The sequence below is a fragment of the Corynebacterium sp. KPL2850 genome, from assembly GCF_040225855.1.
Taxonomy (GTDB): domain Bacteria; phylum Actinomycetota; class Actinomycetes; order Mycobacteriales; family Mycobacteriaceae; genus Corynebacterium.
Genome location: NZ_JBEHFV010000017.1, coordinates 1 through 53,668 on the forward strand (window position 1 = coordinate 1; position 53,668 = coordinate 53,668).

At 60.1% G+C, this 53,668-nt stretch carries 54 protein-coding genes, 2 tRNA genes and 2 rRNA genes; 18 read left to right on the forward strand and 40 right to left on the reverse strand.

What is annotated here, in order from left to right; genetic code table 11:
- From ABRP93_RS06955 to ABRP93_RS06980, 6 genes are all read right to left on the reverse strand, one after another.
- A partial coding sequence (locus ABRP93_RS06955; RefSeq protein ID WP_502879652.1) for a transposase-like zinc-binding domain-containing protein occupies positions 1–402 on the reverse strand: 402 nt, incomplete at its 3' end.
- Positions 403–591: 189 nt separating this feature from the next.
- The gene (locus tag ABRP93_RS06960; RefSeq protein ID WP_349887427.1) at positions 592–1,353 is read right to left on the reverse strand and encodes an ABC transporter ATP-binding protein; all 762 of its coding nucleotides are present in this window, start codon (positions 1,351–1,353) and stop codon (positions 592–594) included.
- A complete protein-coding gene (locus ABRP93_RS06965) occupies positions 1,344–2,399 on the reverse strand; it encodes a FecCD family ABC transporter permease (protein WP_349887429.1) in 1,056 nt (351 codons plus the stop codon). The genes ABRP93_RS06960 and ABRP93_RS06965 overlap by 10 nt, the downstream gene beginning before the upstream one ends.
- A complete protein-coding gene (locus tag ABRP93_RS06970; RefSeq protein ID WP_349887431.1) occupies positions 2,399–3,568 on the reverse strand; it encodes an ABC transporter substrate-binding protein in 1,170 nt (389 codons plus the stop codon). The genes ABRP93_RS06965 and ABRP93_RS06970 overlap by 1 nt, the downstream gene beginning before the upstream one ends.
- Positions 3,569–3,651: 83 nt before the next feature.
- Positions 3,652–4,929: a glutaminase gene (locus ABRP93_RS06975; RefSeq protein WP_284864803.1), complete on the reverse strand. Its 1,278-nt coding sequence runs from the start codon at positions 4,927–4,929 to the stop codon at positions 3,652–3,654.
- 58 nt (positions 4,930–4,987) lie between these two features.
- On the reverse strand, positions 4,988–5,266 hold the full coding sequence (locus ABRP93_RS06980; protein WP_239269889.1) for a DUF3618 domain-containing protein: 279 nt from the start codon (positions 5,264–5,266) through the stop codon (positions 4,988–4,990).
- A 97-nt stretch (positions 5,267–5,363) separates the two neighbouring features.
- On the opposite strand from ABRP93_RS06980, the gene bcp reads away from it, so the two are divergent.
- The 3 genes from bcp (at position 5,364) to ABRP93_RS06995 (ending at position 7,524) form a co-directional block, all read left to right on the forward strand.
- Positions 5,364–5,831 carry a thioredoxin-dependent thiol peroxidase gene (bcp, locus tag ABRP93_RS06985; RefSeq protein WP_349887433.1) on the forward strand — a complete coding sequence of 156 codons (468 nt, stop codon included), beginning with the start codon at positions 5,364–5,366 and terminating at the stop codon, positions 5,829–5,831.
- Positions 5,832–5,835: 4 nt separating this feature from the next.
- Positions 5,836–6,453: a TetR/AcrR family transcriptional regulator gene (locus ABRP93_RS06990; protein ID WP_349887435.1), complete on the forward strand. Its 618-nt coding sequence runs from the start codon at positions 5,836–5,838 to the stop codon at positions 6,451–6,453.
- 84 nt (positions 6,454–6,537) lie between these two features.
- Positions 6,538–7,524 carry an HNH endonuclease signature motif containing protein gene (locus ABRP93_RS06995; RefSeq protein ID WP_023023680.1) on the forward strand — a complete coding sequence of 329 codons (987 nt, stop codon included), beginning with the start codon at positions 6,538–6,540 and terminating at the stop codon, positions 7,522–7,524.
- A 21-nt stretch (positions 7,525–7,545) separates the two neighbouring features.
- Here the strand turns inward: ABRP93_RS06995 and bioD are convergent, their stop codons facing one another.
- Positions 7,546–8,220: a dethiobiotin synthase gene (gene bioD, locus ABRP93_RS07000; RefSeq protein WP_349887437.1), complete on the reverse strand. Its 675-nt coding sequence runs from the start codon at positions 8,218–8,220 to the stop codon at positions 7,546–7,548.
- Positions 8,217–9,491: an adenosylmethionine--8-amino-7-oxononanoate transaminase gene (locus ABRP93_RS07005; RefSeq protein WP_349887473.1), complete on the reverse strand. Its 1,275-nt coding sequence runs from the start codon at positions 9,489–9,491 to the stop codon at positions 8,217–8,219. The genes bioD and ABRP93_RS07005 overlap by 4 nt, the downstream gene beginning before the upstream one ends.
- Positions 9,492–9,532: 41 nt before the next feature.
- On the opposite strand from ABRP93_RS07005, the gene ABRP93_RS07010 reads away from it, so the two are divergent.
- Complete coding sequence (locus ABRP93_RS07010) at positions 9,533–10,927, forward strand: peptide MFS transporter (protein ID WP_349887438.1); 1,395 nt, start codon at positions 9,533–9,535, stop codon at positions 10,925–10,927.
- Between the two features lie 4 nt (positions 10,928–10,931).
- Here the strand turns inward: ABRP93_RS07010 and ABRP93_RS07015 are convergent, their stop codons facing one another.
- The 5 genes from ABRP93_RS07015 to pflB are packed head-to-tail and all read right to left on the reverse strand — an operon-like array spanning position 10,932 to position 16,379.
- Positions 10,932–11,837 (reverse strand): SPFH domain-containing protein, encoded by a 906-nt coding sequence (locus ABRP93_RS07015; protein ID WP_349887440.1) that lies wholly within the window; start codon positions 11,835–11,837, stop codon positions 10,932–10,934.
- A gap of 57 nt (positions 11,838–11,894) precedes the next feature.
- Entirely contained in the window at positions 11,895–13,133 is a 1,239-nt protein-coding gene (locus ABRP93_RS07020; protein WP_349887442.1) for an alpha/beta fold hydrolase, read from the reverse strand.
- Positions 13,134–13,144: 11 nt separating this feature from the next.
- On the reverse strand, positions 13,145–14,014 hold the full coding sequence (gene pflA / locus ABRP93_RS07025) for a pyruvate formate-lyase-activating protein (protein ID WP_349887443.1): 870 nt from the start codon (positions 14,012–14,014) through the stop codon (positions 13,145–13,147).
- Between the two features lie 2 nt (positions 14,015–14,016).
- Positions 14,017–14,268: an autonomous glycyl radical cofactor GrcA2 gene (gene grcA2, locus ABRP93_RS07030; protein WP_255716700.1), complete on the reverse strand. Its 252-nt coding sequence runs from the start codon at positions 14,266–14,268 to the stop codon at positions 14,017–14,019.
- Between the two features lie 23 nt (positions 14,269–14,291).
- Positions 14,292–16,379 carry a formate C-acetyltransferase gene (pflB, locus tag ABRP93_RS07035; RefSeq protein ID WP_349887444.1) on the reverse strand — a complete coding sequence of 696 codons (2,088 nt, stop codon included), beginning with the start codon at positions 16,377–16,379 and terminating at the stop codon, positions 14,292–14,294.
- A gap of 311 nt (positions 16,380–16,690) precedes the next feature.
- Between pflB and ABRP93_RS07040 the strand changes: the two genes are divergently transcribed.
- Positions 16,691–18,598 carry a solute carrier family 23 protein gene (locus ABRP93_RS07040; RefSeq protein ID WP_349887445.1) on the forward strand — a complete coding sequence of 636 codons (1,908 nt, stop codon included), beginning with the start codon at positions 16,691–16,693 and terminating at the stop codon, positions 18,596–18,598.
- Between the two features lie 52 nt (positions 18,599–18,650).
- Here the strand turns inward: ABRP93_RS07040 and ABRP93_RS07045 are convergent.
- A tRNA-Leu gene (locus tag ABRP93_RS07045) sits at positions 18,651–18,732 on the reverse strand.
- Positions 18,733–18,828: 96 nt separating this feature from the next.
- On the opposite strand from ABRP93_RS07045, the gene ABRP93_RS07050 reads away from it, so the two are divergent.
- Positions 18,829–19,341 carry an MreC domain-containing protein gene (locus tag ABRP93_RS07050; RefSeq protein ID WP_349887446.1) on the forward strand — a complete coding sequence of 171 codons (513 nt, stop codon included), beginning with the start codon at positions 18,829–18,831 and terminating at the stop codon, positions 19,339–19,341.
- A gap of 3 nt (positions 19,342–19,344) precedes the next feature.
- Positions 19,345–19,695 carry a DUF3817 domain-containing protein gene (locus ABRP93_RS07055; RefSeq protein ID WP_349887447.1) on the forward strand — a complete coding sequence of 117 codons (351 nt, stop codon included), beginning with the start codon at positions 19,345–19,347 and terminating at the stop codon, positions 19,693–19,695.
- On the opposite strand, the gene rdgB is transcribed toward ABRP93_RS07055, so the two are convergent.
- The 8 genes from rdgB to clpS form a co-directional block, all read right to left on the reverse strand.
- Complete coding sequence (gene rdgB / locus ABRP93_RS07060) at positions 19,696–20,298, reverse strand: RdgB/HAM1 family non-canonical purine NTP pyrophosphatase (RefSeq protein ID WP_349887448.1); 603 nt, start codon at positions 20,296–20,298, stop codon at positions 19,696–19,698. It abuts the gene before it with no gap.
- Entirely contained in the window at positions 20,292–21,020 is a 729-nt protein-coding gene (rph, locus tag ABRP93_RS07065) for a ribonuclease PH (RefSeq protein ID WP_349887449.1), read from the reverse strand. The genes rdgB and rph overlap by 7 nt, the downstream gene beginning before the upstream one ends.
- A 15-nt stretch (positions 21,021–21,035) precedes the next feature.
- Positions 21,036–21,797, reverse strand: coding sequence for an MBL fold metallo-hydrolase (locus tag ABRP93_RS07070; protein WP_349887450.1), 762 nt, complete (start codon positions 21,795–21,797; stop codon positions 21,036–21,038).
- Positions 21,798–21,871: 74 nt separating this feature from the next.
- On the reverse strand, positions 21,872–22,651 hold the full coding sequence (gene murI / locus ABRP93_RS07075) for a glutamate racemase (protein WP_023023703.1): 780 nt from the start codon (positions 22,649–22,651) through the stop codon (positions 21,872–21,874).
- Positions 22,651–23,283: a rhomboid family intramembrane serine protease gene (locus ABRP93_RS07080; protein ID WP_023023705.1), complete on the reverse strand. Its 633-nt coding sequence runs from the start codon at positions 23,281–23,283 to the stop codon at positions 22,651–22,653. The genes murI and ABRP93_RS07080 overlap by 1 nt, the downstream gene beginning before the upstream one ends.
- Before the next feature lie 13 nt (positions 23,284–23,296).
- A complete protein-coding gene (locus ABRP93_RS07085; protein WP_349887452.1) occupies positions 23,297–24,211 on the reverse strand; it encodes a P1 family peptidase in 915 nt (304 codons plus the stop codon).
- Complete coding sequence (locus ABRP93_RS07090; protein WP_284796681.1) at positions 24,211–24,747, reverse strand: DUF2017 domain-containing protein; 537 nt, start codon at positions 24,745–24,747, stop codon at positions 24,211–24,213. The genes ABRP93_RS07085 and ABRP93_RS07090 overlap by 1 nt, the downstream gene beginning before the upstream one ends.
- Positions 24,748–24,751: 4 nt before the next feature.
- Positions 24,752–25,078 carry an ATP-dependent Clp protease adapter ClpS gene (gene clpS / locus ABRP93_RS07095; RefSeq protein ID WP_005277757.1) on the reverse strand — a complete coding sequence of 109 codons (327 nt, stop codon included), beginning with the start codon at positions 25,076–25,078 and terminating at the stop codon, positions 24,752–24,754.
- A 116-nt stretch (positions 25,079–25,194) separates the two neighbouring features.
- Here clpS and ABRP93_RS07100 point away from each other — a divergent pair, with 116 nt between their 5' ends.
- Together ABRP93_RS07100 and ABRP93_RS07105 are read left to right on the forward strand one after the other, a co-directional pair.
- Positions 25,195–26,523: a nicotinate phosphoribosyltransferase gene (locus ABRP93_RS07100; RefSeq protein ID WP_349887453.1), complete on the forward strand. Its 1,329-nt coding sequence runs from the start codon at positions 25,195–25,197 to the stop codon at positions 26,521–26,523.
- A gap of 18 nt (positions 26,524–26,541) precedes the next feature.
- Complete coding sequence (locus tag ABRP93_RS07105; protein ID WP_349887455.1) at positions 26,542–28,506, forward strand: ATP-dependent DNA helicase; 1,965 nt, start codon at positions 26,542–26,544, stop codon at positions 28,504–28,506.
- Here ABRP93_RS07105 and ABRP93_RS07110 read toward each other — a convergent pair.
- The 4 genes from ABRP93_RS07110 to nrdF all read right to left on the reverse strand — a co-directional run bounded on the left by ABRP93_RS07110 (position 28,472) and on the right by nrdF (position 33,388).
- Positions 28,472–29,194, reverse strand: coding sequence for a peptidyl-tRNA hydrolase (locus ABRP93_RS07110; protein WP_349887456.1), 723 nt, complete (start codon positions 29,192–29,194; stop codon positions 28,472–28,474). The two genes, ABRP93_RS07105 and ABRP93_RS07110, sit on opposite strands and share 35 nt — an antisense overlap.
- On the reverse strand, positions 29,187–30,293 hold the full coding sequence (gene serB, locus ABRP93_RS07115) for a phosphoserine phosphatase SerB (protein ID WP_349837922.1): 1,107 nt from the start codon (positions 30,291–30,293) through the stop codon (positions 29,187–29,189). The genes ABRP93_RS07110 and serB overlap by 8 nt, the downstream gene beginning before the upstream one ends.
- A gap of 81 nt (positions 30,294–30,374) precedes the next feature.
- A complete protein-coding gene (gene ctaD / locus ABRP93_RS07120; protein WP_239269909.1) occupies positions 30,375–32,069 on the reverse strand; it encodes an aa3-type cytochrome oxidase subunit I in 1,695 nt (564 codons plus the stop codon).
- A 329-nt stretch (positions 32,070–32,398) separates the two neighbouring features.
- Positions 32,399–33,388 (reverse strand): class 1b ribonucleoside-diphosphate reductase subunit beta, encoded by a 990-nt coding sequence (gene nrdF, locus ABRP93_RS07125; protein ID WP_023016968.1) that lies wholly within the window; start codon positions 33,386–33,388, stop codon positions 32,399–32,401.
- Positions 33,389–33,518: 130 nt separating this feature from the next.
- Between nrdF and ABRP93_RS07130 the strand changes: the two genes are divergently transcribed.
- Positions 33,519–34,205: a FadR/GntR family transcriptional regulator gene (locus ABRP93_RS07130; protein ID WP_349887458.1), complete on the forward strand. Its 687-nt coding sequence runs from the start codon at positions 33,519–33,521 to the stop codon at positions 34,203–34,205.
- Here the strand turns inward: ABRP93_RS07130 and nrdE are convergent.
- The 5 genes from nrdE to ABRP93_RS07155 all read right to left on the reverse strand — a co-directional run bounded on the left by nrdE (position 34,202) and on the right by ABRP93_RS07155 (position 39,084).
- Positions 34,202–36,364, reverse strand: coding sequence for a class 1b ribonucleoside-diphosphate reductase subunit alpha (gene nrdE, locus ABRP93_RS07135; protein ID WP_237792546.1), 2,163 nt, complete (start codon positions 36,362–36,364; stop codon positions 34,202–34,204). The genes ABRP93_RS07130 and nrdE overlap by 4 nt on opposite strands.
- 54 nt (positions 36,365–36,418) lie before the next feature.
- Positions 36,419–36,850, reverse strand: coding sequence for a class Ib ribonucleoside-diphosphate reductase assembly flavoprotein NrdI (nrdI, locus tag ABRP93_RS07140; RefSeq protein ID WP_005277734.1), 432 nt, complete (start codon positions 36,848–36,850; stop codon positions 36,419–36,421).
- Positions 36,851–36,874: 24 nt separating this feature from the next.
- Positions 36,875–37,114: a glutaredoxin-like protein NrdH gene (nrdH, locus tag ABRP93_RS07145; protein WP_005284554.1), complete on the reverse strand. Its 240-nt coding sequence runs from the start codon at positions 37,112–37,114 to the stop codon at positions 36,875–36,877.
- A 370-nt stretch (positions 37,115–37,484) separates the two neighbouring features.
- Positions 37,485–37,607, reverse strand: a complete 123-nt coding sequence (gene ykgO / locus ABRP93_RS07150; RefSeq protein WP_003847162.1) for a type B 50S ribosomal protein L36 — start codon at positions 37,605–37,607, stop codon at positions 37,485–37,487.
- 127 nt (positions 37,608–37,734) lie between these two features.
- The gene (locus tag ABRP93_RS07155) at positions 37,735–39,084 is read right to left on the reverse strand and encodes a sugar porter family MFS transporter (RefSeq protein ID WP_023023726.1); all 1,350 of its coding nucleotides are present in this window, start codon (positions 39,082–39,084) and stop codon (positions 37,735–37,737) included.
- A 27-nt stretch (positions 39,085–39,111) separates the two neighbouring features.
- On the opposite strand from ABRP93_RS07155, the gene nadE reads away from it, so the two are divergent.
- On the forward strand, positions 39,112–39,933 hold the full coding sequence (gene nadE / locus ABRP93_RS07160) for an NAD(+) synthase (protein ID WP_349887460.1): 822 nt from the start codon (positions 39,112–39,114) through the stop codon (positions 39,931–39,933).
- Here nadE and ABRP93_RS07165 read toward each other — a convergent pair.
- Positions 39,930–40,667, reverse strand: coding sequence for a fructosamine kinase family protein (locus tag ABRP93_RS07165; RefSeq protein WP_349887461.1), 738 nt, complete (start codon positions 40,665–40,667; stop codon positions 39,930–39,932). The two genes, nadE and ABRP93_RS07165, sit on opposite strands and share 4 nt — an antisense overlap.
- A 168-nt stretch (positions 40,668–40,835) precedes the next feature.
- Here ABRP93_RS07165 and ABRP93_RS07170 point away from each other — a divergent pair, with 168 nt between their 5' ends.
- Both ABRP93_RS07170 and ABRP93_RS07175 read left to right on the forward strand, forming a co-directional pair.
- The gene (locus tag ABRP93_RS07170) at positions 40,836–41,681 is read left to right on the forward strand and encodes a GDSL-type esterase/lipase family protein (RefSeq protein WP_239269916.1); all 846 of its coding nucleotides are present in this window, start codon (positions 40,836–40,838) and stop codon (positions 41,679–41,681) included.
- Positions 41,682–41,723: 42 nt separating this feature from the next.
- Positions 41,724–42,521 carry a GDSL-type esterase/lipase family protein gene (locus tag ABRP93_RS07175; RefSeq protein WP_239269917.1) on the forward strand — a complete coding sequence of 266 codons (798 nt, stop codon included), beginning with the start codon at positions 41,724–41,726 and terminating at the stop codon, positions 42,519–42,521.
- A gap of 62 nt (positions 42,522–42,583) precedes the next feature.
- Here the strand turns inward: ABRP93_RS07175 and ABRP93_RS07180 are convergent, their stop codons facing one another.
- The 4 genes from ABRP93_RS07180 to ABRP93_RS07195 form a co-directional block, all read right to left on the reverse strand.
- Positions 42,584–43,321: a cutinase family protein gene (locus ABRP93_RS07180; RefSeq protein ID WP_349887462.1), complete on the reverse strand. Its 738-nt coding sequence runs from the start codon at positions 43,319–43,321 to the stop codon at positions 42,584–42,586.
- 257 nt (positions 43,322–43,578) lie between these two features.
- A tRNA-Ala gene (locus tag ABRP93_RS07185) sits at positions 43,579–43,651 on the reverse strand.
- 76 nt (positions 43,652–43,727) lie between these two features.
- Positions 43,728–44,447: a DsbA family protein gene (locus ABRP93_RS07190; RefSeq protein WP_349887463.1), complete on the reverse strand. Its 720-nt coding sequence runs from the start codon at positions 44,445–44,447 to the stop codon at positions 43,728–43,730.
- 53 nt (positions 44,448–44,500) lie between these two features.
- Positions 44,501–44,947, reverse strand: a complete 447-nt coding sequence (locus ABRP93_RS07195) for a MauE/DoxX family redox-associated membrane protein (protein ID WP_349887464.1) — start codon at positions 44,945–44,947, stop codon at positions 44,501–44,503.
- Between the two features lie 85 nt (positions 44,948–45,032).
- Between ABRP93_RS07195 and ABRP93_RS07200 the strand changes: the two genes are divergently transcribed.
- The 4 genes from ABRP93_RS07200 (at position 45,033) to ABRP93_RS07215 (ending at position 49,075) form a co-directional block, all read left to right on the forward strand.
- Positions 45,033–45,335 (forward strand): fluoride efflux transporter family protein, encoded by a 303-nt coding sequence (locus tag ABRP93_RS07200; RefSeq protein ID WP_349887465.1) that lies wholly within the window; start codon positions 45,033–45,035, stop codon positions 45,333–45,335.
- On the forward strand, positions 45,332–45,691 hold the full coding sequence (locus tag ABRP93_RS07205) for a fluoride efflux transporter FluC (RefSeq protein ID WP_349887466.1): 360 nt from the start codon (positions 45,332–45,334) through the stop codon (positions 45,689–45,691). The genes ABRP93_RS07200 and ABRP93_RS07205 overlap by 4 nt, the downstream gene beginning before the upstream one ends.
- Positions 45,692–45,753: 62 nt before the next feature.
- On the forward strand, positions 45,754–46,953 hold the full coding sequence (locus ABRP93_RS07210; protein ID WP_349887467.1) for an alpha/beta hydrolase: 1,200 nt from the start codon (positions 45,754–45,756) through the stop codon (positions 46,951–46,953).
- Positions 46,940–49,075, forward strand: a complete 2,136-nt coding sequence (locus ABRP93_RS07215; RefSeq protein ID WP_349887468.1) for a bifunctional lysylphosphatidylglycerol flippase/synthetase MprF — start codon at positions 46,940–46,942, stop codon at positions 49,073–49,075. The genes ABRP93_RS07210 and ABRP93_RS07215 overlap by 14 nt, the downstream gene beginning before the upstream one ends.
- Here the strand turns inward: ABRP93_RS07215 and ABRP93_RS07220 are convergent.
- Positions 49,072–51,615 (reverse strand): ABC transporter permease, encoded by a 2,544-nt coding sequence (locus ABRP93_RS07220; RefSeq protein ID WP_349887470.1) that lies wholly within the window; start codon positions 51,613–51,615, stop codon positions 49,072–49,074. The two genes, ABRP93_RS07215 and ABRP93_RS07220, sit on opposite strands and share 4 nt — an antisense overlap.
- A complete protein-coding gene (locus tag ABRP93_RS07225) occupies positions 51,616–52,344 on the reverse strand; it encodes an ABC transporter ATP-binding protein (protein ID WP_349887471.1) in 729 nt (242 codons plus the stop codon).
- A gap of 209 nt (positions 52,345–52,553) precedes the next feature.
- Between ABRP93_RS07225 and ABRP93_RS07230 the strand changes: the two genes are divergently transcribed.
- A complete protein-coding gene (locus ABRP93_RS07230; protein ID WP_349887472.1) occupies positions 52,554–52,877 on the forward strand; it encodes a hypothetical protein in 324 nt (107 codons plus the stop codon).
- Between the two features lie 388 nt (positions 52,878–53,265).
- On the opposite strand, the gene rrf is transcribed toward ABRP93_RS07230, so the two are convergent.
- Both rrf and ABRP93_RS07240 read right to left on the reverse strand, forming a co-directional pair.
- Positions 53,266–53,383, reverse strand: a 5S ribosomal RNA gene (gene rrf, locus ABRP93_RS07235).
- Between the two features lie 146 nt (positions 53,384–53,529).
- A 23S ribosomal RNA gene (locus ABRP93_RS07240) occupies positions 53,530–53,668 on the reverse strand; the annotation flags it as partial.

Here is a 53,668-nt window from a genome sequence, read left to right on the forward strand (position 1 = left end):
GGATGATTCCTTAGTGCACCAGAACCAGTTGATGACATGGCTGGCATCGGCGACTACGACTAGGCACTTGGTGTTGAAGTAAGTGCCGTCGATGAAGATTTGATCGTATATTCGCTGCTTATCAACGCTTCGGGGAGGTTGGATGAGCCAGAAAGATTTGAAGCGTCGTTGCAGAGTTCGCGTTGAAACACCGCAGGTTTTAGCGGTCTCTGCCAGGCTGCGGCCTGAGGTGAGCCAACTGATAAAAAGGCGGAACCATTTTGCTTGAACTGCGTCGTCATTGGCGCGGGTGAAGGTGGCTTTGCAGGTGCGGCATCGCCAGCGTTGACGCCCAGTACTCGTCGTTCCGTGTTTGGTGCACGCCCCGCTACAGACGGGACATCGAGGATGATTCTTACTCATCCATTCATCGTGAACCTCGGCACCTAGCACATCAGCACGCCCCCGACGGTATTTCAGGTCCGAGGCTGCGTTATCCCTCCGGATAAGTGAAATAATCCTAATACCAGCACGCCAGACCGGCTAAACATATAACTTCACCAACACATCCTGTCGTTTAGGCCAAGGCCGAGCATTTCGCTCGGCCTTGGCTTATTTCACGCGTTGGGGCGCGACGACGGGAACACCGCGGTGCTCCACGATGTCCGCCTCTACCCCATAGACGCTTTCCACCAACTCGCACGTGAGCACGTCTCCAGGCGTGCCTTGGGCGCGAATGCGGCCCGATTTGAGCACCACCAGCTGGTCGCACATGCGCGCGGCTAAATTGATGTCGTGGATGGCCACCAGCCCCAGGCTGCCCTCGCGCTTGGCCTTTTCGCGCACCTCCTCGAGGACGAAGAACTGGCGATGTAGGTCGAGCGCGGACGTCGGCTCATCCAAGAGCATCAGCCCCGGATTGCCCACCAGCATCTGCGCCACGGCCACGAGCTGACGCTGGCCGCCAGATAGCTCGTTGAGGTAGCGCGAGGCAATGTCATCCAGCCCCATCGCATGCAGCACCTCGCCGGTGCGGGTAATCGGGTCTTCGCACGCTTCCCGACGCGCCGCGATTAACACCGTTTCAAACGCCCGCAGCGCCGCGGTACTGGGCAGATCCTGCGGAACGTAGCCAATCAGCTGGCGGCGACGCTTGCCCCGCGGGCTCTCGCCGCCCACCAGGAAATCCACCTCGCCCTTGTACCCGCGGTGCACGCCGGCTAGGGACTTGATCAGCGTGGTTTTGCCTGATGCGTTGGGCCCTAAAAGACCAACCAATTGGCCGCCCCGCAGCGTGTCCACGTCTACCGCTTCGAGCACGGTGTGCTTGCCGTAGGCTGCGCTTATGCCGCGCAGGGTGAGTTCTACGTCCACAGCGCCCTCCTTCGAGTCATCACGATGGCAATAAAGAACGGCACGCCCAAGAGCGAGGTCACAATGCCGATCGGAATAGCCAACCCGGGCTTAATCATCAGGCTCGCCGCGTGCGCCGCGCACATCACGGCCGCACCGGCGGCCATGGAAGCAGGCACGAAGTAGCGCTGATCCTCGCCCACCAACATACGGGCAATGTGCGGGCCTACGAGGCCGATAAAGCCGATGATGCCGGCGAAGGCCACCGTCGTTGCCGCCACGAGGGAGACCACGATGAGCACCACGACGCGCAGCCGCGCGGTATTAATGCCCATGGCGGCAGCGCGGGCATCGCCAAGCCGCAACGCGGTAAGCCGCCAGGACAGCGCCCACAAAATGGGCAGGGCGACCAGCAGCACTCCCGCGAGCACGCCATTGGCGGCCCAGTTGGCACGGGTGAGCGAACCCATGGACCAAAAGACGATCTGCTGCAGCGCCTCGGCCGAAGACTGATATTGGATAAGCGCGAGCATGGCCTGGAAGAAAAAGACCAAACCAATGCCCAGCAGCACCATGGTTTCTGCCTTCGCGCCGCGGATGATGGCCGCCACGACGATGATCGCCGTCGCCACCGCCGCCGACAGCCACGCCACCAACGCCAGGTTGAACTGCGGCTGGGCTAAAAGCTGCCACTTCAGCACGATGGAACTAGCGCCGCCAAAGGCCGCCGCGGCAGAAATGCCGAGGGTAAACGGCTCCGCCAGCGGGTTATTCAAGATGGTCTGCATCTCCGCGCCGGCCAGCGAGAGGCTGACGCCGATAAGCAGGGCCATGACGGCCATCGGCAAGCGCAGCTTCCACAGCACCGTATGCGTTTGGTCATCCAGGCTCGAGGGATTCACGATGCCCCTGATGACCTCGCCGGGGCTGATATCTATGGCGCCGACGAAGTTGCTGACCACAAACGCCACCGCCGCGATGAGGCACAGGCCCGCGACGATGCTAATGCGCTGCCAGGTGAGCTTTTTGTGTTGCTGCGTAAGGGCAGCTACCTCCGCGCTCACCATTAATTCGTGCTAAAGAAGGTTCCCTCGCCAGCAACCGGCGAGTACTTTTCTTGCGCTTGCATCCACTGCTTGTCGATGTCCATATCCTCATACGCCTCCGGGTTGATCCACGCCGCGATCTGCAGCAGCGCCAGGTAGTTGAACGGCGAGTTGTAGAACTGGTGCCACATGCTGTGCAGCTTGTGTTCCTTGACCGCGCGCAGGTTATCAAATCCCGGCTGGGTGCTCGGCAGCTTGGCGACGCTCTCCTCCGCCTCATCTTCGCCGATGCCATAGCCCACCGCGGCGTAGCCGACAGGGTTGCCCTCATCGTCCTTCATCTCGGACCAATCGCCGCCGGTGGCAATCACCATGTCTGGGTCAGTCTCGAGGACCTTTTCTGGGGTCAGGGCACCGGACTCGCCCGGGATGATGCCGTCGGCCACGTTATCACCACCGGCGACGTTGACCAGCTGCGAGATATTGGAGTCATTCCACGAACCACAGCAGTCCGAGACACCGGCCGCACGCCAAACGAAGGTCTTGGGCTTGTCCTTTACCTTGTCCGCACGCTCCTTGACCAGATCCACGGTTTCTTGCCACTCTTTGTTGAATTCCTTGGCGCGCTCTTCTTGGCCGAAGATCTCACCGAAAATATCCATGGACTTGGTGGTATTCTCCAGCGGCTTGGCGCGGAAATCGGTCACGGCGTACTTGAGGCCCGCCTGATCCATCTTGTCGGTCAGTCCGGCTTCCTGCGAGGCGTCGTACTGATCCTTGGACAAAACGATGAGGTCCGGGTCCAGGCTCACCAGGTTTTCCACCGTGACATCGCCCTTGGTGAACCCGCCGATTTCCGGCAGTTCATTGACCTTGGGCAGCTTTTCTTCCAAGACGTTGTAGTAGTCCGGCACGTTCTTCTTCAGGTCGGATCCGATGCCCACGACCTTATCCAGCGGATCCTCGGTATTGAGGATGCCGGTGGCGAAGATGGAGCGGCCCTCGCCCAACAGGACGCGCTCGGGGGCCTTGTCGAGTTCTACGTCGCGGCCCGCGAGGTCGGTGAAGGACAGGGCAGCATCGTCGCTGCCACCGCCGTTGTTGGTAGTTTCTTCGGCGGTGCTGCAGCCTACGAGTGCGGTGGCGGAGGCCGCCACCACGGCCATTACCTTGGGAAATCTATTTGCCATTTTAAGTCCTTGGTCGGTCGGAATCCTCAGATTGAGAATAAGTGCGAACTTATCCTAACCTACCCAAGTAAGGTGACCCAAACCTAAACTGCTTCCTCTGCAATTGCGTAATCTTCCGGCTCGCCCTTGGGCACCTCAGTGCCGTCCGCCATGGTGCGGTCCTCCAATTCGCCGTCCGGATCCACGATGGCGATATCGAAGCCAGCCTCGCGGATGCGCCGGAGGCCCTCCTTCAGCATGCGCCGGCCCATCCGGTTGGATCCGGTGATATGAGAAAGCTCCAGCACCACCGTGCCCTCACCGAATTCGCATTCAGTGAGCTGATGCAAGATGGTCTCCGCCGCATTGAAGTTGATAAGCCCCTGCAGGAAGATCACCGTGAGATCGTCCTCGGTCTCCATCCTGCGAACCGGGTGCACGCCGTAGCGCTCATCCGTGGACATCAAGTGCAGCCCCATATCCTTCGAGAGCAAGGTCAAGGCATCCACCCCACGGACGGAATTGCCCTCCTTATTTAGCCGCGGCGAAAACGTCGCTACCCCCAATTGTCCAGGCAGGGTACCCAGCAGGCCGCCCGAAACGCCGGATTTCGCCGGGATACCAACCTCGGCCATCCAGCGCCCAGCGCCGTCGTACATGCCCGCAGAGCTCATGACAGAAAGCGTCAAGCGGCAGACATCGGCATCCAAGATCTTCTCCCCCGTCACCGGCTGCGTGCCACCATTGGCCAGGGTGGCAGACATCACGGCAAGGTCGCGCACCGTGACCTTAATCGAGCACTGCTCCACGTAGGTCGAGACCGCATCGTGGGCCTCATCCTGAATGATGTCGTAATTGCGCAGCATGTGCGCCAAAGACAGGTTCCTATCGGAGACCTGCAGCTCGGAATCGCGCACCTTTTCATCGAGTTTCAGCTCGCGGCCAGCCAGCCGTGAAAAGTAGGTGCGCAGCTGTTCCACGCGCTCGGCAGGATCCGAATCCACGCCATTAATCAGCTGCGTTACCGCAATCGCGCCCGCGTTAATCATCGGATTCACCGGCCGGTGATCATCGCGGTTGAGCGAAAGCTCATTGAAGGCCTCGCCGGACGGTTCCATGCCAACGATCTCGCGCACCGCATCCAAGCCCAGTTCCTGCAACGCTAAGGCGTATGCAAAAGGCTTCGACACGGACTGCAGGGTGAATTCCACCTCTGCATCGCCGGCGGAATACACATGCCCCGTCGTGGTACAGATGGCCACGCCCAGGTAGTCCGGTTCCGCCTTCGCGAGCTCGGGAATATAGTCCGCCACCGCGCCGCTGCGATTTCCTCGCACCCGAGTCAAAATTTCCTGCAAATAAAAAGGAATTGGAGTTTTCATCGCGACCTAGCATACGAAAAAAGCCCCCACGGCGCGCGTGGGGGTAAGGCGGGGAAAATTAGTGGCGCTCAGACAGCAGGCGCTGCAATTCCTTCAGGTCGCTCTTGCGACGACGCGAGCGGAACACGGAAAAGGCAATCAGCCCAACGACGGCAGCGCCGACGCCACCGAGTACCAGCTGCACGTTGCGGTCCTGCAACTTTTCGGTGGCGGCATCCTTAGCGTCATCGACGAGGTTTTGCGGCTTGCTGCGATCTGCAATTTCATCCAGGGTGCTAGCCAGCTGGCGCCGGGTGCGTTCGATATCGCGTTGAATATCTTCAATATTGCGTGCCACGGAATTCTCCTCTTAGCTTAAGTTTCGCTCTTAACGAGCTTATCTTACCGTGCAGGGCCTCCACCGCGCAGGCCGGGGAGCACGTAAAGTGGGGTCCATGACTGAAACTCGTTTGAACGTAGGAGATACCGCCCCCGCTTTTTCGCTTGCCGATGCCACCGGCAGCACCGTTTCCCTTTCCGATTACGCAGGCCAGCGCGTGCTGGTGTACTTCTACCCGCGCGCCAATACGCCTGGCTGCACCAAGGAAGCCTGCGATTTTCGCGATTCCCTAGAAGAGCTCAATGAGCTCAATATCGCGGTGGTAGGCATCTCCCCCGATAAGCCCGAGGCGCTGGCGAAGTTCCGCGATGACCAAGATCTCAACTTCCCGTTGCTTTCTGATCCAGATAAGTCCGTCATGACCGCATACGGCGCCTTCGGGGAAAAGAAGAACTACGGCAAGGTGGTCCAAGGCGTTATCCGTTCCACCTTCCTCGTGGAGCCGGATGGCACCATCGGCCAGACCCACTACAACGTGAAGGCCACTGGGCACGTCGCGCGCGTGATGAAGGGCCTCGAGTAAGCCGGTGGAGGAAATCCTCGTCCCGCGGCGTCGGCCGGCGCAGGCGCGCAGCCGGGAGCGCTTTGAGCGCATTGTGCAGGCGGCGCGCGCCGTGCTTGTCGATGTCGGCTTCAAATCCTTCACCTTCGATGAGGTCGCCCACCGCGCTGGGGTCCCCATCGGCACGCTGTATCAGTTCTTTGCCAATAAATACGTGCTCATTTGCGAGCTCGACCGGCAAGATACCGCCACCAGCCTGGCCGAAATCGAGCGCTTTTCGCGCCTCGTGCCGGCCCCGCAGTGGCCGGATGTCTTGGATGAATTCATCGACCACCTCGCGCTGATGTGGCGCGAGGACCCCTCCCGGCGCGCCGTTTGGCACGCCATCCAGTCCACCCCGGCGACGCGGGCCACGGCGGCCGATACGGAGCTGCAGCTCTTGGAGCCGCTTGCCGAGATCCTCCGCCCACTTGCCACCGAGCACAGCGATGCGCAACGCATTGAGCTGGCGCGCTTCCTTATCCACACCGTGGTCTCGCTGCTTAATTACGCCATTTCGGGCGATCCAGACAAGTTCGATTCCGTGGTCATGGAGCTAAAGCGCATGCTGATTTCGTATCTCTTTGCGGTGGCCGCGGGATAAGTTTGTAGACGTTTATACAAGTTATCCACAGGCGGGCGCTGAGCGCGATTGGCGCCGCGGTAGCGGGCGCCTAGATTTGCAGGCATGAACGCACTGCAGGCCTATGCCACCCAGATTTCCTCGGCGATGGATATCCTCGCCGAGGCCCACGGCATGCCTGAAAGCGCCCTCGTTGAGCTCGGCCTGCCGGATGTCGAGGCCCGCGAACTGCTCTGCCTGGCGGAGGTTTATTTCGGCACCACTTCCTTTAGCCGCAAGCAGCGCCTTGCCGCCGCGGGCGCGCGCCACCACGATTTGGTGACGCTGAAACTCATCGAGAAGTACGCCACCCGCGCGGCTACCAAGCGCGCCGCGTGGAACCTGCGCGTAGAGCTGTGCCGGCAACACGGACCAGCCTCCGAGATTGCCCGGCTCGCTAAAAAGCGCCTGCGCGAATGGCGCCCGCGCCGGCGGCCGCCGCGCGAGGGCGTACAACTTCTGCGCCGCCCAGAAGGCCCGTGGACGATGCGCATTACCGCGCCCTCGTCCTTCCTCGCGGATCTCGATTCCGCCCTCGACCCCGAAAACCCACTCGCATCCTTCCGCGAACTCCTCCGCGGCGAGGGCGCTGCCACGGTACAGACCACGACGAACGTGATTATCCCGCTCAACGCGCTGGATCAAATACTGGAAGGCGATGGCGACGAGGTCACGCTTCGGCTGACCAACGGCTCGACCATCACCGGCGCGCAGCTCGTCGAGCGCACCTTCAGCGAGCACGGGCTAGCCACGCTAATCCACCCGGTGAAGGGCCCGGTCAACCTGTATCGGACCTCGCGCTTTGCCTCGGAAAAGCAGCGGCTGATGGCCGCCGCTGAAAACCCCACCTGCCCGTGGCCGCCGTGCAATCACCCGGCGGATAAGTCTCAGATCCACCACCTGCAGGCGTGGAAGCACGGCGGGATGACCAACGCGGACAACCTCACCGTGTGCTGCCCGTACCACAACGGGGTGAACCAAGACGATCCGAACGCCCCGCCCTTGCGCGGCCGCCTTGCCCGGGTAAACGGCAAGGTCCGCTGGGTCCGCTAGCGCTGCCTCATCGAGGTAGCGCTACTCGGCGTGCGCAAGCAGCTCCTCGCACACATCACCGGGAAAGAGCTCTCTGGCCATCCGCGCGAAGTCCTCCCGGCCCAGCGCACCCGCGCCCTCTGGCACACTGCCCCACAACCGGCAACCCGTGACCGCCGGAAGCTCGTCCACGTTCAGCCGCGTCGCCAGATCCGGCTCCGCGGACAAGCTTCCGCCGATAAGCCCCAGCACGTTAATCCCGCGCCGCTGCGCCTCGCGAACAGTGAGCTCGGCGGCGTTGAGGCTACCGAGGCCGAGGGAGGTGACGATGAGGAGGTTGGTGGCGACATCGGCAAGCGTGTAGTCGTCTGCCAAACGCACCAGCAGCCCGCCGGCGCCTTCCACCAGCACCACACGGCCTGGTGCATCCAGCCCCGCCACCCAGTCCCGGAGCTCCTCTTTGCTCGGCGGAGTCATGCCCGCCCGGCGCGCCGAGAGGTTCGGTGCTAGCGGTTCGGGAAAGCGCGCCATCTCCATAACCTCGACCCCGGCTAGGGCCCGCACCGTCGCCGCATCGCCGCTATTATCCGGCTCCCCAGTCTGCAGGGGCTTGGCATAAACAACCTCGCGCCCGCTCTGGGCAAAAGCACTGGCGATGGCCGCGGTCGTCACGGTCTTTCCCACGTCGGTATTGGTACCGGTGATAAAGATAATCATCGCTTTCCTCCTTCCACCGCGGCGCGCACCCCGCGGCAAATCTGCGCGACCTCGTCCTCGGTGCTGATAAACGGTGGCATGGTGTAGATGAGGCGGCCGAACGGGCGCAGCCACACACCCTGGTCCACCGCCGCATCCGTGGCGCCTGCCATATCGACGTCGCGCTCCATCTCCACCACGCCAATAGCGCCCAGCACCCGCACGTCCGCCACGCCCGGCTCGCCCTCCAACCCGGCAAGCCCGGCGCGCAGCTGCTTCTCGATGCCCGCAACCTGCCCCCGCCACGTTCCCTCCAGGATCATGGAGGTCGCCTCGGCAGATACCGCGCAGGCCAGCGGGTTAGCCATAAAGGTCGGTCCGTGCATAAGCGCGCGGGGGTGCATATCCTCGGCTACCCGGGCGGTGGCAAGCGTGGCGGCCATCGTCATGAAACCACCGGTCATCGCCTTGCCCACGCACATGATATCTGGCACCACTCCCGCCGCCTGGGTGGTAAAGAGGTCCCCGGTGCGCCCAAACCCCGTGGCGATTTCATCCGCGATCAGCAGGATTCCGTGGCGGTCGCAGATTTCGCGCGCCCCGCGCACCAGCTCGTGATCGTGAAAGCGCATGCCGCCGGCGCCTTGGACTACGGGCTCGATGATCAGGGCTGCAACCTCGTTCGTAATGTAGCCTTCCAGCTCGCGCAGGTAATCCGCGCGCGCCTTCTCGCTCGCCCCGCGCGTGGGCGGTGCCGGGGCGAAAATCTGCTGCGCCAGGGTACCGGTCCACATCGAGTGCATTCCGCCATCGGGATCGCACACGCTCATCGCGGCAAACGTATCGCCGTGATAGCCCGAGCGCCAGGTCAACATCTTCGTACGCTCTGGGTGGCCGATCCCCTGCTGGTATTGCAGGGCCATCTTGATGGCGACCTCCACCGAGACCGATCCCGAATCCGCATAAAAGACCTGCGCGAAGTCGTTGCGCGTGAGCTCCATGAGATTGGCCGTCAGCCGCGCCGCCGGTTCGTGTGTGAGCCCGCCGAACATCACGTGGCTCATGCGGTCGATCTGTTCCTTGGCGGCGGCGGTAAGCCGCGGGTGGCTGTGGCCATGGGCGGCGGCCCACCAGGAGGACATGGCGTCGATGAGCTGGGTGCCATCGGCAAGCGTGAGGCGGACGCCTGCGGCAGACTCGACCACGCGCGTGGGCGCGCCGGGTTCGGCGTAGGGGTGCCAGATGTGGTGGGCGTCGATTGTCGCTATGTCGTTAGTAGAAATATCCACCAAATTAGATCTAGCACACACTATCGCCCGCTATAGTCCTTTTTATGAAAGTTCTTGAACGGCGTTCAATTCGCCGCGTACCCGTGGTTTTGCCGGCGGTTGCGGGCATCGAAATGTGGGAGCGCTTCAGCTTTTATGGCATGCAAGCCATCCTCGCGTACTATCTCTACTCCACCTCCGATGGTCTCGGCATGGAGCAAACGCAGGCTACCGCGCTCGTCGGCGCGTACGGCAGCCTGCTCTACCTCTTTACGTTTGTGGGCGGCTGGGTCAGCGATCGGCTCCTGGGCGCCGAGCGCACCCTGCTTACGGGCGCCGGGCTGTTGGTGTGTGGGCACTTTGCCCTCTCGCTCGTCCCCGGCACCGCGGGGCTTATCATCGGGCTGTTGCCGCTCGCGCTCGGATCAGGGCTGCTCAAGACCGCCGCGATAACAATCCTAGGCGCCGCTTTTACCGCCGAGGCCGGCGCGCGCGACGGGGCCTTCCAGATTTTCTACCTCGGCATCAATATCGGCGCGCTCTTTGGGCCCATGCTGACAGGCTGGCTGGCCGAGGAATACGGCTACCACGCCGGATTCGTCGCCGCTGCGGTGCTCATGTGCTGCGGCTGCGCCACTTACGGCGCACTGCGGAAAAGGATAGACGTGCCGTCGCGCCCGCCTCACCCCACCCAGGCCCCGGGTAAGGCGGGGCTGATCGCGCTGGCGGCGCTGCTGGCCGGCGTATTTCTCGTCATCACCGTCTCCCCGGGGACGCTGACGGTGCTGCTTCTTATCGCCACGGTTGCGGCCGCGGCGGGGCTTTTTGCCAGCATGCTGCGATCCCCGCAGGTCACCGCGGATGAGCGGCGCCGCATCCTGGATTTCATTCCGCTCTTCGCCTGCTCGACGGCTTACTGGACACTGCAGCCGCAAATCTACGGCGTCCTTGCAGTCTATTCGGATCAACGGCTCAACCGAACCATCGGCGGATTCGAGATCCCACCGGCGTGGACGCAATCGCTCAACCCGCTATTTATCCTGCTGCTCTCGCTGCCCTTGGCCGCGGGCATGACGCGCTGGGCCAACTCGCGGCGCGCGCTCATGGGCTGCGGCATCATCTTCGCTGGTGCCGGGATGTTCCTCCTGCTGCCCTTCGTGGGCGGCGGAGAAAATTCCACGCCGTTCTTGGTTCTAGCGGGCACCATCTTTTTAATGTCGCTCGGCGAGCTCTTCATCGGCCCAGTGGGCATGGCAGCATCTGCCGCCCACGCGCCGCGGGCCTATGCCACTCGCTTTTCCGCGCTGTACTTCCTCACCATGGCCATCGGCACCTCGCTGGCCGGATCAATGTCGCAGCTGTACGATCCCACCTCGGCATCCGCGGAAACAACCTACCTCCTCATCATGGGCGGCGTCCCCATCATCTTGGGGCTGATACTCCTCCTGCGGCGCAGGTAGGCCTTTAACGCCCGGCGGACTCATCTAGCGCGCGGTCCGCCATCAGCACGTCGCGCATGCCGCTGAACAGATCGCCCATTCCCTGCGGGTTGGACGGCATGTAGAGCACGGAGGCTTGGCCGTTATCCGAGACATCGACCATCGCGTCAAGGTACTGCGAGACCAGCATGAGGACCTCGGGGGATTCCTGCACCCCGGCATCGCGCAGGAGCTCATACTGCTGGGCAATGCCCTCCACAATCTCCTTGCGCTGCTCGGCAACACCCCTACCCTGCAGCTTCTTTGCCTCCGCAGCACCCTCGGCTTCCTTAACCACGCGGATCTTTTCCGCCTCTGCCTGCGCAATGGCCGCCTCGCGCTCGCGCTGCGCCGCGTTAATGGAGTTCATGGACTCGCGCACGCGGGAATCCGGGCGGATATCGGTTACCAGCGTATTGACGAAGTTCCACCCGTATTCGGCCATATTATCCCGTAGGGAGACCGCCACGTTCTGCGCGATGGTGTCCTTGGAAGAAAATGACTCATCCAAGCCCATATTCGCCACCGACGAGCGCACATTATCTTGCACATAGGCCACGATCTGCTGCTCGTGGTTGGAGAGCATATAAAAGGCTTCGCGCTCGCGGCCTTCTACCACCTCGTACTGCACCGCGACTGGAATTTGGACGAAGACATTGTCCTTCGTCTTGGTTTCCACCATTACGTCCAGTTGGCGCACTTGCAACGAAATCTTATCGCGCACGCGGTCAATCCAGGGCATCTTAAAGTGCAGCCCCGCGTGGGCGACCGTCTGGAATTTACCCAACCGTTCTAGGATGGCTGCCTCGCGGGTACGCACGATGTAGTAGCCATCGAATACGGTCGCGAGAATCAGCAAGATGATGACGCCGATGATGATTAAGCTCAACATTTCCTCTCCATAACTATGCGTGTGAAATTAATTTTCGCACAGGCAAGGAGGGGCGCGCTAGTGGTCATCGATAAGCGCAAAGAGCTTGCCCATCACCTCCGCGCCGTTCTCGCCGATGCCATTGTGTTGGTACTCATTCGTCACCCACGGGCGCAAATCACCCAAATGGGTGGCGGTGGCCAAAGATTCCTCCAGGGGAACGAAGATATCGTCGAGGTAGATGGCGGCGGCGGAGGTGGGGGCATCGGCAAGCGCATAAGGCGCAGTAAACTCCCGCTCCGCCAGGCCGTGCGCACCCTCCTTGAAGGCTTGCAACGCCGGATCCTCATCAAACTGCCACGGGAAAATGTGCTCGCCGGTCAACCAGGTGCCGGATTCTGCAAACTCCGGGAACTCCTCCCGCACGCGGTGCGCCGACCACTGCGTCGCAGCCTGGCCGCCGCTGCCGGCATAAATGGATTCGTGGATAGCCGCATAAAGCGGGGCCTCCGCAAAGCTCACGCGCTCGCCGATGCCCCACAGGAAATCATCCCGCAGCACCTTCTCCCCTCGCACGGTGCGGAAGGGCTCCTCCAGGAGGTAGGCCAATCCGTCGAAACCCGTGCCCCGCCCCACATCGGTGCCGATGGTGCGAAAGCGCAGCGAGGACAGCCGCTCTCCGGTGTGCAGGCGTTCATCGGAATTATCCAGGTGGGCGATGATTTCCTCAATGCGGTGCTGTACCCAAGGGAACTCGCGGTAAAAACGCTCCTGGCGGGTCTTGAGCTTGCTAAAAGTCGCGCGGTAAAGATGATCCGCGCCCTGCAGCGTAGGAATGCCGCCGGTGAAAAACGCGTGCTTGACGGACTCGGGAGCCTGAGATAGGTACGCAGTGATGCAAAAGCCGCCGAAGGACTGGCCAAACAGGGACCAAGTCTCCAGCCCCAGGTGTTCGCGGAGGCGCTCGGCATCGCGCACGATATTGTCCTGGCGCAGCAGGGCCAGGTGTTCTGCGCTGCGCTCTTCTGCGGGGCTCAGCCTATCGATGCGGTGTGAACGCCCCGTGCCGCGCTGGTCGAGGAGGATGACGCGGTAGCGCTCGAGCGCCTTGCCGATAATCCCCGTCGGTTTGACCGGCCGCGGGGCCGGAAACCCCGGGCCTCCCTGTAGGTACAGCAACGCCGGCAGGTCCTCGCCGCCTGGCGGGATGATTTCGCGGGCATAGAGAGCAAAAGTCCCGCGCGGATTGTCATAATCCCACGGGACTTCCAGGGTGTGTTCAATAATATCGTGACCGAAGCGGCGGTAGTGAGTCATGCCCACCCAGGTTAGTAAACCTCCAAGCCCTTCGCGCGGAAAACGTCGCGGACCTTTTCCACGTCCTCCGGCTTCGGCGGCTTGGTATCTGCCAAGTGGTAGGTCATATCGAGCCCCTCCCACTTATCCTTGCCCATATTGTGGAAGGGCAAGACCTCGACGCGTTCCACATTGGACTTCCACCGCGCCACAATGGAGGCGACGTTCTCGACGTTTTCGGCCGAATCCGTCAGGCCCGGCACGACGACGAAGCGGATCCACATCGGCTTGCCTATCTCGTTGAGGCGGTCACCAAAATCGAGCGTGGGCTGCAGCTGGCGCCTCGTAACGCGCTGATAGGTTTCCTCGTCGCCCGATTTCACGTCCAGCAGAACGAGATCGATATTGTCTAGATCTTCATCGCGCAGACGCGAGCCTAAGAAGCCAGAGGTATCGATGGTGGTGTGGATGCCAGCATCGTGGACTTCCTTGAGCACACGCCGGGTAAACGCAATCTGGAATAGGGGCTCGCCACCGGAGATGGTCAGGCCACCACCGGAAGCCTGGAAGATGGGTTTGTAGCGCTTGATGCGTTTGACCACATCGTCTACCCGCTCCAAGGTGCCGGTCTTCATCTCCATGGTGTCCGGGTTATGGCAATACTGGCAGCGCAGGGGGCAGCCGGACATGAACATCGTCATGCGGGTGCCCGGGCCGTCGACGGCGGTTACCAGCTCCCAGGAATGCACGAGGGCGATATCGCCGGTGCGGCGCGCCTCCATGAGCTCGGGGCGGGTAATCTCATCGAGTTCGTGGTCGGTCCCTAGGCCCGCGGCAACACCGCGAACGCGCTCGCCGGATTCCGGCGACAGGGTGACCACACCAGCAATGCCATCAGCCATGACTATGAACCCTGGTGGAAGGTGCGGGAGATGACGTCAAGCTGCTGCTCTTTGGTGAGCTTGACGAAGTTGACCGCGTAGCCAGAGACGCGAACGGTGAGGTTCGGGTACTTCTCTGGGTGCTCGACGGCATCTTCCAGCGTGGACTTGTCCAGCACGTTTATATTGGCGTGGTACAGCCCAGAGTTCATCTTGTGCTCGTCGCGGCTGGCCTTCATGTCTGAAAGGCGTTCTGCAAAGGTTGGGGTTGCCATGATGGTTCTCCTTGTCGTGATTCTTATTGTTCCATGATGAAGCCGGCATCCAGCACGCCCACCAGGTTGGTGATGCGCTCTTCTGGGGTGCGGCCCAATCCGGTCGGGGTGATGGTATTGGTCAGCGAGATGCCGTCCAGGGCATCCTTGTAATCCAGCTTGCCCACCGACAGCATGGAGGCGACCATGCCGTGGTTATCCGCGCCGTTTTCGGGGTTAGCACCCGGGGAGAAGGGGGTGCCGGCCTTGTGGCCCGACGGGAAGGATCCTGTTGCCTTGCCGTAGACCACGTTGGAGGTAATGGTCAGCACGGACTGGGTGGGGATGGCATTGCGGTACATCGGGATGGCCTTAATTTTCTCCATCACGGTGTGCACGATGGTGGCGGCGATGTCATCGGCGCGGTCGTCGTCGTTGCCGTAGAACGGGAATTCGCCTTCGGTGATGTAATCCGTAATCAGGCCGGTCTCATCCCGGACCGGGGTGACCTTGGCGTATTTGATGGCAGAAAGCGAATCGGCGACGATGGAAAGCCCCGCGATGCCGCAGCCCATGGAGCGGATGATATTGGAATCATGCAGCGCCATTTCCACGGCCTCGTAAGCGTACTTATCGTGCGAGTAGTGGATGATGTTTAGCGCCTCGACGTAAGTGCCAACCACCCAGTCCAGCATCTCCTCGTACTTTTGCCAGACCTCGTCGAAGTCCAACGGGCCATCGCCTTGAATCGGCTCGTAGCCTTCAACGACTTGCTTGCCGGAGACCTCATCCCGGCCGCCGTTCATGGCGTAGAGCAGGGCCTTGGCGGCATTGACGCGGGCGCCGAAGAACTGCATCTGCTTGCCCACTTCCATCGGGGACACGCAGCAGGCAATCGCAGCGTCATCGCCCCACTCGTCGCGAATCTGGCGATCAGACTCGTACTGGATGGAGGAGGTTTCAATGGAGATGTGCGCGCAGAATTCCTTGTAGCCTGCGGGCAGCTCCGGATCCCAGAAAATGGTGATATTGGGCTCCGGTGATGGACCCAGGTTAATCAGGGTCTGCAGGAGGCGGAAGGAGGTCTTGGTGACCATGTGGCGGCCGTCGCTGCCGAAGCCGGCATCGGACCAGGTGGCCCAGTACGGATCGCCGGAGAAAATCTGGTCATAGTCGATGGTGCGCAGGAAGCGGACGATGCGCAGCTTCAGCACGAGCGCGTCGATGATTTCCTGTGCCTGTTCCTCGGTGATGATGCCAGCGGCCAAATCGCGCTCGAAGTAGCAGTCGAAGAATGCGGACAGGCGGCCGATGGACATGGCAGCGCCATCCTGGGACTTGATGGAGGCGAGGTAGCCAAAGTAGGTCCACTGCACGGCCTCGTGGGCGGTGCGTGCCGGCTCGGAGATATCGAAGCCGTAAGACTCGGCCATCGCCTTGAGCTTCTTCAGGGCCTTGATCTGCTCGGAGTGCTCCTCGCGGTAGCGGGCCCAGTGCTCGGAAAAGCCGGCATCGGCAATAGCATCGCGAGCCTCAATCTTTTCTTGGATGAGGAAGTCCACGCCGTACAGCGCCACGCGGCGGTAGTCGCCGATGATGCGGCCGCGGCCATAGGCATCAGGAAGGCCGGTAATGATGTGTGATGATCGGGCGGCGCGGATGCGCGGGGTGTAGATATCGAAGACCGCATCGTTGTGGGTCTTGCGGTAGCGGGTGAAGATCTTCTCCACCTCAGGGTCTACCTCTTTGCCCGCCTCGCCGATGGCCTGCTTGACCATGCGCCAGCCGCCGAACGGCATCATGGCGCGCTTGAGCGGCGTATCGGTTTGCAGGCCGACGATAACGTCATCGTCTTCTGAGATATAGCCAGCCGGGAAGGCATCGATATCGGTCGGGGTGTGCGTATCGACGTCATAAATGCGCTTTTCGCGTTCGACCGACAGGTAGTTCTTTTCCAGGGTGTCCCACACGCGCAGCGTCTTATCGGTAGGCCCAGCGAGGAAGCTGGAATCGCCGTTATAAGGCGTGTAGTTGCGCTGGATGAAATCGCGGACATTGATGCCCTCGGTCCAAGGGCCGGGCGCAAAACCTTCCCACCCTTGATACTGCTGGGGCTTAGTTGCGGTAGTCATAATTCCCTTCTTCTGGGTCAAATTTCCCGGGGCACATGCCGCCTTTTTCTTCCCGCAGCATCAAGCCCCGTCACCTCTTCATTGTCGGCCCGATTCGCGAAATTAACAACCGTAAACATTGCCGTGAGCACCAGTTATAAACCGGTCATCATACTTTGCTGGTAGCTCGATTCATATAAACCACCCGTACGTTTTTGTTCGGGGGCAATCCAGCCCCGATCGTGGCTTTGCTCACGTACACTTTGGCGCCGAACTGCGTCTACCTCTACTGTTAAGGCGGTCAGCTTCGCTTCCGTAACAAGGAGGACTTCGTGGCGTCCCAGCCCAAGCACCCCGTAGACATCGTTCCCCCCGCGCCGAAACTCGCCGCCCTTGGGCTGCAGCACGTCCTCGCGTTTTATGCCGGGGCGGTCATCGTCCCGCTGCTAATCGCCAGCTCGTTGAACCTGGATGCGGAAACGACCATCCACCTCATCAATGCCGACCTTTTAACCTGCGGTATTGCGACGATTATTCAGTCGATGGGCATCGGCAAGCATATTGGCGTGCGCCTGCCCATCGTGCAGGGCGTGACCACGACGGCGGTGTCACCCATCATCGCGATTGGCCTGGGTGCCACCGATGGCGAGGGCGGGGTGGCTTCGCTGCCCACGATTTACGGCGCCATCATCGTCGCGGGCCTTTTCACCTTCTTCGCCGCGCCGGTCTTTGGCAAGGTGCTGCGCTTCTTCCCACCGGTGGTTACCGGTTCGGTGCTGCTGGTGATGGGTACTTCGCTGCTGGCGGTATCGGCCAATGACTTTGTCAATTACGCCGAGGGTGTGCCGGCCACGCGCGATTTGCTCTACGGCTTTGGCACGCTCGCGGTCATCATTTTGGTGCAGCGTTTTTCCTCCGGCTTCGTGGGCACGTTGGCGGTGCTCATCGGCTTGGTGTTGGGCACGGGCGTGGCGCTCGCGCTTGGCGATGCCTCCTTTAGCGAAGTCTCCTCCTCCCCCGCCCTCGGCATTACCACGCCGTTTTATTTCGGCATGCCGCAATTCGACCTCGTGGCGATCTTCTCACTGATTATCGTCATGATCATCACCATGGCGGAAACGACCGGCGATGTGTTTGCCACCGGCGAAATCGTCAAAAAGCGCATTCGCCGCGATGACGTGGTGCGCGCTATCCGCGCCGATGGTGTCTCCACCCTGGTAGGCGGCGTGATGAATTCCTTCCCCTATACCTGCTTTGCGCAAAACGTGGGCCTGGTGCGCTTGACCAATGTGAAATCGCGCTGGGTGGCCGTTGCGGCTGCGGGGTTCATGATTGTGCTGGGCCTTTTGCCGAAGGCCGGCGCGGTGGTCGCCGCGATTCCGTCGCCGGTGCTCGGCGGCGCATCGCTCGCGCTTTTCGCCAACGTGGCGTGGGTGGGCCTGCAGACCATCGCAAAGTCGGATCTCAGTGATGGCCGCAACTCCGTCATCGTCACCTCCGCGCTGGGCCTGGCCATGCTGGTGACCTTCAAACCGGAGGTAGCCAGTGCTTTCCCGGAGTGGGCACAGACCTTCGTTTCTTCTGGCATGTCCATCGGGGCGATTACCGCAATCGTGCTCAACTTGTTGTTCTTCCACACCGGCAGCGCGAGCGCGCAGGTCTCGCGCGCCGATGGCAAAGGCGTGAGCCTCAACGAACTTAATGAGGCATCGCGCGAGGAGTTCACCGCCGCGCTGCGCCCGCTATTCAATAATGAAACCTGGCCGCTGGAGCTGGCCTGGCAGTCCCGGCCGTTTAGCGATGTCAACGAGCTGCGCGCCGCCATCCAGGTTGCCGTGCTGACCGCGGATGCTGAACGCCGTGATGCGCTCATCCACGACTACCCCGCGATGGACGAGCTGCTTTTGGCCTCGGCCGATGAGGCGGCGAATATTTCCGCCGACCGCGGCTCGCTGGGGCTCAGCGAGCTTGACGACGTGCAGACCGAGCGCATTACCGAGCTATCTGCCGCCTACCGCGAGCGCTTTGGCATGCCCTTTGTCGCGTACCTCGATACCAATGACACGGTGGAGCGCGTCATCGATGCTGGCGTGAGGCGCCTGGCCAATTCCGATGCGCAGGAATATCGCATTGCTCTCAGCGAAATCGTTGAGATCGCTAATGACCGCTTCGATATCCTGCTTGCCGATGCCAACCCCGTCCGCTCCTCCTGGGACCGCAAGTTCACCGAGGTGGACTAAGATCCGCAAAAGCACCGCAGTTCTTCAAGCAAGTACTGCGGTGCTTTTCTTGTGCGCCCGGTGAGACTTGAACTCACACGTCATAAGACACTAGAACCTAAATCTAGCGCGTCTGCCAATTCCGCCACGGGCGCGAGCAACGTTGAATAGTGTACACGGCGGGCTGATAAACAAGAAACCAGGGGCATTCCGTATTGCGGCGGTGGATAGGTAGGCTGGGTGGGGTGAGTATGCACGAGGATCAGAAGAAACGGCGCGTGAAGGTGCGGTGGTGGCACATCGCCCTCGTCATAATTTTCGTGGTGCTATTCCTCTTCCTCGCCTATTGGCAGTGGACGCGCTTCCGCTCCGGCTCGGGCACCTTTCAAAACTTGGGCTACGCCTTTCAGTGGCCTCTTTTTGCGGTGTTCGTGGTCTATGCGTATCGCACGACCCTGCGCTATGAAAATGAGCGCCTCGCCGCAGAGAACGAAGTCCGCGAGATGGATTCGTTGGAGTCCTCAGAAAACGCCACTGAAAATGTCAGCGAAACCGCCGACGGAGAAATTGGTTCACCCGATGGTCCTGAAGTGAGGGGCGCGACAGCTAGCTCGGCGGAGAAAACCGCCATCGATGAGGATTTCTTGCCGCAGCGCCCGCAGCTGAATGTGGAAGAGTTTAACGCGTTGAATCAGCCACGGCGCCGCCGCGGTTCCCCCGCAGAGGGTCGCGACGAAGGCCCGACAGATAAAAGGAGAAACTAAATCATGACAAACCAGGTACACCCAGCCCGCAAGGCGCGCATCCGCGGCCCGCTGAAGTTCTTTTCCATCGCTGCCACGGTGACCGGTATCTTCCTGATCATCCTGGTCATCCGCATGTTTTTCCAGTACGTCTTGGGCGCGGAGATTCCGGAATGGGCGACCTACATCGCCATCGTGCACGGCATCGCGTACATGACCTACCTACTTTCCATCCTGATTCTGGGCCCCCGCGCGCTGTGGCCAGCCAGCAAGCTGATTACCACCGCGCTGGCCGGCGTGGTGCCTTTCCTCTCGTTCTGGATGGAGCACAAGCGACGCAAGGAAATCGAGGAGCAATTCCAGCTCAACGCTTAATTAGCCAGCTAGTTCCGCGATGAACGGGGCCAGCTGGGAAAGGGCGCGGCCGCGGTGCGAGACCGCGTTCTTTTCCGCAGGCGACATTTCCGCCGCGGAACGCGACTCGCCCTCTGGCTGGAACAGTGGGTCGTAACCAAAACCATTGGCACCGCGCGGCTCGCGCAATAGCTGGCCTTCCCAGCGGCCCTCTGCCACGCGCTCTGTGCCCTCGGGGGTGACGAGGGCACACACGGAGACGAAGGCGGCGGCACGCCGCTCGTCCGGCACATCGGCCATCTGCGCCAAGACCAGGTCATTATTGGCCTGGTCATTGCCATGTTCGCCGGACCAGCGGGCCGAGAGCACGCCGGGCATGCCGTTGAGCTCCTCGATGGCCAGCCCGGAATCATCCGCAATGGTCACCAAGCCCGTGGCGGCGGCGCCGGCGCGGGCCTTGATGAGCGCGTTATCGGCAAAGGTGCGGCCATCTTCGACGGGCTCGGGGTAGGGATCGACCTCGGAAAGCAGGCGTAAATCCACGCCCTCAATGCCCGCCTCGGACAGGATGCGATCGAGCTCGGCCAGCTTCTTCGGGTTACCGGAGGCGACGAGAATTACCATCCCAGCGCCGCTTTCTGCGCCGCGATGAGCTCGCTGCAGCCCTTCTGGGCCACATCCAGCATGCCGTTGAGCTGGTCGCGGCCGAAGAGGCCGTGCTCACCGGTGCCCTGAATTTCTACGAAGTCGCCGGATTCTTGCATCACCACGTTGAGATCCACCTCGGCGCGGGAATCTTCCTCATAGGGCAAATCCAGGCAGATTTCGCCGTCGATAATACCCACGGAGACTGCGGCGATGGGATCGAGCAGCGGCTCGCCGGGGACGATGCCTTCGGACTTGAGGTGGGCGATGGCATCGGCAAGCGCAACGTACGCGCCCGTGATGGAGGCGGTGCGGGTGCCGCCATCGGCTTGCAGCACGTCGCAGTCGAGCTGGATGGTGTTTTCGCCCAGCTGCTCCAGGTCCACGGCGGCGCGCAGGGAGCGGCCAACCAGGCGGGAAATCTCGTGGGTGCGGCCCTTGACCTTGCCGCGCATGGATTCGCGAGGCATGCGGTCGTGGGTGGCGGACGGGAGCATGGCGTACTCGGCGGTCAGCCACCCCTCGCCGGAATCGCGCTTAAAGCGCGGCACGCCGAGTTCCACGGAGGCGGTGCACATCACGCGGGTATTGCCAAATTCCACCAAGACGGATCCAGCCGGGTTGGTGGTGAAATTGCGGGTAATGCGGACGCTGCGCATCTGGTCAAGCGCGCGCCCATCGGCACGAGTAAATTCAGTCATGCCCTCCAGCGTAACTTAGAACTGCATGCCTACGGCACCAAGGACGATCTCGCCGTCGAATTCCTCCCGCGCCGCGGCAATCGTGGCCTCCGCATCACCCCAGGGCTGGATGTGGATGAGCACCAGCTTACCGACGCCCGCCTCCCGCGCCGCACGCCCCGCTTCCGCGCCCGACATGTGCATGCCGGGGGCCATGCCCTCGGAGGAAGCACCCCAGGTGGCCTCGCAGAGGAAGAGATCGGCGCCGCGGGCGGCATCGACAAGCGCGGGCGTATAGGACGTATCGCCGGAATAGGTGATGATCTTGCCGGTTTTCGCGTGCTCGATTCGCAGCGCATAGGCCTCTACCGGGTGATTGACGGGAAAGGGGGTGATAAAGACGTCATCGACAAGCTGGCGCTCCCCCGCCACCCACGGGCTAAACGCCAAGGTATCGGACATGTCGTCGATCCCATCTACTTCGTCCGAGGACAGGCGGCCCAAGTGCGTCGGCGTGGCAGACGGGCCGAAGCAGAAGTTGCGCGAGGCGGCCGGGGTGATGGGATGGAAGCGGCGCCACACCATGAGGGAGGGAAAATCCGCGCAGTGATCCGCGTGCAGGTGGCTAAAGGCCACGTGGGCATCGCACGGATCCTGCAGTTTAGCTAACTGGCCCAGCGTGCCCGATCCCATATCCAGGATGATGGACGGTGCATTGTCGAAGGACACGACATAGCCGGAGGCAGGATTGTCTGCGGTGGGTACGCTACCGGAGCAGCCTAGGATGGTCAGCTTCATGGAACCAATAGTTCCATGAATCCGGCCCAAATGCTGGTACCGCGCGCAAAAAGGGGGGAGGAATTTCGCCCGTCTTAGCCGATCTGCGGACCCAAAAAGCGCGTGGCCAGCTGGGCGAAGACCTCAGGATCGCCGGTGGATTCGAAGGAATGGACCGGTTGATTGCCCTCCGGGGCGAGCATGTCCATTTCCGTGAGCAGGCGCATGACGTCCTTCGTGGTCTCCTCTGAGGAGGTCACCAGGGAAACATTTTCGCCCATGGCGAGCTGGATGATGCCGGTAAGCAGCGGGTAGTGCGTGCACCCCAGCACCAAGGTGTCCACTCCCTGCGCCTGCAGGGGCGCGAGGTAGCCCTCGGCGACGCCGAGGATCTGGCGGCCCGCGGTAATCCCGCGCTCGACAAAGGGCACGAAGTCCGGGCAGGCTGCGGCTACCGCCTCAACATTGGGGTTGACTGCGAAAAGGTCCTGGTATGCACCGGATTTGATGGTGCCCTCGGTGCCGATGACGCCAATTTTGCCATTGCGCGTGGTGGACATGGCACGGCGCACGGCCGGGTGGATGACCTCTACGATGGGGATATCGTAGCGCTCGCGGGCATCGTGCAGGAACGCCGCGGTGGCGGTATTGCAGGCGATGACCAGCATCTTGCAGCCGCGTTCTACCAGCTTATCGGCGATGTCCTGGGAAAAAGCGCGCACCTGCGAGATGGGCCGCGGCCCGTAGGGCCCGTGCGCGGTATCGCCCATATAGATAACGGATTCTTGCGGCAGCTGCTCCATCACCGCGCGGGCCACGGTCAGCCCGCCGACGCCCGAGTCAAAGATGCCGATGGGAGACGATGCGTTAGGCATTATTTCCTCCCTGCCTTTGCCGGATCATCGGAAGTGATGAACATGCCGGACAATACGCCGCCCAGAGCACCGAAGAGGTGGCCTTGCCAGCTAATGCCCTCCGCGACGGGCAGCACGCCCCAAATCAGCCCGGAATAGGAAAAGCCCAGGATGATGCCCAAAATGATTTGCAGCAGGGAGCGATTGAAGACGCCGCGCACCACGAGATAGGCCAGCCAGCCATAAACCAGCCCGGACGCGCCGATGTGCGAGGTACCGGCCCCACCCAAAATCCACGTGCCAAGGCCCGCCACCACGGTGGTGATCAAGGTGACCTCCCACCACACCCGGCGCCCAGACAAGCCGATGAGGAAGCAGAACAGGGCACCCGGCAGCGAGTTGGACATCAAGTGCTCCAGGCTGCCGTGCAGCAGCGGCGCCGTGATAATGCCCCACAGGCCATCCACGTCGAGCGGGCGGATGCCGTAATTGGACAGCCCGCCGCCGAAGACGACGGCGTTAATCAGGTGAACCGACCACTCCACCGCGAGGAACCCCAGGGCCAAGGATAGGCCGGTGCTGACGCGGCCGCGGCCGCGGTTGGTCGTGCTAGTTGGCACCGGCTGATTACGCGAAGTTCCACCCATAGTCATAATGGGCAATATCTTAGCCGAGCAAGTCGCGATACGCGCGAAGCCCCAGGCCAGGACGTGCGGCGGTGACCGCGGTGACGATGGCCTCCTCCACCACGTCGGAAGCCGCAGCGCACAGCTGGACCATATCCACCTCACCCGGTTCCTGCGCTGTGGACAAGGCGAAAATGGTATCGCCGTCCAGCGGCGAATGCGCGGGGCGAACGGCGCGCGCGATGCCGTCGTGCGCCGTCATGGCGAGGCGTTGGGCTTGGGCGGTGGTGACGGGGGCATCGGTAAGCACAGCGCCAATCGTCGTATTCAGCTTCGCTGCAGGGTGCGGCAGGTCGCGGTAGGTCTCCGCATTGACCGGCCTGCGGCCCGGCGCGCCGTAGAGGCGGCCTGTGTGCGGGTCGATGACCTCGCCCACGGGATTGGCCACCATTGCGGCGCTGACCTCGTAGTTTCCCACTTTGCGGGTGGCCAGGCCGAAGCCGCCGCGCAGCTTGCCCGCCGTGGCGCCGACGCCCGCGCCGACCGTGCCAACCGTCTCGTCGTGGCCGGCCATGGCCGCCCGCAGCGCCGCCGCGCCGTCTTCCGGTCCGGGCCGAGAGGGGCCCGCCAGCAGATCGAAAATCACCGCCGCAGGCACGATGGGCACGCGCGGGCCGGGTTTGTCCTCGCCAAAGACGGGGAAACCGACCCCGTGCGCTTCCAATTCGCGCATGACGCCGTCCGCAGCGGCCAGGCCAAAGGCGGACCCTCCCGCGAGCACGATGGCGTGGATGCGCTCAACGGTATTGTGCGGCTGCAACAGATCGGTCTCGCGCGTGCCGGGCCCGCCGCCGCGGACATCCACGCTGGCTAGCGCACCCTTCGGCCCGCAGTACAGCACGGTGGCGCCGGTATCTTCGCCGGAAAAATGGCCGATGCTAATTCCGTCGATCATTAATCCATCAACACTTCCAGCAAGGAATCCTGGCAATAGGCCAGCCATTCCACCAAGGTATCGCGGTCCGTCATGAGGTTTTCGTCGGTCGCGTCCCCGGCCGCGACGTATAAGCGTAGGTCATTGAGCCCCGCCACGAAGGCCTGGGCTTCCTGCTCCGAAATGGAGACCTCTACCCCGCCAGTGGGGCCGAGCGCATTGCCGATGACCTGCAGGTTCTGCAGCTTGGCCCGCGCGATGTCATTTTCGTGCAGCGAGCGCAAAAGGGAGGCATCGCCGTCGTATTCCTCATCGCCGGGCTTTTGGAAGTCTGGGAATAACCGCGCCAGGGAGGGATCCTCTGGGGCTTCGGTATGGCCGGTGGGCATGTCCAGCATTTCCGCCAGCTCGTCCTTGGGCGCAGACTGGGCGCGGCCGATGATCGCTTCAGAGACAGTGGCGGTGAGGTTGCCAATGACCTCGCGCTCCATGGGCTCGAATACCGCCGTGATTTTGGGCCCGCGCATGAGCGATTTCTTCTTTTTCCACGGTTTCATCTATCTACCCTGCCTGTTGCATCGTCGCCCACAGACCCGCGATCTGGAGCTTTTTTACGTCCGCCTCAACCTTGTCCTTCTCGCCGCTGGACACGGCGGCCTTGCCTTCCGTGTGGACCTGCATCATCAGCTCGTTGGCCCGCTTTTTGTCATAGCCCAAAACGGTTTGGAATACGTAGGACACGTAGCTCATCAGGTTGACGGGATCGTCCCAGACGATGCACATCCACGGCAGGTTCTCGCTCGCGGCCACATCAACTTCGATTCCTTCATCCAAGTCGGGCGTGGCCATGGGAGAGCTCATACGGACTTCGGGGTGTTGCGGCTTCATGCCTTATAGCCTAATCATTTTTCGCTGGCATTTTGGGCATAGGGTCGCCCCGCAGCTCACCAGGGTGGCGGCTGGGTATGCTGAAAGCTTCTTAAGCTGTGAGTAGTATCAGGCTCATGAATGACATAGCACGCTCTATCGATCGCTCCACCGCCTTGCTCACGGATAAATACGAGCTCACCATGCTGCAAGCCGCGCTTCGCGATGGCTCCGCCCACCGCAACGTGACCTGCGAGGTCTTTTCTCGCCGCCTACCCAATGAGCGTCGCTACGGCGTCGTCGCCGGCACCGACCGCGTGCTGCGCGCGGTGGAGGACTTCCGCTTCTCCCCCGAGCAGCTGGAACAGATGGATTTCCTGGATGAAGATACCCGCCAGTACCTGCGTGACTGGCGCTTTTCCGGGCAAATCGACGGCTACCGCGAAGGCGAGCTGTATTTTCCCAACTCACCCATTTTGACGGTGCGCGGCACCTTTGGTGAGTGCGTGGTGCTCGAAACCATCGTGCTTTCTATCCTCAACGCCGATTCCGCCGTCGCCTCTGCCGCATCCCGCATGGTCACCGCCGCCGATGGCCGCCCCATTTTGGAGATGGGCAGCCGCCGCACCCACGAGTACGCGGCCGTAACCGCCGCCCGCGCTGCTTACCTCGCCGGCTTTACCGCCACCTCCAACCTGGAGGCAGGCTTCCGCTACGGCATCCCGGTATCTGGTACCGCCGCCCACGCCTGGACCTTGGCGCATACGAACCCGGATGGCACGAGCAATGAGGAGGCGGCCTTCCGCGCGCAGATCGATACTCTGGGCATCGATACCACCCTGCTGGTGGATACGTATGACATCACCAAGGGCGTCGAGACCGCGGTCAAGGTCGGTGGTCCGGAGCTTGGCGGGGTGCGCATCGATTCCGGTGACCTGGGTGCGGTGACCCGCCGCGTGCGCAAGCAGCTCGATGAGCTGGGCAATCACAATACCAATATCGTTGTCTCGTCCGATTTGGACGAGTTTGCCATTGCGGGTCTGCGCGGCGATCCCGTCGATGTCTACGGCGTGGGCACCTCCGTGGTCACCGGATCCGGTGCCCCGACCGCGGGCATGGTCTACAAGGTCGTCGAGGTCGACGGGGTCCCGGTGGCCAAGCGCTCGTCGTCCAAGCAATCAGTGGGCGGGGCCAAGCGCGCGCTGCGCACCTACCGGTCTTCCGGCGTGGCGGTAGAAGAGGTCGTGTACCCCTTCGCCGCGCAGGCGCCGGATACGGGCCAGCTCACCACCCGCGAGTTGACCATCCCCTTGATGCGCGATGGGCACATCGTGGAGGATCTGCCCGATTTGGAGGCCTCTCGCACCTACTTGGACGAGGCCCGCAAGACCCTGCCGTGGGAGGGCCTGGCGCTTTCGCGCGATGACGCCGCCGTGCCCACGCGAATGGTGGGCTTTAAGGACTAGGTCGCTAGACTGTGTGGGGTGAGTGACCCTGCAGATGAGCCCCTAAACCACGACACGGAAACGCTGCTAGGCGCGGCGGTGGATGCGCTCGGCGGCTCCCGCCGCGAGGGCCAGGTTCGCATGGCCAACGCGGTATCCAAGGCCTTGGAAACCGAGCGCCACCTCGCCGTCCAGGCGGGCACGGGTACGGGTAAATCCCTGGCCTACCTGGTTCCGGCCATCCGGCATGCGATGAACTCGGGTTCCACCGTCGTCGTCTCCACGGCCACGCTGGCCCTGCAGCGCCAGTTGGTGGAGCGCGACCTCCCGCGGCTGACGGAGGCGCTAGCCGATGTCATGGAGCGCACCCCCACCTTCGCCATCATGAAGGGCCGCAATAATTACGTATGCCTGAATAAGATCGCGGCCACACCGGATGACCCGGAGGCTCTTATCGATGAGTCCGATATCTCCTACCGCGGCAAGGCCGTGCGCCGCATCCACGACTGGGCGCAGGAGACCGAGACCGGTGACCGGGATGATTTAGAGTTCGGCGTGCCGGATTTGGTGTGGCGGGCGGTATCGGTGACCTCGAATGAGTGCTTGGGGGCTGGGCGCTGCCCGCACGGTGCGGATTGCTTCGCCGAAGAGGCCCGCCGGGCGGCTGCCGATGTCGATATCATCGTCACCAACCACGCCATGCTCGCCATCGACGCCATCTCTGAGGCAAATATCCTGCCCGAACACGATGTGGCGATCATCGATGAGGCACACGAGCTCGATGGCCGCATTACCTCCGTGTCCACCGCGGAAATTACCTCCCGAGCCATTAAGATGGCGGCGAACCGGGCTAAGTCATTGGGCAATGCCGGAAACCTGGCGGAGTTGGCGGATGAATTCGATGATCTGCTGCGCGTGCAGGAGCCCGGCCGGTGGACGGATTTGGATGAGACGTCCCAGGCGCACTTGCGCGCGCTTGCCGACGAGTTCCTGCGCGTTAAATCCCTCATCTCCCGCGCCCCAGAAGGCGAGGCTAACGATGACCCAGAAAAGAACGCCGAGCGCCAAAACCTAAGCAATCACCTCACGGACCTGGCCGAGGCAATCGGGAGGATCTTGGAGGTCTTCGCCACCGATGACCCTGCCGCGCAGGACGATGTCGTGTGGCTGGAGGGCACCGATACACTCGCCGTCGCGCCGTTGTCTATCGCGCATATGCTGCGCGAGAACCTATTTGGGGAGCAAACGGTCGTACTCACCTCGGCCACGCTGGCCCTAGGCGGGCGATTCGACGCCATGGCAGCACAATGGGGCCTACCGTCCGGCACGTATGACACGCTCGATGCGGGAACGCCCTTTGCCCCGGCGAAATCCGGCATCTTATATACCGCCAAACACCTCCCGGCGCCGGGGCGCGACGGCCTGTCCTCCGAAACCCTAGAGGAAATATACGAGCTCATCATGGCCGCCGGCGGGCGCACGCTGGGGCTATTCTCCTCGCGTAGGGCGGCAGAAGAAGCCGCGGAGGCCTTGGCGCCGCGATTGCCGTTTGATTTGTATGTGCAGGGCGAAGATGCCATCGGCACGCTGGTGGACAAGTTCTCCACGAAGGAAAACTCCTGCCTGTTTGGCACCTTAACCCTCTGGCAAGGCGTGGACGTTCCGGGGCCGTCGTGCTCGCTGGTCCTCATTGACCGCATCCCCTTCCCGCGGCCCGATAACCCGCTGCTGCAGGCCCGATCCCAGGCAGCCGATGCCGCCGGCCGCTCCGGGTTCATGGAGGTCTCCGCCAATCACGCGGCCCTCCTCATGGCGCAGGGATCCGGGCGGCTCTTGCGCCACGTAACAGACCGCGGGGTCGTCGCCGTGTTGGATAACCGGCTGGAATACAAGCGCTACGGCGCATTCCTCAAAGCATCCATGCCGCAGTTCTGGCAAACCACGAACCCGGAGACGGTGCGCGGGGCGCTTAAGCGATTGGTCGCCGCAGCGCACACACGGTAGCCGAGTCGGGGGCGATCTCGGTAAACCCGGCATCGATGATGACCACCGCCTCTTCCTGCGCGCAGGCGGTGCCAAATAACTCCGCGTCCACCTCGCGGACGGAAAGCGGGAAACCTTCTTCCGCCCAGGCGGCGGCTTCCTCTTGGCTCATAGCCGCGGCGAACATCATCGAACCGTGGCCCACTTGAGCGGCGGCCTTGCCCGCGGTCATGGCGAGGCTGCGGTCGACGTAGATAATGGGGGCATCGGCAAGCGGAGGCCCTGGCTCGTCCATTGCGAGATCCGTATGACCGATCTGCAGCTTACTAATCAACGGGTCCACCTCCCCCACTGCCGAGGGCGCAAACGCACGCGCGCGGTCATCAACGGTGACACCAGGCAGTAGCTGCACATCGCGCCACGCCTTATTGCGCGCGCGGCGGGCGATCTTGCGGATGCGGTGACCATACCACTGCGCGAGCGCCGCGGCGAAGGCGCCGTCCTCGCCGGCGCGGTCATCTAGGCAGGCGGCCACCACGGCGCGGGCTGCCGCAGTAAGCACCTCGCTGCGCGCTGGAGGATCCTGCTTGGGGAGGTGGAGGGCTATCTGCATCGCTTGCACGGTGGACGGGTCCGCTGGGTCCTCGTGGGAATCGCGGGCCGTGCAGGCGGCGACGAGGCGCTGGTGGGCTATCTCAAACTTAGTCATCGGCAATCCCCAGCATCGGTAGGACGGCGTCGAGGCGGCGCGGGGTGATGCAAGCATCGGCGGTCTCGCGCAACGCTGGCTTCGCGTCAAAGGCAACACCCAACCCGGCAGCGGTGACCATGGCGATGTCATTAGCGCCATCACCCACCGCGACGGTGGACTCCATGCCGATTCCGGAATCGGCGGCGAATTCGCGCAAGAAATCCTCCTTCGCCTGGCGGTCGACCACCTGCCCAATCACCTTGCCGGTCAACTTCCCATCGCGGATTTCCAGGGTATTGGCCCGTACGTAGTCGAGCTGGAGGTCTGTGGCCAAGCCCTCGAGAACTTGAATAAAGCCACCCGAGACCACGGCGGTGCGGTGGCCCAGACGGTGGAGGGTACCGATCGCTTCCTTAGCGCCAGGTGTCAGCTCGATATCGCGGGCAACCTCATCGATGATGGAGGCATCTAGGCCCTCCAGCACCGCGACGCGCTCGCGTAGGGACTCCTCGAAGTCCAATTCGCCGCGCATGGCGCGCTCGGTCACCGCGGCCACTTCTGCTTCCTTGCCCGCGTGGGCGGCGAGCATCTCGATGACCTCGCCTTCAATCAGCGTCGAATCGCAGTCGAAGCACACCAAGCGCTTGCCGCGATTGCCCAAGCTCTCGAGGGAGATATCGATACCACGTTCAACGGCGACTTGCCGCAGCTCCCGCCGCGCCGCGGTGGCATCTTCGAGTGCCACGGTAAGTTCCACCGCGAAAAGGGAATCCAGCGCTATCCGGCGCATGCGAAACGTCTCCCCTTTCACGGTCTCCTGCACCGCGCTAATGTCCTCGGCGGTAATATCCGCGCCGATGAGCGCGACGGCATAGCTTGGCGCAACGGACACCTCGTGCCCGAAGGGTGTCATGGCCTCGCGCACTCGTTCTTCTAGGCCAGCGTTACCGCACTGCGCGGTGAGGGCGAGGTGGTTGGAGACGGTGGCGAGGTGGACATCGGCAAGCGGGTCAGGAAAATCAGCCAACGCGGTAAGGAAAGCGGCGGCCGCCCCCGGAACATCTGGTCCGAGGCTAGTAATGATCGTGGTATCAGCTTGAATATTCACAACGACCATTATCCCACACACGCCAAAGCCGCCCTCCCTACCTCTGAGAAGCTGGGGAAGGCGGCTGTAGTCAGGAGTTAAAGTGCGGGCTTAGTGCTTGCCCACGTGAGCTTCCTCGCGCATGCGCTCAACCATGTGCGGGTAGTGCAGCTCGAATGCCGGACGCTCGGAGCGGATGCGTGGCAGGGAGACGAAGTTGTGGCTTGGAGGCGGGCAGGAGGTTGCCCACTCCAAGGAGTTGCCGTAGCCCCATGGGTCGTCCACGGTAACGACCTCACCGTAGCGCCAAGACTTGAATACGTTCCAGACCAGCGGGATAACGGAGGCGCCGAGAACGAAGGAGAAGATGGTGGAAATCTGATTGAAGACCGTGAAGCCATCGGACTCCAGGTAGTCGGCGTAGCGACGTGGCATACCCATGTTGCCGACCCAGTGCTGAATCAGGAAGGTGCCGTGGAAGCCGATGAAGGTCAGCCAGAAGTGAATCTTGCCTAGGCGCTCGTCCAGCATGCGGCCGGTCATCTTCGGGAACCAGAAGTACAGGCCACCGAATGCGGAGAACACAACCGTACCGAACAGGGTGTAGTGGAAGTGCGCAATCAGGAAGTAGGACTCAGCCAAGTGGAAGTCCAGCGCCGGAGAAGCGAGCATAACACCGGTCATACCACCGAAGAGAAAGGTAGCCATGAAGCCCATGACCCAAATCATCGGGGTATCCCAGGTGATGTGGCCCTTCCACATGGTGCCGACCCAGTTGAAGAACTTCACACCGGTAGGCACCGCAATCAGGAACGTCATGAACGAGAAGAACGGCAGCAGGATGGCGCCGGTGACGAACAAGTGGTGTGCCCACACGGCCATGGACAGCGAGCCGATAGCCAGGATGGCGAAGACTAGGCCGATGTAGCCGAAGACCGGCTTGCGGGAGAAGACCGGGACAATCTCGGAGACAACGCCGAAGAACGGCAGCGCGAGGACGTAGACCTCGGGGTGGCCGAAGAACCAGAACAGGTGCTGCCACAGGATGGCACCGCCGTTAGCGGAATCGTAGATGTGGCCGCCCAGCTTGCGGTCATACAGCACGCCCAAGGCGGCTGCGGTCAGCAGCGGGAAGATCATCAGCACGATGGCGGAGGCGGTGAAGACGCCCCAGCAGAAGACCGGCATGCGGAACATAGTCATGCCCGGTGCGCGCAGGGTCAAGATGGTGGTGATCATGTTGATGGCGGAGGCAATGGTACCGACACCGGTAGCGCCCACACCGACGATCCACATATCGGCGCCGATGCCGGGGGTGTGTACGCCATCGGCAAGCGGCATGTACATGGTCCAGCCGAAGTCAGCCGCACCACCAGGGGTGATAAAGCCAAGCAGCATGACGATACCGCCGAGCAGGGTCACCCAGAAACCAAAGGCGTTCAGACGCGGGAAGGCCACGTCCGGCGCGCCAATCTGGAGGGGCAGGATGTAGTTACCAAAGCCCCAGACAACTGGCGTAGCAAACAGCAGCAGCATCACGGTGCCGTGCATGGTGAACAGCTGGTTGAACTGCTCATTGGACAGGAACTGCAGACCCGGGGTGAAAAGCTCCGCACGGATCAGCAATGCCATAAAGCCACCGAGGAAGAAGAAGCTGAAGGCCATGATCAAGTACATGATGCCCAGCTGCTTGTGGTCGGTGGTGGTTAAAAATACCCAAGCCTTTGAACCGGTCTTTTCCCTACCGGTCGGCTCTGGACGTGTGGGAGCGACGTAATCGTCGACCCGTGGCGCCACAGCGGTCATAGAATCCTCCTGAATAACAAAGTGTCAGCGGACCGGGTCCACCTACACCTAGGTTTACTTCGATTATATTAGGACATTTTCCCCTGTTCTTGCCAGCTTCTCTTAAAGGTCTTTCAGCTTGGGGGTATCCCCCCAATAACCTCAACCGTCACATACCCCCAGCACGTGGGGCGGGCATCATTTAAGGTTTACATTCTTTGGGCTAGGTATGGGTGTCGCATGTCACAGCGGTTGCGAGATATGCAGGTCAAAAACCGGAAAACGCACCCCCGCTCGTTATCAACCTTTCGGTTGAGTGTGAAGCGAAGGTGCGCGGGGACTAGGAACGGCTAGAAGTCCCAGTCATCGTCCGTGGTGTCCTCGGCCTTGCCGATGACATAGGACGAACCCGAGCCGGAGAAGAAGTCGTGATTCTCGTCGGCGTTGGGCGAAAGAGAGGACAGGATAGCCGGCGAGACGCGGGTCTCATCGGCCGGGAAGAGGCCCTCAAAGCCCAAGTTATTCAAGGCCTTATTGGCGTTATAGCGCAAGAAGCGCTTGACGTCTTCGGTCCAGCCCAGCTCGTCGTAGAGATCCTCGGTGTAGTCGATCTCGTTGTCATAGAGCTCGAAGGCCAGATCGAAGGTATAGTCCTTCAATTCCTCTTGGCGCTTTTCATCCAGCTTCTTGTATTCCTGCTGGAACTTATAGCCAATGTAGTAGCCGTGCACGGCTTCGTCGCGGATGATCAGCCGGATGATATCGGCAGTATTGGTCAGCTTCGCGCGGGAAGAGAAGTACATCGGCAGATAGAAGCCGGAGTAGAACAAGAAGGACTCGAGCAGCGTGGAGGCCACCTTCTTCTTCAACGGGTCATCACCGTTGTAGTAGGACAAGATGATCTTCGCCTTCTTCTGCAGGTTCTCGTTCTCCTCGGACCAGCGGAAGGCGTCATTGATCATCGGCGTGGAGGCCAAGGTCATAAAGATATTGGAATAGGACTTGGCGTGCACCGACTCCATGAAGGCGATATTGGTATATACCGCCTCCTCGTGCAGGGTCTGCGAATCCGGCAGCAGGGAGATCGCGCCCACCGTGCCCTGGATGGTATCCAGCAGCGTGAGGCCGGTAAAGACCCGCATGGTGGTTTCTTTTTCTTTTTCCGTCAGCGTCTTCCAGCTGGGGAGGTCATTAGAGACTGGGACCTTTTCCGGGAGCCAGAAATTACCGGTCAACCGCTCCCATACCTCGAGGTCTTTGTCATCGGGGATGGTATTCCAGTTGATAGCTTTTACCGGGCTGTCATGACTAGCAACGTAGTCATCGTATTCGTGCGACACGCGATGTCACTCCAATGCTTCACTGTGTAGAATTTCGAGTCCCAGCATACCCAATGCCGCCCCGCCTCAGCCCGCCGCACCGCGCCTATATTAAAAGCGCAGTGCACAGCCAGGAAAGGACGCCCTCACGATGGCAGAAACCACTCCCCTTTTAGGCCCTGTAGTAGAGCAACTGGGCACGGATATCGTCAGCGGGGAGATGACGGAAGGCACGCGGTTTCGCCTTGGGGACATCGAGAAGCGCTTTGGCATCTCCCGCACCGTGGCGCGCGAGGCCATGCGCACCCTCGAGCATCTGGGAATGGTTTCTTCTGGGCGCCGGGTGGGACTTAAAGTGCTGCCGCGCAGCAGCTGGGCGGTTTATGATCCCGCCGTTATCTCGTGGCGGCTGGGCCACGATAAAACGCGCGCGGAACAGGTCGCGCGCCTCAACGAGCTGCGCCTTGGCATCGAACCTGTGGCGGCGCAGCTCGCCGCGCGCAATGCCAGCCCACAGCAGCGCCGCGAATTGCTGCGGCTAGCAGGAAGGCTCAGCGAGCTCGAGACCACCCCTTCCCCACGGGTGGGCGAAGAGCTCGAAACCGACCTGCAATTCCATACCCTCATCCTGGAGGCCTCCGGCAATGAGATGATTGCCGCGCTGGCGCCAGCCTTGCTGTCCATCTTGAAGGGCAAGTCCGTCTTTGGTTCCCGCAAGCGGGATCCGATTCGCGGCACGACGCAGCTACATATGGATTTAGCGCGGGAGATTGACGCCGGCGAGGCCGAAGCCGCCGAGCGCACCTCCCGCGCTATCCTGGACCGCGCCCGCGCTTAGAGCATGCAGGAAACGCAGCCCTCGATCTCGGTGCCTTCCAGGGCCATCTGGCGCACGCGGATGTAGTACAAGGTCTTAATGCCCTTGCGCCAAGCGTAAATCTGCGCCTTATTCACATCGCGGGTGGTGGCGGTGTCCTTGAAGAACAGCGTCAGCGATAGCCCCTGGTCCACGTACTTCGTTGCCTCAGCGTAGGTATCAACGATCTTCTCGTAACCAATCTCGTACGAGTCCTTGAAGTACTCCAAGTTGTCGTTGTCCATATGCGCCGCCGGGTAGTACACGCGGCCGATCTTGCCTTCCTTGCGGATTTCAATCTTGGAGGCAATCGGGTGGATGGACGAGGTGGAATTGTTGATATAGGAAATCGAGCCCGTCGGCGGCACCGCCTGCAGGTTGCGGTTGTAGAGGCCGTGCTTGGCGACGTCCTCCTTCAGCTCCGCCCAGTCCTCTGCGGTTGGGGTGTAGATGGAGGAGGCATCGAAAAGAGCCTTGACCTTTTCCGTGCGCGGCTGGAACTCCGCCGGATCGTAGGAGTCGAAGAACTCGCCGCTGGCGTAGTCGGATTCGGGGAACTCGGTAAAGGTCGTGCCGCGCTCGCGGGCGATCTTATTGGAGGCGCGCAGGGCGGCGTACATGATGGCCGCGAAGTAAGCGTTGGTGAAGTCCAAGCCCTCCTCGGAGCCGTACTCGATATGCTCGCGGCCCAAATAACCGTGCAGGTTCATCTGGCCCAAGCCGATGGCGTGCGAGTCATCGTTGCCCTTGCGCACGGACGGGACGGAATCGATGGAGGTCTTATCCGCCACGGAGGTCAGCCCGCGAATCGCGGTCTCCACCGTTTGGGAGAAGTCCGGCGAGTCCATGGTCATGGCGATATTCAGCGAACCCAGGTTGCAGGAGATATCGTTGCCCACCTGGTCATAAGAAAGATCCGCATTGAGCTCGGAAGCGGAGTTGACCTGCAAGATCTCCGAGCACAAGTTGGACATATTAATCCGGGAGGTCTTGACCGGGTTGGCGCGGTTTACCGTATCTTCATACATGATGTACGGGTAGCCGGACTCGAACTGCAACTCCGCCACGGTTTGGAAGAAGTGGCGCGCGTTGATCTTCTTCTTCCGGATGCGCGGGTCCTCGACCATTTCTTCGTAGTGCTCGGTAACGGAGATATCGCCGAAGGCCTTACCGTAGACGCGCTCGACGTCATACGGCGAGAACAGGTACATATCGTCGTTGTTCTTGGCCAGCTCGAAGGTGATATCCGGGATCACCACGCCCAAGGACAGGGTCTTAATGCGGATCTTTTCATCCGCGTTCTCGCGCTTGGTGTCGAGGAAGTTCATGATGTCCGGGTGGTGGGCGTTGAGGTACACCGCGCCCGCGCCCTGGCGCGCACCGAGCTGGTTGGCGTAGGAGAATGCATCCTCCAGCATCTTCATCACTGGGATGACGCCGGAAGACTGGTTCTCGATGTGCTTAATCGGCGCGCCGGATTCGCGGATATTGGACAGCAGCAGGGCCACGCCGCCGCCGCGCTTGGACAGCTGCAGCGCGGAGTTGATGGAACGGCCGATGGATTCCATATTGTCTTCGATGCGGAGCAGGAAGCAGGAAACCAATTCGCCGCGCTGCTGCTTACCGGCATTCAGGAAGGTTGGCGTAGCCGGCTGGAAGCGGCCGGTCATGATCTCATCGACGAGGCGCTCTGCCAGCTCACCATCGCCATCACCAAGGAAAAGCGCCGTCATGGAAACGCGGTCCTCAAAGCGCTCCAAGTACCGGCGGCCGTCGAAGGTCTTCAGCGTATAGCTGGTGTAGTACTTATAGGCGCCAAGGAAGGACTTGAAGCGGAACTTATAAGAGTAGGCGCGCTTGAATAGGGACTTGATGAACTCGAAGTCATAAGCCTCAATGACAGCGGGGTCGTAGTACTTATTGCGCACCAGATAATCGATCTTTTCTTCCAGGTCGTGGAAGTAGACCGTGTTCTGATTAACGTGCTGCAAGAAGAACTGATTGGCGGCCTCGCGGTCCTTATCAAATTGAATCTTGCCGTCTCCGTCGTAGAGATTCAGCATGGCGTTGAGCGCGTGGTAATCCAGCTGCTCTTCCTGCGATACTGGCTCTGCTACGGTCTTTCCCAATTGCGTACTCACAGCTAACGCGGCCTTTCTTAAAATCAGGATTCTATTAGGTGTGTCGCACCGCGGCTAGGCTGCCTCATCCAGTCCTAACTGGGAAGCATTAGCCAGCAGGCCTTCGCGACAAATTTTTATATCTTCATCGTTTCCGAGCAACTCGAAACGATATACATAGGGCACCTTACATTTGGCGCTGATGACGTCACCAGCCTTGCCAAAATCGGCACCGAAGTTGCTATTTCCTCCGGCGATAACCGCCCGAATAAAACTGCGGTTGTGCTCATTATTAAGGAATCTAATTACCTGCACCGGTACGGGCCGGGAGTTTTGGTGGCTAATGGAGGCTCCCCCGCCGTAGGTGGGGCACACCAAGACGAAAGGTTCATTGACCACAAGCGGCTCATCAGTGCGGCGCAGGGGGATTCGTGCGCTAGGGAAACCTAGCTTCTGCACGAACCGGTGCGTATTTTCCGTAGTAGAGGAAAAATACACGACCAACATGACGGCACCTCCCTCCTCGGCTGCTTACGCAGAGGCGGCTAGTGCTGCAAGGTTCTTGATGCGGTCAGGGCGGAAGCCGGACCAGTGCTCGCCGTTTGCTTCTACGACGGGTGCCTGGACGTAGCCCAGAGCCATAATGTAGTCACGGGCTTCATCGTCCACGGTGACATCTACCACGTTGTAATCCAGACCCGCGCGGTCAAGGGCCTTCTTGGTGGCGTTGCACTGAACGCAAGCGGGCTTGGTGTAGACGGTGATAGACATAATAACTCCCTAAAATCCTTTTGCGAGATAGCTTTTGCTCGTAGAAAGCGGAGGTTCTGACCCCTTTTCGGGCCACTTCCTGCACCGCTCTGAGCGACACCAACGACACTATACTTTGGGGGAATTGACCGCAACTGACACAACATATAGTAGTTACACCCATGATATTCCCAGGAGGGCCAGGGGCGAGACCCCACATGTTGACCACCCCAGCACCCAACCGTGAAACTACACGCCTGACATTCCTGCGGGTTTACCTTCTGTTCACCTAAACATGTGGCAAAGTTCACATTCTGGCGTCGAACCCCAGCAACGAAAAAATCCGCCTCGCTCCGAATTCTCGGAGGAGGCGGACTTTCTTAAGTTTCAATTAGCCCTGACGAGCCTTGAAACGGGGATCCTTCTTGTTGATCACGAAGACCTTACCGTGGCGGCGAATAACCTGGGCGCCCGGCTTCTTCTTCAGCGACCGAAGGGACTTACGGACCTTCATCGGGCGCTCCTTTCGTTATGCGCAATCTACATGCGGTTGAGTAAATAAAGCACGGACTGGGAATCCCCAGCCATGACACGAGGAATAATTTTACCTCACGCGGCCATTAAGACCAAAACACTAGGGCTTAATGGGGTGCGGATTCCCGTGAGTAACGGGTTTTCATCTCCTCGCCTACCTCATCCAGGCTACGTCCCATAGTCTCTGGCACCAAAATGCGGGTGTAGCCGATGGCTATGAGCCCCAGTACGCCGAAGACGCCAAAGGCCACCGGGCCGGTGAGCCACTCCACCAGCGGCAGGAAGTACTGGGCCACGGCCCAGTTGGTGGCCCACAGCGAGAGCCCGGCGATGCCCATGCCCAAGCCGCGTACCTGCAGGGGCACGAGCTCCGAGATGAGCAACCAGGTCGTCGGCGAGACCGCCGCTTGCTGGAAGGCAATAAACGAGGCCATAAATACCAGCGAGACCATCGCCATCGTGGTGGAATCGGCGGCGTGCGAGTATGCCACGGACAAGATGAATAGCGAAATCACGTTGCCGGTCAGGCCGATGAGCAGCAGGCGCTTGCGGCCGATGCGGTCGACCACCTTGAGGCCCACCCAACAGGCGATAACGGATACCACGCCAATGACAATCGAGGTATAGACCGAGTTGGTGGTAGAAATGCCAACCTGGCTCATCATGGTGGGAGCGAAGTAGACGATGGCATTAACGCCGGTGATCTGCTGGGTCAGGCCCATCAGCATGGCGAGCAATACCGTCACCTGCATCCAGCGATTGGCCTTCAGCGCCTTCCACTCGGAGCCGCTGGAGCGGCGCGCCGTTTCCTGGGAGGTAAGCTCCGCCAGGTCCATCCCGGCGCGGCCTGCGACCTCACGGGCCCGCGACATCTTATTGTGCGTGGCAAGCCAGACTGGGGTCTCTGGCAAGAAGAGCATGCCCACGGCGAGGGCCGCGCCCGGTACGGCCGCAAGCCCCAGCATCCATTCCCAACTTTCCGTGGGCGCGAGGGCCGAGTTGACCAAGTAAGCCAACAACTGGCCTACCACGATCAACAGGGTATTCAGGGAGACCATACGCCCGCGGATCTTGGCCGGCACCATCTCTGAGATATACATGGGCGAAACAATGGATACCGCACCAACGGCAAAGCCTAGGAAGGTACGGGCCGTGGCCAGCATGGTCACCGACCCCGCCAGCGCACACCAGATGGAGCCCAAAACAAAGATGATGCCGCCGGCGATCAGCGTAAAGCGGCGGCCAAACCGGTCCGCAATGCGGCCTGCGGTCAAAGCACCCACTGCGGCACCCACCAGCAGCATGGAGGTTACCCACCCCTCTTGGTGGGCTGTCATATTAAATTCCGGGGTGATATACAGCAAAGCACCGGACATCACGCCGGTGTCATAACCAAATAATAAACCGCCAAGGGCGGCAATTGCTGCAACTACCTTGACATAACTTTCTTTATTCACAGCACGCAATTGTGTCAGGAGACTACGATGAACATCATGTCACCCGATGCCGAAAACTTGCAACAATCCATCATAAAACAGCTGGATGTACGCCCCTTTATCGATCCAGAAGAGGAAATTGCCCGCCGCGTAGATTTCCTCGTGGAGTACTTGGAAACGACCCATGCCAAAGGCTACGTGCTGGGCATTTCCGGCGGCCAGGATTCCACCCTGGCGGGAAAGCTCACCCAGCTGGCAGTAGAGCGGGTAGAAGGCGCCGAATTTTGGGCCGTGCGCCTGCCCCACGGCACGCAGGCGGATGAGGACGATGCCCAGATCGCCCTCGATTTCATCCGCCCCGATCACCGGCTCACCGTTGATATTCAACCGGCCACCGCAGCGCTGAGCCACGAGGTCGCCCGTGCGGTGAACCAGGATTCCTTGAACGATTTCAATCGCGGCAATGCCAAGGCGCGCCTGCGCATGACCGCGCAATATGCCATCGCCGGCGAGGTGGGCGCGCTGGTTGTGGGCACGGATCACGCAGCGGAAAACGTCACCGCGTTCTACACCAAGTGGGGCGATGGCGCGGCAGACCTACTCCCCCTGGCCGGGCTAAATAAGCGCCAAGGCGCGGCATTGCTCAAGCACTTAGGTGCGCCAGAGTCCACGTGGTCCAAGGTCCCCACCGCGGATTTGGAAGACGATAAGCCGCAGCTTCCCGATGAAGAGGCGCTCGGCGTCACCTACGCCCACATCGATGACTACTTAGAGGGCAAGGCGGTTCCCGATGCCGCCCGCGAGCGCATCGAGACCCTGTGGCACCGCGGCATCCACAAGCGCCAGATGCCGCAAGGGCCAACCGCCTAAGCCAGCGCCTCTAGCGTGGCGAGTGCCGCGCGCTCCAGCGGCCGGTTATAGGCCGAGCCGTGGGTCAGCGCGTGCACAGCTAGTGGGTGCAGTTGATGCATGGGAATCCAGGTTTCAATATCTTTCGGCGCCCCATAGCCGCGGAAGATTTCCTCTATATAGGGCGCGCCGAATAGCGCCAACATGCCCAAATCAGTGTGCGGATGCCCGCCGTGAGCTGCGGGATCGATCATGATGCCACCCTGGGCATCGAAAAGCAGGTTGCCTGCCCACAGGTCACCGTGGATGCGCGCAGGCGCCACATCCCAGCTGCGGGCGGCAATCGCATCGCAAGCCCGCTTAACCAAGTCCCTTTGCGCAGTACTGATTCCGGCCGGCTCCGCAAACGGCAGCACGCGCTGCTGGGCATAGAATTCACCCCAGTTATCGGTGGGCGTGCACTCCTGTTCAATGGTGCCGATGAAGTTTCTTCCTTCCCACCCCTCCGGCGCGCTGCCAAAAGCCGGCGCCCCAGCACGGTGCACGCGCGCAAGCTCCGCACCAAATTTTCGCGCTGCCTCTGCAGTGGGCGCTACCTCGTTGATGCGTTCTGTAACGATTTCCTTGTCGTCGGCGCTAATTACTGTGACTACCGCATCCGTGGCTTCACCCAACCACCGGAGGCCGGCAGCCTCAGCACCAGCTTGGTCTTTATCGCGTACTTGCTTAGCAAAGGTCTGCATATTGACCAGCATAACTACTTCGGTAGCACACCAGGTTGGGCCGGAAAACTTAGAATTACATGCCTCGCACTTTAATTGACAAAGTTTTTCAGTTAGTTAATTGGCCCACTGCGAATTAAGATGCTGTACATAAATAATTTACCGAATGGTAAATTCTCTCTCGAATTGAAAAGGATAACTATGGTCGGAATTAACGGCATTAAGAGAAAGTTCGTCGGTGGTCTCCTCGCGCTTGGTGCTGCCTTGACGATGGCCCAGTCTGCCAACGCAGCAGAACCCCACGGCAAGGAAATGGTCACTTTCGGCGACTCTTTCTCCGCTAACGGCGGTGCCCCTGGGGATCGCGCAGCGGTCAGCCCTTTCTCCGCTTCTACTCCCCTACCGAACACGTGCAGTAACGACAAGCACAACTGGGCACATCAAACTGCCCGGAATCTCGGTCACAGCCTGGCGGACTACACGTGCAACGGAACCAGCTATTGGGTAGCTGCCTTCGTCGAACACGCAGTCCGCTCTGGGAATATTGGCCCCGATACGAAGGAAGTCACCTTCATGTATGGCGGCCTGCAGCCTGGCACCTATGTCGATGCACTGGCTAACGCCGCCGCCCCAAATATCCCTAAGGGCTCGAGCTACCGCGGATTGCTGAACGCGCAATTCAGTAAAATTCGATCCGTGGCCCCGAATGCACGCATCACGATGGTCAACTACGTTCCAATGACGGTTAATGACACCCTCTGTGTGGTCAATGACGACCGGATGCAGCTGCCACTGTCCATCCCAGGTGTTACTCGCGCAGAAGAAGAGTTCAACCGCGAAATCGGACGTGCCGCAGACTCCCTTGGCGTGAACTTCATCGATCTTCACAACCAAGCAAAAACGCACGATCCTTGCCAGCCGGACACCAACCACCGGTGGGCAGTCATTGCTCAGACCCCGACGGCCCCTTCCGTGATGCCAATGCACCCAACTGATGTTGGACACACAGGAATGGCAGGTATTATTACGAATGGCCTAAGGAACTAGGCCTCACCTCCCCTATTCCCAGAAAGTAAACTCGGAGTAAAAGTGAAGCGTATTAATAAGCTCGCCGCGGCTGCCACTTTCATTACAGCACTTGCGGGCACGAGCACCGTTGCCACAGCTGCAGTCCCAGGAAACACCGTTCTCGTTGGTGACAGTATTGTAGCCAACCCAACCGTCGCTGACCATGCGCTGAACAAGGCGCATAAAACGGCCAATACCGGAGTGGGCTGCGTTACCGATAATGCCATTGCCACTGAGATGAGCAATGTTTCCGGTGCACACGTTGACCAGTACCAATGCGCAGGTGCTTCTTTAGCCACTGGAGGCGTTCACGTCGATAACTCTCTCCGCAAGGCAGCAGAAGACGGCAACCTTAACCACGAGACCAAAAATGTCGTTATCGTTGCCGGCGCTAATGACACCTACCCCCACAAAACGGATATCGCAGCCTCCGACCGCGCGATTCGCGGTGGTCTCCGCAGCGCACTCGATGTAGCCCACCAGCACGCACCGAATGCCAAGGTGACTGTCGTAGGTTACCCGCACGTGACCCGCGGCAACTCCACTTGCCTGACCTCTTCGATCATTCCCCTACCCATCGCAGCCGTCTCTGACACAGAACAGCGCCTCCAAAACACCCTGCGCGAAGTGTCCGAGCAAAACGGCGCAACCTTCTTAGATGCACAGCCCATGTCTGAAGGACATGACATGTGCTCGCCAGACCGCTGGTGGGTTAACCTCGTTGACCCAGTACCACCAGCTCCCGGCAACCTACCACTGCACCTTAATGCCCACGGCACCGCAGCTTATGGCCAGTTTATCGGCCACGCTCTGCAGTAAGTAGAAAGAAATTATCCCGCATAATTTTAAACTATGCGGGATATTTTTATGAGTTTTTCTGGTTAGTGGTTATTGATCCAATCGATACCTGCCTGAAATTCCGCCCCACCGTACTGCATATGGGCAAGTTGTCCGCGTAGCAGGTTTATATTATCCATTGCGCCATGGTGAGAGGCCTCACCTACGATCTGCTGCAAAGGCAGCTTGCCGTGTGCTGCGTCCACCTCCATGGACGGGGATACCAATCCCAGGTAATCCTCTGGGTAGTTACAAATAATATCCTGCGGGTTGCAAACCTCGAACACGTCAGACCCCAGTTCGCCGTACCCACCGTCGAGGTGGCCTAGAGCGCCGGTCGCATTGGACATGTCATCGTGATATTGCGCAGCACCATTGCCACCCTGGTACGGGTTGGCATAGAGGGCTGCAGATGCAAACCTTTCTTTATCAAGTGGTCCGCGCCCGTGCGCCGCATCGTTAATGATGCGTGCGGAAATATCTGCTCCCTCGGAATAGCCGACCAAGGAAATCTTGCTATTTGGGCAGTCATTCTGGATTTGCTGAATCTTAGCTGCGGTGCGGTTATATCCTTCGTTAGAAGAGTCAGAATATTTCGACACGGCAAATGGGAAGGCCTGGTAGCCCACAAAGGTGGCATTCGTATCCGGCTGGAGTCCGAGCGTAACGCCCATCTGTCCGGTAATTAGACCGTGCGGAACATCCGAAGGTGCTGACGGAATAGTATTCGCTCCGCCAGGAACAAAAACAACCTGCTGGTTAGCACACGTCGGAGCGGACATTGGGTTCCCAGGAATCGCCGCAGTGGCGGCGGGAGCAGAAAGTGCAAGTGCAGCTGCAGAGATTGCGCCAGCAGCCGCAGCTTTCACAGTAAAATTCATATAATTTCCCATTTTCAAAAGGTTCCGGCGGTTTGCACGGGTTACATTACATGAGTCTTAGTTAACAGGCGACACCCCAACGCACTGTAACCAGACACATTTTCACATGAAAAATCCCGAGACACCGTTCTTACACGATGCCTCGGGACACTATATTGTGGAGCTAACGGGATTCGAACCCGTGACCCCCACACTGCCAGTGTGGTGCGCTACCAGCTGCGCCATAGCCCCATATACGAGGTGCAACCCTGTGGGCCGCAACTCGTATGAATATACATGGCGAGTATTTAACTCACCAAATCGCCTGCTACTTGGTGGCGACGTCTACCCAGTCATTCAAAGACTGACCAGAATCCTTATCCGGAATATCCTTGCCGTTTTGGACAACGCGCGGCGAGGAAACGGAGTCGGTTTCCTTTTTCAGCTTGTCTGAGTTTGCCTTGCCAACCTTATTACCTTGCTCGATATCCACGTTCTTGATGGAATCAACCACGTCATCCTCGGCGCCGAGTTCCTTCGCTTGGTCAGCGATGTCCTCGATTTCCCACTGGGTGGCAACGCTCTGCTGGTTTTGCATCATGTAGTCGCGCAAACTCCAGTAGGTCTTCACATCGCCGGACTTAGCTAGTTCCGACAAGGCTGCCGCAGCCTTGGTGGAGTAGCCATCATTGTTTTCATCACGCACCTTGTCCAAGAAGTTCAGCGTGCGCACGTGGACGACCAGCTCGCCATCCTCAATCGCCTGCTTCATCTCCTCATCGGTGCTTTTCGCTAGGTCCGCGCAGTGGGGGCAGGAGAAGTCTTCGTAGAGGTCTACTTCTGGAGTATCGTCATTGGCCGCATCGGACTTCAGGGTGATCGCATTGTCCTTAAAGTCCATGGACATGCTGACGTCTTGCACCTCATCGGCCTGCTTGCCATTCCACACGATGTAGCCAATGACCACGGCGATAATGACGAGGAGTACGCCGACGCCCCAGATGAAACCATTGCCAGACTTGGCATTTGGGTCACTTACTTTGCTCATTTAAACCTTGCCTGTTGATACTTTCGGACTCTTGCAACCTACTGTGCCCACCACTACGGGTGGAGCGCAAATTTCGTGAATGGGCGTTTGATGGTCCATGCGGTAAGCAGGAGGAAGGCGGCATCGCGAAGCAGCGTCAGCCCATAGTTCATGCCAGGCTCCGCAGTAGCGTCACCAGCACCAAAGCAACCGCAATCGATGACCAGCCCACGCAGCCATGCTTGGAGGATCCCGACCATGAAAAGCGCCATGACCAAAGCACCAACCTTGGACGACTCACGGAGGAAAATCCCCAGCAGAAGCAGCATTCCGCCCACCAGCTCCAGCGGGCCAATGAGCTGGGCCAAATACCCAGACCACTCAGGCGTGAAAATCTCATAAGCCATGATGGATTGCATGGTATCCAGCGGGTGCGCCATCTTCTCTACGCCGGCGATAATCCACACCGCGGCCATGCCAAAGCGAGCAATAAAGCTCACCACATCAAACGTCTTATCCACGCCGATTAGTTTAGCGTTTAACCTCCTTTTTTCAGACACAATGCCCTGTGCTTTTCCTGAGACTTCGCCCACTATGATGTACCCCATGCCGCACTCCCTCATCGTCGGTTCCGGTGCCGCGCTCGGCGCCGGTGTCCGCTATCTCTTAACCATCGCGCTCGGCGGCGGGCTGCTCCCGCTGCTCATACTCAACATCGTCGGCAGCGCGCTGATGGGATATACCCGCCCGGGGCCATTCTGGGGCACCGGATTCTTGGGCGGTTTTACCAGCTTCGCTAGCTTTGCTTTCTTCACCGCGGAGTCCCACTGGAGTCTCGCTCTGGCCTATGTCGCGGCGACGCTCGTGGGCTGCACCGCCGCCTACCTTGCTGGGGATAAGCTGCGATGAACCTGCTCCTCGTTCTCATCGGCGGCTTTCTCGGCGGCGCGGCGCGCTACGGTTTTACCCGCCTGCTCCCCTCGCCGTATTGCACCTTCGTATCCAATATCCTGGGCTCCTTGGTCTTTGGCCTGGCGGTGGGCTTTTCCCAGCTTGCCGATGCCCCCTTTGCCCATCCCCTCTTCGCCCTCGGCCTCGCCGGTGGCCTTTCCACTTGGTCCACCATGGCGAAAGAGCTGGGGGAAATGGTCAAGCAGCGGCGCTGGTGGGCCCTCTGCAAATACCTCTTCTGGACCATCGGGATCGGAGTGGTCTTGGCTTGGCGCGGAGTGATGTGGGCCGGACTTATCTATCACGGGATCTAGGTACGCAATTCCCAGCTCGCTCCTAGCTACATTGGACCAGCGCAAGCCTACGATTTCTCTGTGTGAACTTCTTTATGGACCTGCCGTTGGCCGAGCCCGTCAACGGCGTCATATTCCTCCTCATCCTGGTGGTAGCGGCGATCGTCGTTATCACCCAAAAGAAAATCTGGCCGATACTTTTCGCCCTAGTCCTCTGCGCCGTCGCGTGGTTGTTCCTCCGGCACTGGGAAGTGCCCTGGTACATCTATCTTGCCGCGCTGGTCCCCTTGGCCGCACTCCTCCGCAAGCCCAAGGTAATCACGGTCGTAGTGGGAATATTTTCCCTCTTGGCCACCGTCGGGCTAGTCAATATGGAATATCAAACCTATCCAGACGTCGGTTCCCTTGACCCTCGCCCCGTGGCGAAGGAAATGGACTACGCCGAGTTCACCACCACCCATTCCGGCGCCGCCCTCGTCCACGTCGATCTGCCCGGCACAACGTCCCACTTCTCCGCGCGCACCGCCACCGCGTATATCCCGCCGGCTTACTGGACGGACCAGAACCTCCCGGTTCTGGTCCTCCTCCACGGCAACCCCGGCGGACCGGATCAATGGTTTGGTTCGGGCGAAGCGGACGAAACCGCCGATCAATTCCAAGCGGCCAATGGCGGGCGCAGCCCCATCGTCATCGCCGTCGATGCCACCGGTTCCGAGACCGCGAACCCCATCTGCGCCGATAGCGATGTCGCCCAAGTCATGACCTACCTCACCCGCGATGTTTCCAAAGATATAAAGTCAAAGTTCCAAGTCAACAACGATCAGCACACCTGGACCATCGGCGGGCTAAGTTACGGCGGCACCTGCGCGCTGCAAATAGCTACCACCCATCCGAATGCCTACGGCTCCGTTATTGATATCTCCGGCGAGGCCGAGCCGACCATCGGCAACCACTCCGCCACCGTAAATAAGTTTTTCCACGGCGATGAATCCGCCTATAACAACCAAGACCCCGCCCACCTCTTGGAGCGCAACCGCTACGACAACCTTCAGGCCATCTTCATCGCCGGCGAAGACGATGCCGCATCCGTCAATGCCCTGCGCTCGCTATCAGATAAAGCCCGCGCCGCCGGAATGAAAACCTACTACGGCACGCGGCCGGGCGGGCACTCCTTCCAAGTCTGGCGCCCCGCGCTGCGCGAATCCTTCGCTTGGGCCGCAGCCCGCGGCGGCATCACGGTAGATACAGATCCGTTCGATGGGATTAACAATGTCCATTCTTAAAAAGTTTCCCGTATCCATCGGCCTGCTGACCATCATGTGGTCGCTACACCTCGTCGATTTCCCCCTCAAGCCATGGCTCGCGCTCACCACCGCTCACCCGGGCGCCTCCATCATCCTCACCGTGCTCATTGCCACCTGGCTCGCCCCGGCCGAGTGGCGCCTCGGCTCCGCCTATACCCTCATCACCGGGCTGGCGGCGACGGCGATTGGGGTGCCGGTAACGCTGGGCATCGCCAAGCACTGGCCCAATAGCACCGACTTCCTCAGCCCGATTGGATTCATCGTGGGCGCGGCCGGGTTCGCCTCCGCGTTCATGCCCCGCCTGTGGCGCCGCCGCCTCCGAATTTCTATTGTCTCCCTGACCGCCACGTACGTGCTGTACTCGGGCGCGCTTTCCGATGTCCTCGGTATCATCACCGCCGCCCTATCCATCACCGCCGGCCAGCTGCTCGTCAAACCCGCACCCGGTACGCCAACCGTGCGCGAACAGCGCGTGCTCATCGCCGTCTGCGTCGCCTGCGTTGCGATAGGCCCCGCCTTCATCGCCCTAGATCCGTTGGCGCAAGGTCCATTTTCCGATGTCACGCGCCTGCTCTGGCAAGATAGCCGCGGAATCGGCCCAGTGGTAGCCAACATATTGCCGCTCATCCTGCAACTCGTCTTTTGCTTCGGACTCGTGCGCGGACGCATCACCGCCTGGCGGCTCGCGGTCTTATCGCAGGTAGCGGCACTTGCCCTGCTTGCCTATAGGCTTTCTTTCCTCCCCGAGCTCATCCCCGTCACGCTGCCTTGGCTTGCCGTGCTCGCAATCCTGCTCATTAACCGGCGGCTGTTTCCCACCCACGAAAACCGCGCCTACCTCCTGCGTACAGCTCTTTTAAGCGCCGGTATCGCCGCATGCGGATCGATGCTCTGGATTCTCATCGCACAGCTGCACGCCCCACTGCCGAACGTGCTCGCAGAGACCCCATTGCGCTTCCTGCCCACCGTGGTGGCCATGATACTTCCCCACCACGTAATCCCCACGTCCTCCCTTACCTGGTTCCTCTACGAGTGGATTGGAAATGCCTTTTGGATCTTTGTCGCCTTCCGCCTGTATCGCGGTTTCTCCCGGCCCACCGATCCAGCGAACGAGGCAGATATCCGCACCGCGCGCCGCCTGCTCGAATCCGGCACGGGTGACCACCTCTCCTTTATGACCCTGTGGAAATCCAACCGCTACTTCTTCCACGGCGATTCCTACGTGGCCTACCGCGTCTCCAACGGCGTCGCCCTCACCCTAGGCACGCCCGTGGGCCGCGATATCAGCACCGAGTTCGCCGCCTTCGCCGCCGAGCAAGGTTGGTCCGTAGCCTGGTATTCCGTCAACGCGGACTTCGCCGCCGCCCACCCAGAACTCAAGCGCGTCCACGTTGCCGAAGAGGCCGTCTTGCCCTGCCGCACCGAGTTCAAGGGAAAGAAATTCCAGAATGTGCGCACCGCCCGCAATAAGGCAGCTAAAGAGGGACTACGCACCCGCTGGACCAGTTGGGCAGAGCTCGACCTGGCTACCATCGCCAAGATCACCGCTCTCAGCGAGGAATGGGTAGCAGAAAAGGCCCTGCCCGAAATGGGATTTACCTTAGGCGGGCTAGAAGAAATGAAGGTCCCCGGCACTCGCCTGCTGCTTGCCGAAGCCCAGGACGGCACCCTCCACGGCGTCACCAGCTGGATGCCCGTCTTCGAAAACGGCTCCATCGCGGGCTATACCCTCGACGTCATGCGCCGCAACGAGCACGGCTTCAAGGGAGTTATGGAACTGCTCATCTCAGAAGCCTTGCTCATCGCAAACGCCGAGGGCTGTGCCTGGATCTCCTTATCCGGCGCCCCTCTGGCCGGGCAAGCACCGTCGCCCTCCTGGCTCGACAATCTCTTGCAGCGCCTAGGCAATGAGGTCGAGCCCTTCTACGGATTCCACAGCCTGGCGGCAAGCAAAAAGAAGTTCCAGCCCGAAGAGCACCCATGGTTCCTGTGCTACGACGACGAGCTGAAACTTCCTAATATCGGTCTAGCGACGATGCACGCCTACCTTCCAGACCTCAAGACCACGGATGCGGTCAAGGCCTGGATATCCAGGCATTAATCCGCAATCGCCTCCAGCGGCGGCGTCTTTGCCGCGCGTTGCGATGGCCATACCGCTGCAATGATGCCCACAACTGCGGATCCCAGCAGCATGGTTACCAACATGCCCCACGGAACCTCGGCGCCGCCAAGGCCCTGATCATTCAAGATCTCAATGAAGGACCAGCCCAAGCCGAGGCCAATGAGAATTCCCATGATCGCACCAAAGAGCGAAATCTGGACCGACTCCAGTGTGATCATCCTGCGGATTTGGCGGCGCTGCGTACCCACCGCACGCAACATGCCAATCTCCTGGCGGCGTTCGATAACACCCAAGGTCAAGGTATTGACAATACCCAGTACCGCGATGATCACGGCTAGTGCGAGAAGACCGTAGAGAATGGCCAGCATCTGGTCGATGAAGCCAGCGGCCTGACCCGCGTATTCCTTACCGGTATTGACCTGCACCACCACGAGATCCTTGACGGCATCCTCGAGGTTATTGCGCAGCTCTTCCTTGTCATAGCCTTCTTGACCTAAGACGCCCACCATCTGCACGGAGAATTCACCGTCAGCGGCGACCTGTTCTGCCACGTCCTGCGAAACCACCATATTTTGAATGGTCTCGATGGGTTCAAAGGTACCGACCAGTTTCGCTTCCGCAGTCTTGCCCGGCTCGCTCCCGGTGACCTCGTAGGTCTCTCCTACCTTCCAGCCATTTTCTTTGGCGAAGTCTTCCGTGGCGGCAAAGCCACCTTCAATATTGGCATCGCCTTCCACCATGTTCATCGCCAGCATCGAGGTAGGGTCAGCATCCACCGTCACGGTGAACAACCCGCCGCTACCAAAGTCCAAGGAGGCCTGACCGTCCACGGCAACCGGCGCCGAGCCGACGGTAATGACCTTATCCACACCGTCTGCCTCTGCGGCACGCGCACCGGTTTCCTTCGGCGTCGGGAAGTTTCCGGAGCTTGGTCCGGACAAAATATAGTCCGACGTAATAGTTTGGTCCACCGTATCCGAGATGGAAGCCTTCATTGTCTGTCCCAGCATGCCGATGCTCGTGACCAATGCCACGCCCAAGGTCAGGGCAAAGGCCGTGGCGGCGGTGCGGCGCGGGTTACGCCGCGAGTTGGTAGCAGCCAGCTTGCCGATGGACCCGAAGGGCGCGCCAATTGCCTTGCCCAGCGTTGGCACCAGCGGCAAAGACAGCGCGGGCCCAGCCAGGAAGAAACCGATAATCACTCCGACGGCGCCGAGGCCAACGAGAATGGCGCGGACGTTCGTTTCGGCATCGCTAAGCACGCCTGCAAACGCCGCAATAATGCCGCCAATCATGATGATCGCACCGAAGATCGTGCGCACCTTCAACGAAGAGCCGGAGGCCGACTCCGTCGTGCGCATCGCCTCAACCGGTTCCACAGCACCCGCGCGCCGTGCCGGAGCCCACGCGGAGACCACGGTGACAATCGTGCCCAAAATAATCGGGACCACCACGGCAGAAACGCTCAAGCCGAGGCCACCGCCGATGTCCATACCGTTGGCGCCCATGACTGCCTTGATAACGGCGACCAACCCCACGCCGGCAAGAACACCGACGATGGAGCCCAGCACGCCAACGATGACGGATTCCACCACAACGGAATTGGTGATCTGGCGACGCGAAGCGCCCAAAGCACGCAACAGAGCAAACTCCTTGATGCGCTGGGCAACGATCATGGAGAATGTATTGGCAATAATAAAGGTGCCCACCAACAAGGCGATAAGACCAAAGGCAACGAGGAAGTAGTTCACAAACTTCAACGCCTCGGTCATGGCCTCACTGGTCTGTTCTGCTAGACGCTCGCCCGATTCGGCTTTGATGTCGAACTTGCCATTGAGGTCATCAACAAGCGCATTCGCATCCACACCGTCGGCGGCAGAGACCTTCAGCTGGGAGGGGTCACCAAAGCGCTCTAGGTAATTCGCCTCGTCCATGCGCAGCTCGATGTTATCGCCCTGCTCCACCGGCGGTTCCACGATGCCCGTGACCCTAACCTCATCCTGACTATCCGGATGCACCACCAGAATCTTCTGGCCAACGGAAATGTCGTATTTCTCCGCAGCAGAAGAATTGATCGCTACCTCATCTATGGCTTTTGGCTCATCGCCTTCGATGAGCTCACTAGCGCCACCGACGGTTTTATCCGCGGGATAATACGGCACGAGGCTAGAAGTACCGCTTTGGGTTTGGAAAGCTTCCGAATTTTCATCGGCAACAACCACGGTCTGCGAGTCAGCGACGTTGATGTTTTTAACCTCAGGATCATCAAGCAGCTGTTGTCGCAGCCCTTCATCCAGCTTCTGTTCACTATCATCATTCTCACTGACCACTGCGTCTACGCCGCGAAATTGGTTATCCACCGCGGAATCGAAAGTGGCCTTCAATGAATTAGTGAACATGAAAGAGCCAGCAATAAAGGCGGTGCCCAAAACCACCGCCAAAATTGTCAGCCCAAGGCGCAACTTATGCGCCATGATATTGCGCACGGATACCCTGCGCATTGCGTTTCCGCGTGCCATTTAACCCTCAATCTCTGCCATTACATTGTGAATGGCCTCCATCGTCGGATCTTGCAGTTCGTTAACGAGCTTGCCATCAGCAAGGAAAACAACGCGATCGGCATAAGACGCCGCCTTGGCATCATGCGTCACAATGACCACGGTCTGATTATCCTGATCCACCGCAGTTCGTAGAATATCCAGGACCTCGGCCGAAGAATTGGAGTCCAAGTTACCCGTAGGCTCGTCGCCGAAAATAATTTCCGGCCGCGAAACTAAAGCTCGAGCACAGGCTACACGCTGCTGCTGACCACCAGATAGTTCCGCCGGTCGATGCTCCAAACGCTCCGTTAGGCCCAAACGGCGGGTGACTTCTTCAAACCATTGCTTATCGACGTCCTTGCCCGCAATATCGGTCGGCAGCGTAATGTTGTCCGCAGCCGTCAAGGTGGGAACCAAGTTGAAGGATTGAAAGATGAATCCTAAGCGGTCACGACGCAACGCCGTAATTTCCTTGTCATTGAGGTGCGACATATCGGTATCACCGATAAACGCCGAACCAGAGCTAGCAGAGTCCAACCCTGCCATCGTGTGCATCAACGTAGACTTGCCCGAGCCTGATGGGCCCATAATGGCCGTGAATTGGTTCTTTCCAAACTCAATGGAAACGTGATCAAGGGCGATAACCGCCGTATCATCGCTTCCGTATTGCTTAAACAAGTCAACGGCGCGCGCCGCGGCATCATTCATAAAGCGTGTTCTCCTTGTACATGGGAAATTACCTTTATCCATAGTAACCCGAGTATTCGCAGCATCCCATCACCCCATAGGCTGATTTACACGCAGCGGTGTGATGGTGTGGGAAGATTCGTGTTTCTTTCTAAGAGACCTGCCCCCTCACCTTTCGTATAGAATTAAGGAGACGTTTACCATTAAGCCATGTTATGGAGTGTTTTCTCATGAGCCGTTTGATTGGCTTTGCAGGGATTGCCGTGCTTGTGGTTTCAGGAGTCTTTGCTTTATTCGGTTACACAAGAATTTCGTATTTTTTGCTAGCCGTTGCCGCCGTTGATCTCATGGTTGCCCGGATCTACCAGCCTGACGAATCCAATGACAGAAGAACGAAACAGCTAAAGGCAGTTAGCTGCTTCGCCATACTCCTCGGCACACTTTTCATCTATATAACAGGGTCTTGGATAGGAATCATCGCAATCAACTCAGGAATAATAGATCTCATGTCCGGAGAATATTCAATACTCAAAAAACAGCCGTACAAACGATAGATTTGTCGGCTCTCATGCAAAATGCTGTCTGAAGCGTCTTGGATTTAGTTCCGCGTCATAGGGATAACCGACTATTCCTGCACTTGGCCGAATTCCGGATTCAGCTAATGCCGTGGAGTATCTCAACGACACGTACTGGCTACCCCGATTTTTCCCCGCCCTTCGCGCTCACCGCGGACGGCGGGGTTTCTGGTTTTTCTACCACAGTGAGCGCGACGGGTGATAGGCCCGACCCCCGGGAAAGTAGACGCATCGGGGGTTAGCCCCGTGTGAAAACGTTGATGGTCCCCACAAGAAACCACACCATCCCGAAACCATGTTCTGGGGTGGTGGTCTCTTATTGGGGACCATCATCAACACCGTATGTAATTATTGTTTTGTTGTTTGGTGTCGGCGGTGACTTACTCTCCCACAACCTCCCGGTTGCAGTACCATCAGCGTGTACAGGCTTAGCTTCCGGGTTCGGAATGGGACCGGGCGTTTCCCTGTAGCTATGAACCACCGACAAACCTATCAGAACACTACCCACCAGTGTGTGGTGTTGTGTCAGATACTGCATAGTGGACGCGACACACACGTGAATGTGTACATTTTGTTTACTCGCTTTAACCAAGCTCACCCAACATATCCAAACATTGTGTTTGGGTTGTTGTGGTGTGTTTGTTTTGGTCAATTAGTACCAGTAGCCTTCACACCTTACAGTGCTTCCAAGTCTGGCCTATCTACCCCATAGTCTTTAGGGGACCTCAAAAGAAACCTCATCTTAAAACAGGCTTCCCGCTTAGCTTCCC

Excerpts from the sequence above, each read along its gene's own strand:
- ABRP93_RS06965 (WP_349887429.1), bottom strand. The coding sequence starts at position 2,399 with ATGGTGAGCGCGGAGGTAGCTGCCCTTACGCAGCAACACAAAAAGCTC.
- ABRP93_RS06970 (WP_349887431.1), bottom strand. The coding sequence starts at position 3,568 with ATGGCAAATAGATTTCCCAAGGTAATGGCCGTGGTGGCGGCCTCCGCC.
- ABRP93_RS06975 (WP_284864803.1), bottom strand. The coding sequence starts at position 4,929 with ATGAAAACTCCAATTCCTTTTTATTTGCAGGAAATTTTGACTCGGGTG.
- bcp (WP_349887433.1), top strand. The coding sequence starts at position 5,364 with ATGACTGAAACTCGTTTGAACGTAGGAGATACCGCCCCCGCTTTTTCG.
- ABRP93_RS06995 (WP_023023680.1), top strand. The coding sequence starts at position 6,538 with ATGAACGCACTGCAGGCCTATGCCACCCAGATTTCCTCGGCGATGGAT.
- bioD (WP_349887437.1), bottom strand. The coding sequence starts at position 8,220 with ATGATTATCTTTATCACCGGTACCAATACCGACGTGGGAAAGACCGTG.
- ABRP93_RS07010 (WP_349887438.1), top strand. The coding sequence starts at position 9,533 with ATGAAAGTTCTTGAACGGCGTTCAATTCGCCGCGTACCCGTGGTTTTG.
- ABRP93_RS07015 (WP_349887440.1), bottom strand. The coding sequence starts at position 11,837 with ATGTTGAGCTTAATCATCATCGGCGTCATCATCTTGCTGATTCTCGCG.
- ABRP93_RS07020 (WP_349887442.1), bottom strand. The coding sequence starts at position 13,133 with ATGACTCACTACCGCCGCTTCGGTCACGATATTATTGAACACACCCTG.
- pflA (WP_349887443.1), bottom strand. The coding sequence starts at position 14,014 with ATGGCTGATGGCATTGCTGGTGTGGTCACCCTGTCGCCGGAATCCGGC.
- grcA2 (WP_255716700.1), bottom strand. The coding sequence starts at position 14,268 with ATGGCAACCCCAACCTTTGCAGAACGCCTTTCAGACATGAAGGCCAGC.
- pflB (WP_349887444.1), bottom strand. The coding sequence starts at position 16,379 with ATGACTACCGCAACTAAGCCCCAGCAGTATCAAGGGTGGGAAGGTTTT.
- ABRP93_RS07050 (WP_349887446.1), top strand. The coding sequence starts at position 18,829 with ATGCACGAGGATCAGAAGAAACGGCGCGTGAAGGTGCGGTGGTGGCAC.
- ABRP93_RS07055 (WP_349887447.1), top strand. The coding sequence starts at position 19,345 with ATGACAAACCAGGTACACCCAGCCCGCAAGGCGCGCATCCGCGGCCCG.
- rdgB (WP_349887448.1), bottom strand. The coding sequence starts at position 20,298 with ATGGTAATTCTCGTCGCCTCCGGTAACCCGAAGAAGCTGGCCGAGCTC.
- rph (WP_349887449.1), bottom strand. The coding sequence starts at position 21,020 with ATGACTGAATTTACTCGTGCCGATGGGCGCGCGCTTGACCAGATGCGC.
- ABRP93_RS07070 (WP_349887450.1), bottom strand. The coding sequence starts at position 21,797 with ATGAAGCTGACCATCCTAGGCTGCTCCGGTAGCGTACCCACCGCAGAC.
- murI (WP_023023703.1), bottom strand. The coding sequence starts at position 22,651 with ATGCCTAACGCATCGTCTCCCATCGGCATCTTTGACTCGGGCGTCGGC.
- ABRP93_RS07080 (WP_023023705.1), bottom strand. The coding sequence starts at position 23,283 with ATGACTATGGGTGGAACTTCGCGTAATCAGCCGGTGCCAACTAGCACG.
- ABRP93_RS07085 (WP_349887452.1), bottom strand. The coding sequence starts at position 24,211 with ATGATCGACGGAATTAGCATCGGCCATTTTTCCGGCGAAGATACCGGC.
- ABRP93_RS07090 (WP_284796681.1), bottom strand. The coding sequence starts at position 24,747 with ATGAAACCGTGGAAAAAGAAGAAATCGCTCATGCGCGGGCCCAAAATC.
- clpS (WP_005277757.1), bottom strand. The coding sequence starts at position 25,078 with ATGAAGCCGCAACACCCCGAAGTCCGTATGAGCTCTCCCATGGCCACG.
- ABRP93_RS07100 (WP_349887453.1), top strand. The coding sequence starts at position 25,195 with ATGAATGACATAGCACGCTCTATCGATCGCTCCACCGCCTTGCTCACG.
- ABRP93_RS07110 (WP_349887456.1), bottom strand. The coding sequence starts at position 29,194 with ATGACTAAGTTTGAGATAGCCCACCAGCGCCTCGTCGCCGCCTGCACG.
- serB (WP_349837922.1), bottom strand. The coding sequence starts at position 30,293 with ATGGTCGTTGTGAATATTCAAGCTGATACCACGATCATTACTAGCCTC.
- ctaD (WP_239269909.1), bottom strand. The coding sequence starts at position 32,069 with ATGACCGCTGTGGCGCCACGGGTCGACGATTACGTCGCTCCCACACGT.
- ABRP93_RS07130 (WP_349887458.1), top strand. The coding sequence starts at position 33,519 with ATGGCAGAAACCACTCCCCTTTTAGGCCCTGTAGTAGAGCAACTGGGC.
- nrdI (WP_005277734.1), bottom strand. The coding sequence starts at position 36,850 with ATGTTGGTCGTGTATTTTTCCTCTACTACGGAAAATACGCACCGGTTC.
- nrdH (WP_005284554.1), bottom strand. The coding sequence starts at position 37,114 with ATGTCTATCACCGTCTACACCAAGCCCGCTTGCGTTCAGTGCAACGCC.
- ykgO (WP_003847162.1), bottom strand. The coding sequence starts at position 37,607 with ATGAAGGTCCGTAAGTCCCTTCGGTCGCTGAAGAAGAAGCCGGGCGCC.
- nadE (WP_349887460.1), top strand. The coding sequence starts at position 39,112 with ATGAACATCATGTCACCCGATGCCGAAAACTTGCAACAATCCATCATA.
- ABRP93_RS07165 (WP_349887461.1), bottom strand. The coding sequence starts at position 40,667 with ATGCTGGTCAATATGCAGACCTTTGCTAAGCAAGTACGCGATAAAGAC.
- ABRP93_RS07170 (WP_239269916.1), top strand. The coding sequence starts at position 40,836 with ATGGTCGGAATTAACGGCATTAAGAGAAAGTTCGTCGGTGGTCTCCTC.
- ABRP93_RS07180 (WP_349887462.1), bottom strand. The coding sequence starts at position 43,321 with ATGTCCGCTCCGACGTGTGCTAACCAGCAGGTTGTTTTTGTTCCTGGC.
- ABRP93_RS07190 (WP_349887463.1), bottom strand. The coding sequence starts at position 44,447 with ATGAGCAAAGTAAGTGACCCAAATGCCAAGTCTGGCAATGGTTTCATC.
- ABRP93_RS07200 (WP_349887465.1), top strand. The coding sequence starts at position 45,033 with ATGCCGCACTCCCTCATCGTCGGTTCCGGTGCCGCGCTCGGCGCCGGT.
- ABRP93_RS07205 (WP_349887466.1), top strand. The coding sequence starts at position 45,332 with ATGAACCTGCTCCTCGTTCTCATCGGCGGCTTTCTCGGCGGCGCGGCG.
- ABRP93_RS07215 (WP_349887468.1), top strand. The coding sequence starts at position 46,940 with ATGTCCATTCTTAAAAAGTTTCCCGTATCCATCGGCCTGCTGACCATC.
- ABRP93_RS07220 (WP_349887470.1), bottom strand. The coding sequence starts at position 51,615 with ATGGCACGCGGAAACGCAATGCGCAGGGTATCCGTGCGCAATATCATG.
- ABRP93_RS07225 (WP_349887471.1), bottom strand. The coding sequence starts at position 52,344 with ATGAATGATGCCGCGGCGCGCGCCGTTGACTTGTTTAAGCAATACGGA.
- ABRP93_RS07230 (WP_349887472.1), top strand. The coding sequence starts at position 52,554 with ATGAGCCGTTTGATTGGCTTTGCAGGGATTGCCGTGCTTGTGGTTTCA.